Here is a 57,021-nt window from a genome sequence, read left to right on the forward strand (position 1 = left end):
ATTACTTGGATGGTCTCCAGTAGGCGAAGAAGAACTGTTTACAAAAGAGCAATTCATCGACATTTTCGATGTGAATCGACTTTCTAAGTCACCAGCTCTATTTGATATGCATAAACTAAAATGGGTGAACAACCAATACGTGAAAGCACTTGATCTTGATCAGGTTGTGGCACTAACACTTCCGCATCTTCAAAAAGCAGGCAAGGTAAGTGAGCAGCTGACAGAAGAAGAAAACACGTGGGTACGCAAGCTTATTTCTCTGTATCACGAACAATTAAGCTACGGAGCAGAAATTGTTGAGTTAACAGAGTTGTTCTTTAAGGAGCAAATTGAGTATAATCAAGAGGCAAAGGAAGTTCTAGCAGAGGAGCAAGTACCAGAAGTCATGGCATCTTTTGCAGGTCAGCTTGAACAGCTTGAGTCTTTCACACCTGATGAAATCAAGGCTGCCATTAAAGCGGTACAAAAAGAAACAGGGCATAAAGGCAAGAAACTATTCATGCCGATTCGTGTGGCTGTCACAGGACAAACGCATGGCCCAGAACTTCCGCAAAGTATTGAATTACTAGGTAAAGAAACGGTATTAAACCGCATTAAACAAATATAAGGAAATCGTTGCGAGGGAGAAGTACAATGTACTCGTCCATCACAGAAAGAGTCTCCACCGGCTGAAAGAGACTTATGGGCAGACGTTGGAAATGCACCCTCAAGACCCTTGAGGAACACGTACGTTAGTATGCAAGGGCGGTACCCTCCGTTATGGGATTAAGTTGAGAAGGCTGAAAGATAAGTGGCTTTCTAAACAGAGTGGAACCGCGTTTTCAAAACGTCTCTGTCATTTGGCAGAGGCGTTTTTTATTTGTCCAAAAAAAGAGAGCAAGTCCTAAGAGAGATTGATGGGGAAGAACGGGGGGAGCATGTGTTTTTCAAAATGCTGAAAGAAGATATTGATACTGTGTTTGATCAAGATCCTGCTGCTAGAAGCTATATTGAAGTAGTGCTAACCTATTCAGGGCTTCATGCGATTTGGGCTCACCGTATTGCGCACGCATTTTATAAGCGGAAGCTGTATTTTATTGCGCGGATCATTTCTCAGGTCAGCCGTTTTTTCACAGGGGTGGAAATTCACCCGGCGGCAACCATTGGCAGGCGGTTCTTCATTGATCATGGCATGGGCGTTGTGATCGGGGAAACATGTGAAATTGGAGACAACGTCACTGTTTTCCAAGGCGTGACATTAGGGGGAACAGGGAAAGAAAAGGGAAAGCGGCATCCGACCATTTTAGACGATGCCCTTATTGCGACAGGTGCCAAGGTGCTTGGTTCCATTACAGTTGGAAAAGGAGCCAAGATTGGAGCGGGATCGGTCGTGTTAAAGGACGTACCCGACCATTCCACCGTTGTCGGTATACCTGGGCGAGTCGTCGTTCAAAATGGAAAGAAAATCAATCGTGATCTCAATCATCAAGATTTGCCAGATCCAATTTCCGATCGTTTTAAAGAATTGGAACGAGAAATGGAAAAGCTAAAAGGTGAACTGGCTTCATTGAGCAGAAAGGAAGAACAATCATGACAATCAATATTTATAATACATTGACACGTAAGAAGGAAGAATTTGTCCCGCTTGAGCCAGGAAAGGTCAAGATGTATGTGTGCGGACCAACCGTTTATAACTACATTCATATCGGGAATGCTAGACCTGCTATTGTTTATGACACTGTACGTAAGTATTTAGAATACAGCGGTTACGATGTGAACTTTGTATCAAACTTTACAGATGTGGATGATAAACTCATCAAAGCAGCCAATGAACTCGGAGAAGATGTGCCGACAATTGCTGACCGGTTTATCCAAGCCTACTTTGAAGACGTCAGTGCACTAGGCTGCAAAAAAGCAGACCTTCACCCGCGAGTAACGGAAAACATGGATGATATCATTGCGTTTATTGCGACATTGATTGAAAAAGGCTACGCCTATGAAGCCGATGGCGACGTGTATTACAGCACACGCTCATTTGAAGGCTATGGAAAGCTTTCTCACCAATCGATTGATGAACTGAAGACAGGTGCCCGTATTCGTGTAGGTGAAAAGAAACGAGATGCACTGGATTTTGCCCTATGGAAGGCTGCAAAGGATCAGGAAATCTCATGGGATAGCCCATGGGGCGAAGGACGCCCAGGCTGGCACATCGAATGCTCGGCAATGGTCAAAAAATATTTAGGTGATACGATCGACATTCATGCTGGCGGACAGGATCTAACATTCCCGCACCATGAGAATGAAATTGCCCAATCTGAGGCTTTGACAGGGAAGCCTTTTGCGAAGTATTGGATGCATAACGGGTATATTAATATTGATAATGAAAAAATGTCAAAATCACTTGGCAACTTTGTGCTGGTGCATGACATTGTGAAAGAACAAGATCCTGATGTGCTCCGCTTCTTTATGTTGTCGGTTCACTATCGTCACCCAATTAACTACTCAATGGATTTATTAGAAAGTACAAAGAGTGCGTTTAACCGACTCAAAACATCGTATGCGAATTTACATCACCGTCTCGAGAGCAGCACGAATATCACGGAAGACAATGCTGAATGGCTGGCAAAAATTGAAGAACAGCGTGCGACATTTATTTCTGAAATGAATGATGACTTCAATACAGCAAATGCGATCTCTGTTTTATTCGAATTAGCGAAACAGGCGAATTATTATATGGAAAATGATCATACTTCGGAGGAAGTGATCAAGGCATTTATCGGCTTGTTCCAAGAAATTACGTCTGTTCTTGGCTTCTCATTAGAAGAAAAGCACACGCTTGACGAAGAGGTAGAAGCGTTAATTGAAAAACGTAATGAAGCTAGAAGAAATCGTGACTTTGCCCTATCTGATCAAATTCGTGACCAATTAAAGAACATGAATATTGTGTTGGAGGACACTCCTCAAGGTACTCGCTGGAAAAGAGGAGAATAGTCAATGTTGAATTTTGAAAAGCTGAAAGACGGTAAACAGCTGAACGGACTTGCGCTAGCTTATATGGGTGATGCCATTTTTGAAGTATATGTGAGGCATCACCTCCTCCAAACGGGGGCGACAAAACCAAATGAGCTGCACAAACGAGCAAGCAAAATTGTTTCAGCTAAATCACAGGCTGCTATTTTATTTACGCTTCAGCAGCAAGGCTTTTTCACTGAAGCAGAAGAAGCGGTGCTGAAAAGAGGAAGAAACGCAAAATCAGGCACAGTGCCTAAAAACACGGACGTTCAAACGTATCGTTATAGTACAGCGTTTGAAGCGCTCATGGGTTATTTATTTATCGAAAAGCAGGACGAACGCTTAGAAGAGCTGATTGGTCAGGCGATTGAAATCGGAACGTCAGGGAGGAAGACAAATGAGTCAGCAACATGATTATGTCATTGGGAAAAATGCAGTGATTGAGACACTGAAGTCAGATCGGGAGTTATATAAGCTCTGGATGGCAGAAAACACTGTAAAAGGACAAGCCCAGCAGGTCATTGAACTCGCTAAAAAGCAAAATATCACCATTCAGTATGTTCCGAGGAAAAAGCTTGATCAAATGGTTACAGGTCAGCACCAGGGAATCGTTGCACAGGTAGCAGCATATGAATATGCAGAATTGGACGATCTTTATCAAATCGCTGAAAAGCGGAATGAGCAGCCATTCTTTCTGATTTTAGATGAAATTGAAGATCCGCATAATTTAGGATCGATTATGCGTACGGCAGATGCTGTAGGGGCACACGGGATTGTCATTCCAAAAAGGAGAGCGGTCGGTCTAACAACAACAGTTGCTAAGGCATCCACTGGAGCAATTGAGCATATTCCTGTTGCAAAAGTGACCAATCTTTCAAGAGCCCTTGATGAAATGAAAGAAAGAGGAATCTGGGTTGCGGGAACAGATGCGTCTGCTAAACAGGATTACAGACAATTTGATGGTACAATGCCGCTGGCTCTTGTGATTGGCAGTGAAGGTAAAGGAATTGGCCGATTGATTAAGGAAAAGTGTGATTTTCTAATTAAACTGCCTATGGCCGGGAAGGTTACTTCTTTAAATGCATCAGTTGCCGCTGGTCTATTGATGTATGAAGTGTATCGAAAACGTTATCCGTTAGGAGAATAGAGATGGATATCCTCTTAGTCGATGGATACAACATGATAGGTGCATGGCCTCAGCTGCAGCACTTAAAGGAAAACAGCTTTGAAGAAGCCAGAGACGTGCTGATTCAACATTTAGCAGAATATCAAGCATACACAGGGTATCGAGTCATTGTCGTATTCGATGCCCATATGGTCAAAGGAATTGAAAAGAAGCGGACCAATCACCGAGTAGAGGTCATCTTTACGAGAGAGAATGAAACGGCGGATGAGCGGATTGAAAAGCTGGCGCAGGATTTGAATAATATTCGGACGCAAATTCATGTGGCAACCTCAGATTTTACGGAACAATGGGCTATTTTTGGACAAGGAGCTCTTCGGAAGTCGGCTCGTGAGCTTTTAAGAGAGATTGAAGTGATAGAACGAAAGATTGAAACGAGAGTCAAAAAGATTACTTCTGATAAACCAGCATCTAAGATTGAATTGTCAGAAGATGTATTGAAAACGTTTGAAAAATGGCGGCGCGGGAATCTGGAATAGCTTGACGATATTTCAACCATTAATGTATAATATTTCTATCTAGGTGCGGTCGGGGGGATCGAAGTGAATCTAAACAACAGCAAGGGTAATTCCATCAGAGAGCAATTTTGCCAGTTGGAAGATGAACAAGTCATTGAAAGGGTTCATGTCGGAGATAGTGATGCGCTAGATTATTTAATAACGAAATACCGCAATTTTGTACGTGCGAAAGCAAGATCTTATTTCTTGATAGGAGCGGATCGAGAGGACATTGTCCAAGAGGGAATGATCGGACTTTATAAGTCTATCCGCGATTTCAGAGAGGACAAGCTTACTTCATTTAAGGCTTTTGCAGAATTATGTATTACCCGCCAAATTATCACCGCAATTAAAACAGCTACTCGCCAAAAACATATCCCGTTAAATTCCTATGTATCATTAGACAAGCCGATCTACGATGAAGAATCGGACAGAACATTATTGGATGTCATTTCCGGTGCTAAAGCGCTTAACCCAGAAGACTTAATCATTAGCAAAGAAGAATTTGATGATATCGAAATGAAGATGGGTGAACTGCTTAGCGAGCTGGAAAGAAAGGTACTTGTGCTTTATCTTGATGGTAGATCCTATCAAGAGATTTCTGAAGATTTAAACCGTCATGTGAAATCAATTGATAACGCACTCCAAAGAGTAAAGAGAAAATTAGAGAAATATTTAGAGCTTCGCGAGATTAGTCTCTAATCAAACCTATATTGACAGCTTTTTCGACACTGTGATAAGGTACTAATGAAATGATGTCGAGAAAATAGGTGTAAATATGAGGAAAAAGATTACTCTAGCCTGTAAAGACTGCGGAAGCCGCAATTATACGACAATGAAAAGTGTTGCTTCAGCAGCTGAAAGATTAGAAGTTAAGAAATATTGCAAGACTTGTAATTCACATAAAACACATTTAGAAACGAAGTAAGATTTGCGTTCTTTATTCTGTGGAGGTCTTTTACATGCGTATTATCAGTTTCTTAAAAAGTGTCGGAAAAGAAATGAAAAAGGTCAGCTGGCCAAAGAAGAACGAAATGGTCCGCTATACAATTACTGTTATTTTAACAGTCGTATTCTTTGCAATCTTTTTCTCTTTTCTTGATATAGGAATCTCACAATTAATCGAATTAATTCATTAATACTTGAATAATGGTCTGCTGAACGTGCTATAATAGATCATAATATGACTTGCCAAAAAACCCGTTTTACGGGTTTTTTCAATTGCTTGAAAATATTTACCGGTACTCGAGATTCGTCAAATAGACATTATGAAATGTGGGGAGGGAAGGACTAAATAGTCCTGAACGAAAATGGAAAAGAATTGGTATGTTGTGCATACGTACTCTGGCTATGAAAACAAAGTAAAAGCGAACTTGGAAAAGCGTGTTGAATCAATGGGCATGCAGGATAAAATCTTCCGCGTCGTCGTACCAGAAGAAGAAGAAACAGATATTAAAAATGGTAAGAAAAAAGTCGTCAAAAAGAAAGTATTCCCTGGCTATGTCCTAGTGGAAATCGTGATGACTGACGACTCTTGGTATGTTGTTCGTAATACACCGGGTGTCACTGGATTCGTTGGATCAGCTGGATCAGGCTCAAAGCCAACTGCGCTGCTGCCAGGCGAAGCTGAAACCATTCTGAAGAGAATGGGTCTTGAAGAACGCAAAACAGAAATCGACTTTGAGCTCAAAGAAACAGTTAAGGTTATCGATGGACCGTTTGCTAACTTCACTGGCTCTATTGAAGAAATTGATTACGATAAAAGCAAAGTCAAAGTATTCGTTAATATGTTTGGTAGAGAAACACCTGTTGAACTTGAGTTCACGCAGATCGATAAATTGTAATTCAAAAGAGCTTGAAATGAGTGTATAGAAGTGGTAATATAGATCAAGGGTTTTGACAAGTTCGCAACCCTTATTCGTGGGAGGTTATTCCGCTAAAACCACATAAGGAGGATTTTTATAATGGCTAAAAAAGGTAAAAAGTATGTAGAAGCTGCTAAGCTGATCGAACGTACTAAAGCGTATGATGTAGCTGAAGCTGTTTCTCTTACAAAAAAAGCAAATACAGCGAAATTTGATGCGACTGTAGAAGTTGCTTTTCGTTTGGGCGTAGACCCTCGTAAAAACGATCAACAAATCCGCGGTGCAGTTGTACTTCCTAACGGAACTGGTAAAACTCAACGCGTTCTTGTGTTCGCTAAAGGCGAAAAAGCAAAAGAAGCAGAAGCTGCTGGAGCAGACTACGTTGGAGATTCTGATTACATCACTAAAATCCAACAAGGTTGGTTCGAATTCGATGTAATCGTTGCGACACCTGACATGATGGGTGAAGTTGGTAAGATCGGTCGTGTACTTGGACCAAAAGGTCTTATGCCAAACCCTAAAACAGGAACTGTAACGTTCGAAGTTGAAAAAGCAATCAATGAAATCAAAGCTGGTAAAGTAGAATACCGCGTTGATAAAGCTGGTAACATCCACGCGCCAATCGGAAAGGTTTCTTTCGAGGACGAAAAGCTTGTTGAGAACTTTGCAACAATCTATGACACAATCCTTAAAGCAAAACCTGCAGCGGCTAAAGGTGTATACGTGAAAAACGTTTCTGTTACATCTACTATGGGCCCTGGCGTGAAAGTGGATCCATCTTCTTTCTCTGCAAAATAATTCTTGACTTATGACAACCATTTTGATAATATCAAAATGTTGTAAAATAGAATAATGTCCATTTATACCGTAGACAGCAGGGGCCTTATGGCTTAATTAACCCGCCGAGGTGTATATGTCACAGTCTTACGTTAACGTATGCTTGTATATACAGCCTCCATGTCTTAATGGAGGCTTTTTATATGGAGAACCGTTCGTTAGGAACGTGATGGCCTGATCGGTATAAGTGTTACACAAAGAATGTACAGGAGGTGTAACCATGAGCAATGCAATCGATACTAAAAAAGTTGTCGTTGATGAAATTACTTCTAAATTTAAAGATAGTATGTCTACTGTCATTGTAGATTACCGCGGTCTTTCAGTTTCTGAAGTGACTGAACTTCGTAAACAGCTTCGTGAAGCTGGCGTAGAATTCAAAGTTTACAAAAACACTTTGACTCGCCGTGCAGTTGAACAAGTTGAACTAACGGGTTTAAACGATTTCTTAACAGGTCCAAACGCTATCGCATTCAGTAACGAAGATGTTATCGCACCTGCGAAAATCATCAACGAATTTGCGAAAAGCCACGAAGCTTTAGAAATCAAAGCTGGTGTCATCGAAGGAAACGTAGCGACTGTAGAAGAAGTGAAGGCTCTTGCGGAACTTCCGTCTCGCGAAGGCTTACTTTCTATGTTGCTTAGCGTTCTTCAAGCTCCAGTTCGTAATCTTGCTCTTGCTACTAAAGCAGTTGCAGATCAAAAAGAAGAACAAGGCGCTTAATGCGTACTTTACGTTTACGTAAAAAAACTTAAAATGGAGGAATTACAAATGGCTTTAAATATCGAAGAAATCATTGCTTCAGTTAAAGAAGCAACTGTACTTGAGTTAAACGACTTAGTAAAAGCAATCGAAGAAGAATTTGGCGTAACTGCTGCTGCTCCTGTAGCTGTAGCTGCTGGTGGCGGTGCTGCTGCTGAAGAAAAAACTGATTTTGATCTAGTACTTGCTGGTGCTGGAGACCAAAAAATCAAAGTTATCAAAGTGGTTCGTGAAATCACTGGTCTTGGCTTGAAAGAAGCTAAAGAACTTGTTGACAACACTCCAAAACCACTTAAAGAAGGTATTGCTAAAGAAGAAGCTGAAGAACTTAAAGCTAAGCTTGAAGAAGTTGGCGCTTCTGTAGAAGTTAAGTAATCTTCGCCTAATCTTTTGGGAAAGCTCGCTTTTACTGGCGGGCTTTTTCTTTTCTAATCTCCTGAAACGATTGAATCCAGAGGAGGTCCATTCACCATGAGTGACCACTATTATACGGAAAAGCCATCAGTGAAAAGCAATAAACAGACATGGGACTTCACCTTGAGAAACCGTACCTTTACTTTTACAAGTGACAGTGGAGTGTTTTCTAAGAAAGAAGTCGACTTTGGTTCAAGGCTTTTAATTGAAGCTTTCGAAGAACCTGACTTGGATGGCGATGTCTTAGATGTCGGTTGCGGTTATGGACCGATCGGCTTATCGTTAGCAAACGAAATGACTAGCCGTACCATTCATATGATTGATGTGAACGAAAGAGCAGTCGAACTTTCAAAGGAAAACGCTAAACATAATCGCATTGATAATGTTCGCATCTATCAAAGTGATTTGTTCTCGAATGTTCATTCCTCAGCTGCTTTTGCCTCTATACTGACCAATCCCCCAATACGGGCAGGGAAGAAAGTTGTACATGCGATCTTTGAAAAAAGTGCTGATCATTTATTGCCGGAAGGTGAGTTGTGGGTGGTTATTCAGAAAAAGCAAGGTGGACCATCTGCGATTGAAAAATTAGGGCAGCTCTTTGGAGAAGTCGAGGTTGTATTGAAAAAAAAGGGCTACTATATAATCAAAGCTAAAAAAGTTTGACGCAGTTTCCTAGCTGTGTTAACATTATAAAATGCCAATGTGTATATTTTGCTTGATAGGCTTAAAAAACAACTATTTTGTATAAATTATGCATACTTGGGAAAACTAATAAAATCGGTATTTGTTTTTGGATGTGGTTTTCTTATTTTAGAAACCCTTTTTTCTTTTGTCTTGTAAAAGTATTTCTTTACTGACATTTGAAAGACAGAAATACTTTTTACACATATAATACGCATGATTTGAGGGGTGAATCAGTTGACAGGTCAACTAGTTCAGTATGGACGACACCGCCAGCGCAGAAGCTACGCACGCATAAGCGAAGTGTTAGAATTACCAAATCTCATTGAAATTCAAACCTCTTCTTATCAGTGGTTTCTTGATGAGGGTCTTAGAGAGATGTTTCAAGATATATCCCCAATTGAGGATTTTACTGGTAACCTTTCTCTTGAATTCATTGATTACAGCCTAGGGGATCCTAAGTATCCTGTAGCAGAATCAAAAGAACGTGATGTAACTTACTCTGCTCCACTAAGAGTAAAAGTTCGTTTAATTAACAAAGAAACTGGAGAAGTAAAAGACCAAGATGTGTTCATGGGTGATTTCCCAATCATGACAGACACAGGTACTTTTATCATTAATGGTGCGGAACGTGTAATCGTTTCTCAGTTAGTGCGTTCTCCAAGTGTATATTTCAGTGGTAAAGTGGACAAAAACGGTAAAAAAGGTTTTACTGCGACTGTCATTCCAAACCGTGGCGCATGGTTAGAATACGAAACTGATGCGAAGGATGTAGTCTATGTACGCATCGATCGCACACGTAAGTTGCCGGTTACGGTTCTTTTGCGTGCTCTCGGCTTCAGCTCTGATCAAGAGATTCTTGACCTCATTGGCGAGAATGAATACTTACGCAACACGCTGGAAAAAGACAATACAGAGAATGCGGATAAAGCACTTCTCGAAATCTACGAGCGCCTCCGCCCTGGAGAGCCGCCAACTGTTGAAAATGCGAAAAGCTTGCTAGACTCTCGCTTCTTCGATCCGAAGAGATATGACCTAGCAAATGTTGGACGCTACAAGATTAATAAGAAGCTTCATATTAAAAATAGACTGTTCAATCAAAAATTGGCTGAAACGTTAGTTGACCCTGAAACAGGTGAAATTCTAGCAGAAAAAGGTCAAATTTTAGACAGAAGAGTTCTTGATAAAGTTCTTCCATACTTAGAAAACGGCATCGGATTTAGAAAGCTTTATCCTAATGGTGGCGTAGTAGAAGATGAAGTAGAACTTCAATCTATTAAGATTTATGCACCGTCTGATCAAGAAGGCGAGCAAGTGATCAACGTGATTGGAAATGCATATGTAGAGGAAGCTGTGAAAAACATCACGCCTTCTGACATCATTGCATCAATCAGTTACTTCTTCAACCTTCTTCATGGTGTAGGTGACACAGATGATATCGACCACCTTGGTAACCGTCGTCTGCGTTCTGTAGGTGAACTTCTGCAAAACCAATTCCGTATTGGTTTAAGCAGAATGGAGCGTGTTGTTCGTGAAAGAATGTCAATTCAAGACACAAACACGATCACACCTCAGCAGCTGATCAACATTCGTCCTGTGATCGCTTCTATCAAAGAGTTCTTTGGTAGCTCTCAGCTATCTCAGTTCATGGATCAAACAAACCCGCTTGCTGAATTGACGCACAAACGTCGTCTGTCAGCGCTTGGACCGGGTGGTTTGACACGTGAGCGTGCAGGAATGGAAGTTCGTGACGTTCACTACTCTCACTATGGACGTATGTGTCCGATTGAAACACCAGAGGGTCCAAACATTGGTTTGATCAACTCTCTATCTTCATTCGCAAAAGTGAATCGCTTCGGATTTATCGAAACACCTTACCGCCGGGTTGATCCTGAAACTGGTAAAGTGACACCGAGAATCGATTACTTAACTGCTGATGAAGAGGATAACTACGTAGTAGCACAAGCGAACGCTATATTAGGTGAAGATGGTTCGTTTATTGATGATAATATCATTGCTCGTTTCAGAGGGGAAAACACCGTTGTTCCTCGAAACCGCGTTGACTACATGGACGTTTCGCCAAAGCAGGTTGTTTCTGCAGCGACAGCATGTATCCCATTCTTAGAAAACGATGACTCTAACCGTGCTCTAATGGGAGCGAACATGCAACGTCAGGCTGTGCCTTTGATGCAGCCAGAATCACCGATTGTTGGTACAGGTATGGAGTACGTATCAGGTAAAGACTCTGGTGCTGCTGTCATCTGCCGCTACCCAGGTGTTGTAGAACGCGTAGAAGCAAAAAATATTTGGGTTCGCCGTTATGAAGACGTTGACGGACAACAAGTCAAAGGAAACCTAGACAAATACAGCTTGCTGAAATTTGTCCGCTCTAACCAAGGGACTTGCTACAACCAGCGTCCTATCGTAAGTGTTGGAGATGAAGTCGTTAAAGGAGAAATCCTTGCAGACGGACCTTCTATGGAAAAAGGTGAATTGGCTCTAGGACGTAACGTCATGGTCGGCTTCATGACTTGGGACGGTTACAACTACGAGGATGCGATCATCATGAGTGAGCGCCTTGTAAAAGATGACGTCTACACGTCTATTCATATTGAAGAATATGAATCAGAAGCTCGTGATACAAAGCTTGGACCAGAAGAAATCACTCGTGATATTCCAAACGTTGGGGAAGATGCTTTACGCAACCTTGACGAGCGCGGAATCATCCGTATTGGTGCAGAAGTAAAAGACGGAGATCTTCTTGTAGGGAAAGTAACGCCTAAAGGTGTAACAGAACTAACAGCTGAAGAACGTCTATTACATGCAATCTTCGGTGAAAAGGCTCGTGAAGTGCGTGATACGTCTCTACGTGTTCCACACGGCGGCGGCGGAATTATCCACGATGTAAAAGTCTTTAACCGTGAAGATGGAGATGAATTACCTCCAGGTGTAAACCAGTTAGTCCGCGTATACATCGTTCAGAAGCGTAAGATTTCTGAAGGTGACAAAATGGCCGGACGACATGGTAACAAAGGGGTTATCTCTAAAATCCTTCCAGAAGAAGATATGCCGTATCTTCCAGACGGAACACCGATCGATATCATGTTGAACCCTCTAGGGGTACCATCTCGTATGAACATCGGTCAGGTACTTGAGCTTCATATGGGTATGGCTGCACGTTACCTTGGCATCCACATTGCATCACCAGTATTTGATGGTGCGCGCGAGGAAGATGTTTGGGAAACGCTTGAAGAAGCAGGTATGTCCCGTGATGCGAAAACAGTCCTTTATGACGGTCGAACTGGTGAACCATTCGACAACCGTGTATCTGTCGGAATCATGTACATGATCAAACTGGCTCACATGGTTGACGATAAACTTCACGCTCGTTCAACTGGACCATACTCACTTGTTACGCAGCAGCCACTTGGCGGTAAAGCACAGTTTGGTGGTCAGCGTTTCGGAGAGATGGAAGTATGGGCACTTGAAGCTTACGGTGCAGCATATACACTTCAAGAGATCTTAACAGTTAAATCAGATGACGTTGTGGGTCGTGTGAAAACATACGAAGCCATCGTCAAAGGGGATAACGTACCTGAACCAGGTGTCCCTGAATCATTCAAAGTGTTAATCAAAGAACTTCAAAGTTTAGGTATGGATGTGAAAATCCTATCTGGCGATGAAGAAGAGATAGAAATGAGAGATTTAGAAGACGATGAGGAAACGAAGAAAGCAGACGGATTAGCGTTATCTAATGACGAAGATGCTGCAGACCTCGCACCTGTCGATCTTGAACGTGACGCAGTCACAAAAGAATAGCAGAAACGATTAGAGCAAGTGACTAGGGTATAACCCGAAGATTAAAAGGGAGGTAGGCCCCTTGCTAGATGTGAACAATTTTGAGTATATGAACATCGGTCTCGCATCACCTGATAAAATCCGTTCTTGGTCTTTTGGTGAAGTGAAAAAGCCTGAAACGATTAACTATCGTACACTGAAACCTGAAAAAGATGGTCTCTTTTGTGAACGTATCTTCGGACCACAAAAAGACTGGGAATGTCATTGTGGGAAGTATAAACGCGTTCGGTATAAGGGTGTTGTATGTGACCGTTGTGGTGTAGAAGTAACACGGGCAAAAGTCCGTCGTGAGAGAATGGGGCATATCGAACTGGCTGCCCCAGTTTCCCACATTTGGTATTTCAAAGGTATCCCAAGCCGTATGGGTCTTGTTCTTGATATGTCACCACGTGCGTTAGAAGAAGTGATCTACTTCGCTTCTTACGTCGTGACAGATCCGGGCAACACACCGCTTGAGAAGAAACAACTTCTTTCTGAGAAAGAATTCCGTGCTTATTTAGATAAATACGGTAATACATTCCAAGCAGCTATGGGTGCAGAAGCAATCAACAAACTTCTTCAAGATATCGATCTTGTAAAAGAGGTAGATACACTGAAAGAAGAGCTGAAAACTGCTCAAGGACAGCGTCGTACACGTGCGATCAAACGCCTTGAAGTATTAGAAGCCTTCCGTAACTCAGGAAACAAACCATCTTGGATGATTCTTGATGTACTTCCGGTGATTCCGCCAGAATTACGTCCAATGGTTCAGCTTGATGGTGGACGTTTTGCTACTTCTGACTTGAACGACCTTTATCGTCGTGTCATCAACCGTAACAATCGTCTGAAGCGTTTATTAGATCTTGGCGCGCCAAGCATCATCGTTCAGAACGAGAAGCGTATGCTTCAAGAAGCTGTCGATGCCTTGATTGATAATGGACGTAGAGGCCGACCAGTAACAGGACCAGGAAATAGACCATTGAAATCTCTTTCTCACATGCTGAAAGGGAAACAAGGACGTTTCCGTCAAAACTTGCTTGGTAAACGTGTTGACTATTCTGGACGTTCCGTTATCGTCGTAGGACCACATTTGAAAATGTATCAGTGTGGACTTCCGAAAGAAATGGCTCTTGAATTATTCAAACCATTCGTGATGAAGGAGCTTGTTGAAAAAGGATTAGCTCACAACATCAAGAGTGCGAAGCGTAAAATTGAGCGCGTGCAGCCAGAAGTATGGGATGTTTTAGAATCAGTTATTCGTGAGCATCCAGTCTTACTAAACCGCGCACCGACTCTTCACAGACTTGGTATTCAAGCGTTTGAACCTACACTTGTGGAAGGACGCGCAATTCGTCTGCATCCACTTGTATGTACAGCCTACAACGCTGACTTTGACGGTGACCAAATGGCGGTTCACGTACCATTATCTGCTGAAGCTCAAGCTGAAGCTCGTATCTTAATGCTTGCTGCTCAAAACATTTTGAACCCGAAAGATGGAAAACCAGTTGTTACGCCATCTCAGGATATGGTGCTTGGTAACTACTACCTTACACTTGAGCGCAAAGGTGCTATCGGAGAAGGTATGGTCTTCAAAGATACTGACGAAGCCCTTCTTGCTTATCAAAATGGTTATGTGCATCTTCATACACGTGTAGCTGTTGCAGCTAGCTCGTTGAAGAATGTGACATTCACTGATGAACAGCGTTCTAAATTGTTGATTACAACAGTTGGAAAACTGATCTTTAACGAAATCTTACCGGAATCATTCCCATACATGAATGAGCCGACAAAGAGCAATATTGAAGAAAAAACGCCTGATCGTTTCTTCCTTGAAAAAGGTGAGGATGTAAAAGCTGCGATCGAGAAACAAGAAATCAATGCGCCGTTCAAAAAAGGTATTTTAGGTAAAATCATTGCAGAAATCTTTAAGAGATTCCATATCACTGAGACATCTAAAATGCTTGACCGCATGAAAAATCTTGGTTTCAGATACTCTACTAAAGCCGGTATTACGGTTGGTGTGTCTGATATCGTCGTATTAGATGATAAGCAGCAAATTCTTGAAGAAGCACAAGCAAAAGTAGATAACGTCATGAAGCAATTCAGACGTGGTTTGATTACTGAAGAAGAGCGTTATGAGAGAGTGATTTCAATCTGGAGTTCTTCTAAAGATGTCATCCAAGGTAAACTGATGAAGTCCCTTGATGAAGTCAACCCAATCTACATGATGAGTGACTCTGGAGCGCGTGGTAACGCATCTAACTTCACTCAGCTGGCTGGTATGCGTGGTCTAATGGCCAACCCGGCTGGACGTATCATTGAACTTCCGATTAAATCTAGTTTCCGTGAAGGTTTAACCGTATTGGAATACTTTATTTCCACTCACGGTGCGCGTAAAGGTCTTGCCGATACAGCCCTTAAAACAGCTGACTCAGGTTACCTCACGCGTCGTCTCGTTGACGTTGCACAGGATGTCATCATCCGTGAAACAGATTGCGGAACAGACCGTGGAATCTTGGCGAAGTCCATTAAAGAAGGAAATGAAATTATTGAGAAACTTGAAGAACGTCTAATCGGACGTTTTGCAAGAAAACCAATTGTTCATCCTGAAACAGGCGAAGTCATTGTAGCCGAAAACGAACTAATTGATGAAGATAAGGCACTTGAAGTAGTTGAAGCAGGAATTGAGGAAGTATGGATCCGTTCTGCATTTACATGTAACACGCCTCATGGTGTATGTAAACGATGCTACGGCCGTAACCTTGCAACTGGTACTGACGTTGAAGTCGGTGAAGCAGTTGGAATCATCGCTGCACAATCAATCGGTGAGCCAGGAACTCAGCTTACAATGCGTACGTTCCACACCGGTGGGGTAGCAGGAGACGATATCACTCAAGGTCTACCTCGTATCCAAGAGCTGTTTGAAGCGCGTAATCCGAAAGGGCAAGCGACAATTTCTGAAATTGATGGTGTCGTTGCTGAAATTAACGATGTTCGTGACAAGCAGCAGGAAATTGTGGTTCAAGGCGAAGTTGAAACTCGCTCTTACACAGCTCCTTACAATGCACGTCTAAAAGTTGTTGAAGGTGACAAAGTCACTCGTGGTCAAGTGCTTACAGAAGGTTCAATCGATCCGAAAGAACTTCTTAAAGTGACTGACATGACAGCTGTTCAAGAATATCTGCTTCATGAAGTACAAAAAGTATACCGTATGCAAGGGGTAGAAATCGGAGATAAGCACGTAGAGGTAATGGTTCGCCAAATGCTTCGCAAAGTGCGTGTCGCTGATGCAGGGGATACAGACGTATTACCAGGCACACTTCTTGATGTACATCAATTCACTGAAGCAAACAAAAAAGTACTATTCGATGGCAAACGTCCTGCAACAGGCCGTCCAGTTCTTCTTGGTATTACAAAAGCTTCGCTTGAAACAGACTCATTCTTGTCTGCGGCATCCTTCCAAGAAACGACTCGTGTCCTAACAGATGCAGCGATCAAAGGAAAACGTGATGAACTGCTTGGCTTGAAAGAGAATGTTATCATTGGTAAACTTGTTCCTGCTGGAACGGGAATGCCGAACTACCGTAAAGTTAAGCCGGTTTCGCAAGTGCAGCCGTCTGACGACATGGTTCCTGTAGAGTAATCTTTCTCGTGAGATTCCTATAAAATAATCAAAAAATGGTGAAGGATGTCAAGATAATCTGTCATACCATATTGACATCCTTCTGCCATGATGATAATATAACCAAGGTGCTCAAAATAAAACCTGTTACTTTGGAGGATATTCGATGTCTTATGATAAAGTATCACAGGCTCAATCCATTATTATTGGTACGAAGCAAACAGTAAAAGCTCTGAAACGAGATTCAGTAAAGGAAGTCGTCGTAGCGAAAGATGCTGATCCTGCTTTAACTGCTAGTGTATTGAAACTAGCGCAAGAGAAGGGTGTAGACATTTTAGTGGTAGATTCCATGAAAAAGCTCGGCAAGGCCTGCGGAATTGAAGTTGGGGCAGCAGCTGTTGCCATTATGTTATAGCGTACTTGTTTTGTTTTTGCATGCTTAAAATGCAAAAGCATTGTTTTTTGCCTTTTGATGAACCACCTGGGTATGTGGGTTATAAAAAAAGTAATGAAGGGAGGAATAACAACATGCCTACAATTAATCAGCTAATACGCAAAGGACGCGTGAGTAAAGTTGAAAACTCAAAGTCTCCTGCACTTAACAAAGGATACAACAGTTTCAAAAAAGAGCACACTAACGTAACATCTCCACAGAAGCGCGGGGTTTGTACTCGTGTCGGTACAATGACACCGAAAAAACCAAACTCAGCACTACGTAAATATGCTCGTGTACGTTTGTCTAACCTGATTGAGGTAACAGCTTACATTCCTGGTATCGGACATAACCTACAAGAGCACAGTGTAGTACTTATCCGTGGCGGACGTGTAAAAGACTTACCGGGTGTACGTTACCACATCGTTCGTGGTGCGCTTGATACTGCCGGAGTTGACGGTCGTATGCAAGGACGTTCTAAATACGGAACAAAACGCCCTAAACAAAGCAAATAATACAAACAAACATAAGGGTTTTTAGAAGTTGATAACAGATCAGTGGAGTCAGGAAGCTGACAATGATATTGAGATGAGAGACAGATAGAAATCCTTTTAAAAGAGAAGGGAGGCTATTCAGATGCCACGTAAAGGTCCTGTAGCAAAAAGAGACGTATTGCCAGATCCAATTTACAATTCTAAACTTGTATCTCGTTTGATCAACAAAATGATGATCGACGGTAAAAGAGGAAAGTCACAAACTATTCTCTACAAGTCATTTGATATCATCAAAGAACGTACTGGTAATGAAGCGATGGAGGTTTTCGAACAAGCCTTGAAAAACATCATGCCAGTTCTTGAAGTTAAAGCACGTCGTGTAGGTGGAGCTAACTACCAAGTTCCTGTAGAAGTTCGCCCAGACCGTCGTACTACTTTAGGTCTTCGCTGGTTAGTAAACTACGCTCGTCTTCGTGGAGAAAAAACGATGGAAGAGCGTCTTGCTAACGAAATCCTTGACGCAGCTAACAACACTGGTGCTGCTGTTAAGAAACGTGAAGACACACACAAAATGGCAGAAGCGAACAAAGCATTCGCTCACTACCGCTGGTAGGATTTATACCAAACTAAAAAAACTATTCCCTAATGAGGAAGGAGAAATTACCCAATGGCAAGAGAGTTCTCCTTAGACAAAACTCGTAATATTGGTATCATGGCTCACATCGATGCCGGTAAAACGACAACGACTGAGCGTATCTTGTACTACACTGGTCGTATCCATAAAATTGGTGAAACTCACGAAGGAGCTTCACAAATGGACTGGATGGAGCAGGAGCAAGAACGTGGTATTACAATCACTTCTGCTGCTACTACAGCACAATGGAAAGGTTACCGTGTAAACATCATCGATACACCAGGACACGTAGACTTCACTGTTGAAGTTGAACGTTCTTTACGTGTACTTGATGGTGCGGTTGCTGTCCTTGATGCACAATCAGGTGTAGAGCCACAAACTGAAACAGTTTGGCGCCAAGCAACAACTTACGGAGTACCTCGTATCGTATTCGTTAACAAAATGGATAAAACCGGTGCGGACTTCCTTTACTCTGTAAGCACATTAAGAGATCGTCTTCAAGCGAACGCTCATGCAATTCAATTGCCGATCGGCGCTGAAGATCAATTCGAAGGAATCATCGACCTTGTAGAAAACGTAGCATACTTCTACGAAGATGACCTTGGAACTCGCTCTGATGCACAAGAAATCCCTGCTGAGTATAAAGACAAAGCTGAAGAGCTTCGCAGCAGCCTAATTGAAGCTGTCGCTGAGCTTGATGAAGAGCTTATGGAAAAATACCTTGAGGGTGAAGAAATCACAATTCCTGAATTGAAAGCTGCAATCCGTAAAGGAACGTTGAATGTTGAATTCTACCCAGTTCTTGTTGGATCTGCTTTCAAAAACAAAGGTGTTCAGCTTGTACTTGACGCTGTGCTTGACTACCTTCCTGCACCAACTGATGTTGCTGCAATCAAAGGTATCCTGCCAGATTCAAATGAAGAGGTTGTTCGTGAGTCTACTGATGACGCACCATTCGCAGCTCTTGCATTTAAAGTTATGACTGACCCTTATGTTGGGAAACTAACTTTCTTCCGCGTATACTCTGGAACACTTGATTCTGGTTCATACGTGAAGAACTCTTCTAAGAACAAGCGTGAACGTGTTGGACGTATCCTTCAAATGCACGCAAACAGCCGTGAAGAAATCTCTACTGTATACGCAGGGGATATCGCAGCAGCTGTAGGTCTTAAAGATACATCTACTGGTGACACACTTTGTGACGAGAAAGATCTTGTTATCCTTGAGTCTATGGAATTCCCAGAGCCAGTTATCGATGTAGCTATCGAGCCTAAATCAAAGGCTGACCAAGATAAAATGGGTATCGCTTTAGCTAAACTAGCTGAAGAGGATCCAACATTCCGTACACAAACAAACCCTGAAACTGGTCAAACGATCATCTCTGGTATGGGTGAGCTTCACCTTGATATCATTGTTGACCGTATGAAGCGTGAGTTCAAGGTTGAAGCTAACGTAGGTGCTCCTCAAGTTGCGTACCGTGAAACATTCCGTTCTGGTGCAAAAGTTGAAGGTAAATTCGTACGTCAGTCTGGTGGACGCGGTCAGTTCGGACACGTTTGGATCGAATTCGAACCAAACGAAGAAGGCGCAGGCTTTGAATTTGAAAATGCAATCGTCGGTGGGGTTGTTCCACGTGAATACATCCCAGCAATTCAAGCAGGTCTTGAAGACTCACTTGAAAATGGTGTATTAGCTGGATTCCCATTAATCGACATCAAAGCAAAATTATTTGATGGATCTTACCACGATGTTGACTCGAACGAAATGGCGTTCAAAATTGCTGCATCTATGGCATTGAAAAATGCTGTCAGCAAATGTAACCCAGTTCTACTTGAGCCAATGATGAAAGTGGAAGTTGTTATCCCTGAAGAATACATGGGAGACATCATGGGTGATATCACATCTCGTCGTGGACGTGTAGAAGGTATGGAAGCTCGCGGTAACGCTCAAGTTGTTCGCGCTATGGTTCCACTTTCTGAAATGTTCGGATATGCAACTGCACTCCGTTCTAACACACAAGGACGCGGTACTTTCACTATGCACATGGATCACTACGAAGAAGTGCCTAAGAGCATCAGTGAAGAAATCATCAAAAAAAATAAAGGTGAATAATTGATTTTGCCTTTAAACTAAAGTATAACTACTATTGAAGATCAGAAAGTGAGAGGTAACTCTTCACTTTCTATCACTCTATACCAAATACAATGAACCTTTAAGGAGGATTTTTAGAATGGCTAAAGAAAAATTCGACCGTTCCAAATCGCATGCTAACATTGGTACAATTGGACACGTTGACCATGGTAAAACAACTCTAACTGCTGCTATCTCAACAGTTCTTCATAAGAAATCTGGTAAAGGTACAGCTATGGCTTATGACCAAATCGATGGTGCTCCAGAAGAGCGCGAGCGTGGAATCACAATCTCAACTGCACACGTTGAGTATGAAACTGAAACTCGTCACTATGCACACGTAGACTGCCCAGGACACGCTGACTATGTTAAAAACATGATCACTGGTGCTGCTCAAATGGACGGCGCGATCTTAGTAGTATCTGCTGCTGACGGTCCAATGCCACAAACACGTGAGCACATCCTACTTTCTCGTAACGTAGGTGTACCTTACATCGTAGTATTCCTTAACAAATGTGACATGGTTGACGATGAAGAGTTACTTGAACTTGTTGAAATGGAAGTTCGTGACCTTCTTTCTGACTATGACTTCCCTGGTGACGATGTACCAGTTATCAAAGGTTCTGCTCTTAAAGCTCTTGAAGGAGATGCTGATTACGAAGCAAAAATCTTTGAACTTATGGATGCGGTTGATGAGTACATCCCAACTCCAGAGCGTGACACTGAGAAGCCATTCATGATGCCAGTTGAGGACGTATTCTCAATCACTGGTCGTGGAACAGTTGCTACTGGTCGTGTTGAGCGTGGACAAGTTAAAGTCGGTGACGAAGTTGAAATCATCGGTCTTCAAGAAGAAAACGGTAAAACAACTGTTACAGGTGTTGAAATGTTCCGTAAACTTCTTGACTATGCTGAAGCTGGTGACAACATCGGTGCACTACTTCGTGGTGTATCTCGTGAAGATATCCAACGTGGTCAAGTACTTGCTAAACCAGGTACAATCACTCCACATAGCCGTTTCAAAGCTGAAGTTTATGTACTTTCTAAAGAAGAGGGTGGACGTCATACTCCATTCTTCGCTAACTACCGTCCGCAGTTCTACTTCCGTACAACTGACGTAACTGGTATCGTACATCTTCCAGAAGGTACTGAAATGGTAATGCCTGGCGATAACACTGAGATGGAAGTTGAACTTATCTCTACTATCGCTATCGAAGAAGGAACTCGTTTCTCTATCCGTGAGGGTGGACGTACTGTAGGTTCTGGCGTCGTTTCAACTATCATTAAGTAATTAAACATACAAAAGAGACTCCTTGCAAAAGGGTCTCTTTTTTTGCTTTTCCAGATCAGAACGGCTACTATAAGCTATAGAATCTAAATGGAACCGAGAGGATCGCTGGAATGGCAAAGACATATTTGAAAAAATGGTTGATCGGCGGGATTGACCAATGGATTATGATGAAAGAAGATGAGACGAGTGAAACAAAGCCTGTACTTTTATTTTTACACGGCGGGCCCGGCTCAGCTCAAATCAGTTATATTGATTCCTTTCACGAGGAACTTGATCAGGACTTTACAGTTGTCCATTGGGATCAGCGTGGCGCAGGACTTTCCTATCAAGAGAATCTTCCCCATGCATCGATGACCATCCAGCAATTTATAGAAGACACGATTGAACTGACTGAGAAGCTCCTATCATATCTAGGTCACTCAAAATTGTATATCGCAGGATACTCGTGGGGATCATTAATTGCCATACAAGCAGTACATAAGCGTCCAGATCTTTATCATGCTTATTACGGGATTAGTCAGGTAGTAGATGTGTTAAAGGAAGATATCGTATCGTACGAGCTTCTTATGAAGAAATACCATCGCAATCGGCTGTTTACTGGGTGTCTGCGATTACTGACGCCGCCTCCTTGGAAACGGACATCAGCTCATGCCTTGTTCTCTCTATATAAAGAGTTTGCAAGCGTAGGTCTCACGCATAGATGGAAGCCGGTTTTTCAAATGCTAAAAGGGTTTCTTTTTAGTAAGCAATATCAGCTGAAAGATAAATGGAAGTTCATGAAAGGGCAGAAATTTAGTCAAGACAAGCTATGGGATCAGTTAATGAATGAGAGTATTCAATACCGAGTTTCTACTATATTAATACCGTGCTACTTTCTCATTGGTGATCACGACATGATTACTCCAGCTGCTGTATCAAAACCATATGTTGATCAATTAAAAGCACCCATCAAAGAATGGTTTACCTTTAAAGACTCTGCCCATTCCCCGCATATTGAGGAGCCAGATGAATTTATACGTATCATCAGAAAGACTGCTATACATCATCTTCAGGGAAAGCTTGATTTATAGGCTGAATCCCTGTATAATATGAAAAGTGTGCAAATCATAAATTTATCCGATTTATTATTGCAACACGCAGGCCAATTTGGTACAATAGTGCATGTTGGTCTTTGACTGCGATGAAGTGAGAGGTTGCTGACACACCCGGCCGCTTTGCCATGGCGAGGTGATCAGGTTTTTCTCACGGAGAACTGTCTAACGTAAGTAGGCGAAAAGGAGGGAAAATAATGGCAAAACAAAAAATTCGTATTCGTTTAAAAGCATATGATCATAGAATTCTTGATCAATCTGCTGAGAAGATTGTTGAAACGGCTAAGCGTTCTGGTGCTAGTGTATCTGGTCCAATCCCGCTTCCAACTGAAAAATCAGTTTACACAATCCTTCGTGCGGTGCATAAGTACAAAGATTCTCGTGAGCAATTCGAGATGCGTACTCACAAACGTCTAATCGACATCGTGAATCCAACTCCACAAACAGTTGATGCACTTATGCGTTTAGATTTACCATCTGGTGTAGATATCGAAATCAAACTTTAATTCAAATAGAAAACACATATTATAGGAGGTGTGACTAATGACCAAAGGAATCTTAGGTAGAAAAATTGGTATGACGCAAGTATTCGCAGAAAACGGTGATCTTATCCCTGTAACTGTTGTTGAGGCTGCTGCTAACGTTGTTCTTCAAAAGAAGACTGTTGACACGGATGGCTATGAAGCAATCCAAATCGGTTTTGATGACAAACGTGAAAAGCTTTCTAACAAACCAGAGAAAGGCCACGTTGCTAAAGCGGAAACTGCTCCTAAGCGCTTCGTAAAAGAATTACGCGGTGCGGAGTTAGATGCGTATGAAGTTGGTCAGGAAGTCAAAGTTGATATTTTCGCAAATGGAGATATCGTAGATGTAACAGGAACATCAAAAGGTAAAGGATTCCAAGGGGCTATCAAACGCCACGGACAATCACGCGGACCAATGACTCACGGTTCACGTTACCACCGTCGTCCTGGTTCAATGGGACCTGTTGATCCAAACCGTGTATTCAAAGGTAAACTTCTTCCAGGTCGTATGGGCGGAGAGCAAATCACTGTCCAAAACCTTGAGATCGTTAAAGTTGATGCAGAACGCAATCTTCTATTGATCAAAGGAAACGTACCAGGAGCTAAAAAATCTCTAGTAACTGTAAAGAGTGCAGTTAAATCTAAATAACTCTCTTAGGAAAGGAGGAAACAAGTCATGCCAAAAGTAGCATTATTTAACCAAAACGGTTCTACTAACGGTGAAATCGAATTAAACGCTTCTGTGTTTGGAATTGAGCCAAACGAAAGCGTAGTATTCGATGCTATTCTTATGCAAAGAGCTTCCTTACGTCAAGGAACTCACAAAGTAAAAACTCGTTCTGAAGTACGTGGCGGAGGTCGTAAGCCTTGGAGACAGAAGGGTACAGGTCGTGCTCGTCAAGGTTCTATCCGTTCACCACAATGGCGCGGAGGCGGTATCGTATTCGGTCCAACACCACGCAGCTATTCTTATAAATTACCTAAAAAAGTTCGCCGCTTGGCTATCAAGTCAGTATTGTCTTCTAAAGTAATCGACAACAACATCATCGTTCTTGAAGATCTGACTCTTGATGCAGTGAAAACGAAAGAATTCGCAGGCATCCTTAAAGGATTATCTGTTGAGAAGAAAGCGTTGATCGTCACTGCGGATGCAAACGAAACAGTTGCTTTATCTGCTCGTAACATCCCTGGAGTAACAGTTGTTGAAGCTAACGGTATCAACGTTCTTGACGTTGTCAACCACGACAAACTTCTGATCACTAAAGCAGCGGTTGAAAAAGTAGAGGAGGGACTTGCATAATGAAAGATCCTCGTGATGTTCTAAAGCGCCCTATCATTACTGAACGTTCTGCTGATCTAATGACAGAGAAGAAGTACACGTTCGAAGTTGATGTCAGAGCTAACAAAACAGAAGTGAAAGACGCTGTTGAAGAAATCTTTGGAGTGAAAGTTGAGAAAGTCAACGTTCAAAACTACAAAGGAAAATCAAAACGCGTTGGACGCTACACTGGTATGACTAGCCGTCGCAGAAAAGCGATCGTGAAATTAACTGCTGACAGCAAAGAAATCGAAATTTTTGAAGCGTAAATCTTAAAAAGAAGGAGGGAAATTCAAAATGGCGATTAAAAAGTATAAACCAACCAGTAATGGTCGTCGTGGCATGACTACTTCAGATTTTGCTGAAATCACGACTGACAAACCAGAAAAATCGTTGCTTGCACCGCTACACAAAAAAGGCGGACGTAACAACCAAGGTAGATTGACTGTTCGTCATCAAGGTGGCGGTCACAAACGTCAATACCGTATCATCGACTTTAAGCGTGATAAAGACGGTATACCTGGACGCGTTGCTACAATCGAGTATGATCCAAACCGTTCAGCGAACATCGCTCTTGTAAACTATGCAGATGGTGAGAAACGTTACATTCTTGCTCCGAAAGGAATCCAAGTTGGTACTGAAGTTACTTCTGGACCAGAAGCTGACATCAAACCAGGTAATGCTCTTCCACTTATCAACATCCCAGTTGGTACAGTTGTGCATAACATTGAATTAAAACCAGGTAAAGGTGGACAATTAGTTCGTTCTGCTGGTACTTCTGCTCAAGTTCTAGGTAAAGAAGGTAAATACGTTCTTGTACGTTTGAACTCAGGAGAAGTTCGCATGATTCTTTCTGCTTGCCGTGCGACTATCGGTCAAGTTGGAAACGAGCAACACGAATTAATTAACATCGGTAAAGCTGGACGTTCTCGCTGGAAAGGCGTACGCCCAACAGTTCGTGGTTCTGTAATGAACCCTAACGATCACCCACACGGTGGTGGTGAAGGACGCGCTCCAATCGGACGTAAATCACCAATGTCTCCATGGGGTAAACCGACTCTTGGATTCAAGACTCGTAAGAAAACCAACAAGTCTGATAAATTCATTGTACGTCGTCGTAAAAACAAGTAACGGGGTTGTCTACGGTTCATTTAGGACCGTAGTTCAATCACGAAGGGAGGTTCCACAATGGCTCGCAGCTTAAAAAAAGGACCATTTGTTGATGATCATTTGATGGCTAAAGTCGAGAAATTGAATGAAACTGACAAAAAGCAAGTCGTAAAAACTTGGTCTCGTCGTTCTACAATTTTCCCACAATTCATCGGTCACACAATCGCTGTCTATGACGGACGCAAACATGTACCTGTTTTCATTTCTGAAGATATGGTAGGTCACAAATTGGGCGAATTCGCACCAAGCCGTACTTACAAAGGTCATGCTAGTGACGATAAAAAAACAAGACGCTAATGAGAGGAGGCTTTTAAATGCAAGCTAAAGCTGTCGCAAGAACAGTCCGTATTGCTCCTCGTAAAGCACGTCTAGTAATGGACCTGATCCGAGGTAAGCAAGTAGGAGAAGCAGTTTCTATCTTAAACCTTACACCTAAGGCTGCTTCACCAATTATTGAAAAAGTATTAAAATCTGCTATCGCAAACGCTGAGCACAACTACGAGTTGGACGCTAACAGCCTAGTGATTACTCAAGCATTCGTTGACGAAGGTCCAACACTTAAGAGATTCCGTCCACGTGCTATGGGTCGTGCGAGCGCAATTAACAAACGTACTAGCCACATTACAATCGTTGTATCAGAAAAGAAGGAGGGATAATCCGTGGGTCAAAAGGTAAATCCAGTAGGTCTTCGTATTGGCGTCATTCGTGATTGGGAATCTAAATGGTTCGCAGGAAAAGATTACGCTGACTTCTTACATGAAGACTTGAAAATCCGTGAATTCATCAGCAAGCGTTTGTCTGACGCGTCTGTTTCTAAAGTAGAAATCGAACGTGCTGCAAACCGCGTAAATATCACAATCCACACGGCTAAACCAGGTATGGTAATTGGTAAAGGCGGATCTGAAGTTGAAGCACTTCGTAAAGCTCTTAACAGCCTAACTGGCAAACGTGTACACATCAACATTCTTGAAATCAAGAGAGCAGATCTTGATGCTCAGCTAGTTGCTGAAAACATCGCTCGTCAACTTGAAAACCGTATTTCATTCCGTCGTGCACAAAAACAAACAATCCAACGCACAATGCGTGCTGGAGCACAAGGAATCAAAACAATGGTTTCTGGTCGTCTTGGCGGTGCAGATATTGCTCGTTCTGAATATTACAGTGAAGGTACTGTTCCATTGCACACACTTCGTGCTGACATCGACTATGCTACTGCTGAAGCTGATACTACTTATGGTAAGCTTGGCGTAAAAGTATGGATCTATCGTGGAGAAGTCCTTCCAACTAAGAAGAATACTGCGGAAGGAGGAAAATAATATGTTATTGCCAAAACGCGTGAAGTATCGCAGAGAACATCGTGGAAAAATGCGTGGTCGTGCAAAAGGCGGTACTGAAGTACATTTCGGTGAGTACGGTATCCAAGCTCTTGAAGCTTCTTGGATCACAAACCGTCAAATCGAAGCTGCTCGTATTGCTATGACTCGTTACATGAAACGTGGCGGTAAAGTTTGGATTAAAATTTTCCCTTCTAAGCCATACACAGCTAAACCTCTAGAGGTCCGCATGGGTTCCGGTAAAGGTGCTCCAGAAGGATGGGTAGCTGTAGTAAAACCGGGCAAAGTTTTATTTGAAATTTCTGGTGTGTCTGAAGAAGTGGCTCGTGAAGCTCTTCGTCTTGCATCTCACAAATTGCCAATTAAAACGAAGTTCGTAAAACGTGAAGAAATTGGTGGTGAATCAAATGAAAGCTAATGAAATTCGTGACCTTACCACTGCTGAAATTGAACAAAAAGTAAAGTCTCTTAAAGAAGAACTTTTCAATCTTCGTTTCCAATTAGCGACTGGGCAGCTTGAAAATACTGCTCGCATTCGTGAAGTGCGTAAATCAATCGCACGCATGAAAACTGTGATTCGTCAAAGAGAAATCGCTGCTAATAAATAATAATTAGAGGGGAGGCCCCGCAAACATGAGCGAACGTAACCAACGTAAAGTGTATCAAGGTCGTGTTGTTTCTGACAAAATGGATAAAACCATCACTGTTGTAGTTGAAACATACAAAAAGCATTCACTTTATGGCAAACGTGTAAGATACTCTAAAAAGTTCAAAGCACATGATGAAAACAACCAAGCAAAAATCGGAGACATCGTAAAGGTCATGGAAACTCGTCCTTTATCTGCGACTAAACGCTTTCGTCTAGTTGAAGTTGTCGAAGAAGCCGTTATTATCTAATAAAGTTCGGATTTCTTTTTCCGAAAGGAGGTAACATTAATGATTCAACAGGAGACTCGTTTAAAAGTAGCTGACAACTCTGGCGCACGCGAAGTACTAACGATTAAAGTTCTTGGTGGCTCTGGACGTAAAACGGCTAACATCGGTGATGTCATTGTTTGTACGGTTAAACAAGCAACACCTGGAGGCGTTGTCAAAAAAGGTGAAGTTGTGAAAGCAGTTATCGTTCGTACTAAGAGCGGAGCTCGCAGAAACGATGGATCTTACATCAGTTTCGACGAAAATGCTTGTGTCATCATCCGTGACGACAAGAGCCCACGTGGAACTCGTATCTTCGGACCAGTAGCACGTGAACTTCGTGAAAACAACTATATGAAAATTGTTTCTCTAGCACCAGAAGTACTTTAATGAATACAATCCGCGACTCAAGGAGGTGCGATTAAATGCATGTTAAAAAGGGCGATAAAGTAGTGGTTATCTCTGGTAAAGATAAAGGTAAACAAGGTGTCATCCTTGCTGCTTTCCCTAAAAAGGAACGTGTTTTAGTAGAAGGTATTAACCTTGTGAAAAAACACTCTAAACCAACCCAAGCTAACCCTCAAGGCGGGATTTCTGAACAAGAAGCGCCGATCCACGTATCAAACGTAATGCCGCTTGATCCTAAAACGGGTGAAGTGACACGTGTTGGGTATAAAGTTGAGGACGGAAAGAAAGTCCGTGTAGCGAAAAAATCTGGGCAAGTTCTAGATAAATAGTAAATAAGGAAGGGAGGTCTTTCTCATGAACCGCCTTAAAGAAAAGTATGTAAAAGAAATTACACCTGCATTAGTTTCTAAGTTTGAATACACTTCAGTAATGCAAGTGCCAAAAATCGAAAAAATCGTGATCAACATGGGTGTTGGTGACGCCGTTCAAAACGCTAAAGCAATCGATACTGCTGTTGAAGAATTAACGTTTATCGCTGGTCAAAAACCTGTCGTTACTCGTGCGAAGAAGTCTATTGCTGGATTCCGTCTACGTGAAGGAATGCCAATCGGTGCGAAAGTAACACTTCGCGGAGAGCGCATGTATGATTTCCTTGATAAACTTATTTCTGTGTCTTTACCACGTGTACGTGACTTCCGCGGGATTTCTAAGAAATCTTTCGACGGTCGTGGAAACTACACGCTTGGTATTAAAGAACAGTTAATCTTCCCAGAAATTGATTACGATAAAGTAACAAAGGTCCGCGGTATGGATATCGTTATCGTTACTACTGCCAATACGGACGAAGAAGCACGTGAGTTATTAACTCAAGTAGGTATGCCGTTCCAGAAATAATCAATGAAAGGGAGGCGAAATCGTGGCTAAAAAGTCTATGATTGCGAAACAACAACGCAAACAAAAGTTTAAAGTTCAAGAGTATACGCGCTGCGAACGTTGTGGACGTCCACATTCAGTTATTCGTAAGTTTAAACTTTGCCGTATTTGTTTCCGCGAACTTGCATATAAAGGACAAATTCCTGGCGTTAAAAAAGCCAGCTGGTAATCCCCATAAATGGGAAGGAGGTTATTAAATAATGGTTATGACAGATCCGATTGCAGATTTGCTGACTCGTATTCGCAATGCGAACATGGTACGTCATGAGAAGCTAGAAGTACCGGCTTCAAAAATCAAAAGAGAAATTGCTGAAATCTTAAAGCGTGAAGGTTTTATCCGTGACGTTGAGTACGTCGAAGACAGCAAACAAGGAATTATCCGTTTGTTCCTTAAATACGGCCAAAACAACGAACGTGTTATCACTGGTCTTAAAAGAATCAGTAAACCTGGTTTACGCGTATATGCGAAATCAAATGAAGTACCACGTGTACTTAACGGACTTGGAATCGCAATTATTTCAACATCACAAGGTGTTTTATCGGACAAAGAAGCCCGTGCTAAACAAGCTGGTGGAGAAGTACTTGCTTACGTATGGTAAAAAAAGTTTAAGATGAATGGAGGTGCTTGGTATGTCTCGTATAGGTAAAAAACTAATCGAGATCCCTTCAGGAGTAACTGTGACAAACAACGATAACACAGTGACAGTAAAGGGACCAAAAGGTGAACTAACTCGTGCATTTCACCCTGATATGGAAATTAAAATTGAGGACAACGTCTTAACTGTAAGCCGTCCGTCTGAAAATAAAGAACACCGTGCATTACATGGTACAACACGTAGCTTGATTGCTAACATGGTTGAAGGTGTATCTAAAGGTTTCGAAAGAGGTTTAGAACTTATCGGTGTCGGTTACCGTGCAGCTAAATCTGGAAACAAACTTGTTCTTAACGTTGGATACTCTCACCCAGTTGAAATCGTTCCTGAGGCTGGAGTTGAAGTAGAAGTTCCATCTCAAACGAAAGTAATCGTTAAAGGTATCGATAAAGAGCGTGTAGGAGCTCTAGCTTCTAACATCCGCGCTGTCCGTGCTCCAGAGCCTTACAAAGGTAAAGGAATTCGTTACGAAGGTGAATTCGTTCGCCGTAAAGAAGGAAAAACTGGTAAGTAAGATCGCTTAAAGTGAAGAAAGGAGTGACTCGGATGATTACGAAAACTAGCAAAAACGCTACTCGTCTTAAAAGACATGCTCGTGTTCGTGCGAAACTTTCAGGTACTGCTGAAAGACCTCGCCTTAACGTTTTCCGTTCTAACAAGAATATCTACGCTCAAGTAATTGATGATGTTAACGGTGTAACACTTGTAAGTGCTTCTACTCTTGATAAAGAGTTAAAGATCGAGAATAGTTCTGACACTGCAGCTGCTACGAAAGTTGGCGAACTTGTTGCAAAACGTGCTGTTGAAAAAGGAATCTCTAACGTGGTATTTGACCGCGGAGGATACCTATATCATGGACGTGTAAAAGCTCTAGCTGAAGCTGCTCGTGAGGCTGGACTTAAATTTTAATAAAAGAAGGAGGGACACATCCGAATGAGTCGTATTGACCCAAGCAAATTAGAGTTAGAAGAACGCTTAGTTACGGTTAACCGCGTAGCGAAAGTTGTTAAAGGTGGACGTCGTTTCCGTTTTGCAGCTTTAGTTGTTGTCGGTGACAAAAACGGTCATGTAGGTTTCGGTACTGGTAAAGCACAAGAAGTACCAGAAGCGATCCGCAAAGCTGTTGAAGATGCGAAAAAGAATTTAATTGAAGTACCAATGGTTGGAACTACAATTCCACATGAAATCATCGGTCGATTCGGTGCAGGAAACGTTCTATTGAAGCCTGCTTCAGAAGGTACAGGAGTTATCGCTGGAGGCCCAGTGCGTGCGGTACTTGAGCTTGCTGGTCTAGCTGATATCCTTTCTAAATCTCTAGGTTCTAATACACCGATCAACATGATCCGCGCAACACTTCAAGGTTTAAGTGAGCTTAAACGTGCTGAAGATGTAGCGAAGCTTCGTGGAAAATCTGTAGAAGACCTGTTAGGATAAGGAGGGAACAATAATGGCAAATAAATTAGAAATTACCCTCAAACGCAGTGTAATCGGTCGCCCTGAAGATCAGCGTGTCACTGTTCGTACTCTTGGTCTTAAGAAAACAAACCAAACAGTCGTACATGAAGACAATGCAGCGATCCGCGGCATGATTAACAAGGTGTCTCATTTAGTTTCTGTTAAAGAACAATAAAACATTTTTAATCGATAAGGAGGTGCCCAAATGAAACTTCATGAATTGAAGCCTTCAGAAGGTTCACGTAAAGTACGCAACCGTGTTGGTCGTGGTATTGGATCAGGTAACGGTAAAACTTCTGGTAAAGGTCATAAAGGTCAAAACGCTCGTTCTGGCGGCGGTGTACGCCCTGGTTTCGAAGGTGGTCAGATGCCTTTATTCCAACGCCTTCCAAAACGTGGTTTTACAAACATCAACCGTAAAGATTACGCGGTAATCAACTTAGACAGATTAAACAGTTTTGACGAAGGAACGGAAGTAACTCCTGAACTTCTTCTAGAGACTGGTGCAATAAGCAAGTTAAAAGCAGGAGTAAAAATTCTTGGCAACGGTAAATTAGAAAAAAAATTAACTGTAAAAGCCAATAAATTCTCTGCTTCTGCGAAAGAAGCGATTGAAGCTGCTGGCGGTACAGCCGAGGTGATCTAACTTGTTTAAGACAATCTCCAATTTTATGCGCGTGAAAGATATACGGAATAAGATTATATTCACACTTTTAATGTTAGTCGTCTTTCGTATAGGTGCTTTCATCCCTGTGCCTAATGTGAACGCCGAAGTTCTCCAGGCACAGGATCAAATGAGTGTTTTCGGAATCCTCAACACGTTTGGGGGCGGGGCACTTTTCCAATTCTCCATTCTTGCAATGGGGATTATGCCGTATATCACTGCTTCGATCATCATTCAGCTCTTGCAGATGGATGTTGTTCCGAAGTTTACTGAGTGGTCAAAGCAAGGAGAGGTTGGCCGCCGAAAATTAGCACAATTCACAAGGTATTTTACAATTGTTCTAGGATTTATCCAGGCGTTAGGAATGTCATATGGATTCAACAATATGGCAGGAGGCATGCTGATTGAAAACCCTGGTGTATCAACGTATCTCTTAATTGCGGTCGTACTCACTGCGGGAACAGCATTTTTAATGTGGCTGGGCGAGCAGATTACTGCTCACGGTGTTGGTAACGGTATTTCGATTATTATCTTTGCCGGTATCATCGCTGGTATCCCTCAAACATTAAAACAAGTGTACGCTCAACAATTTGTAGGTGGAGATGGACAGCTGTTCATGCAAATCCTTAAAATTGCCCTTATTGTAATTGCCATTCTTGTCATTGTTATCGGTGTTATTTACATTCAAATGGCAGTGAGAAAGATTGCAATTCAATATTCAAAAGGTACTGGTCGTGCACAAATGTCTGCTAGTCAAGCTACGCACCTTCCATTGAAAGTGAATCCAGCAGGGGTGATTCCAGTCATCTTTGCCGTTTCTTTCATTATTACTCCGCAGACGATCGCATCGTTCTTCGGAACCAATAATGTGACAACTTGGATAACCAACAACTTTGACTATACTAAGCCAATCGGTATGACGATTTATGTAGCACTGATTGTTGCTTTCACATATTTTTATGCCTTTGTCCAAGTCAATCCTGAACAAATGGCTGAAAATCTGCAAAAGCAGGGTGGCTATATCCCGGGAGTTCGTCCAGGGAAAATGACTCAAGATAGAATTACGAGCATTTTGTACCGACTCACGTTTGTGGGCGCCATTTTCTTAGCCGTGATTTCAATACTTCCTATCTTTTTCATTCAATTCGCTGGATTACCTTCCGCTGCACAAATTGGCGGCACAAGTCTTCTCATTGTTGTAGGTGTTGCACTTGAAACAATGAAACAGCTTGAAAGCCAATTAGTGAAACGAAATTACCGTGGATTTATGAAATAAAACAGAGGGCTGGGCAGCTGCCCAACCTCTCTAAGTAAGGAAGGGGAAATCCGAAATGAACTTAGTCTTAATGGGGCTTCCGGGTGCTGGTAAAGGCACTCAGGCAGAACGAATTGTTGATGATTATGGGATCCCTCATATCTCAACAGGAGATATGTTCCGCGCTGCTATGAAAGAGGAGACACAACTTGGGCTCGAAGCAAAATCCTTTATCGATAAAGGAGAGCTTGTTCCTGATGAGGTCACAATCGGTATTGTTAGAGAAAGACTTGGCAAAAATGATTGTGAACAAGGTTTTCTTCTGGACGGATTTCCGCGAACAGTCGCTCAGGCTGAAGCTTTAGAAGAAATTCTAAAGGACCTTGGCAGAACGATTGATTATGTCATTAATATTAAAGTCGATAAAGATGCTTTGATGGAGCGTCTGACTGGCCGAAGAATTTGCAAAAATTGCGGAGCAACATATCATTTAGTATTTAATCCACCTGCGAAAGAAAATGTTTGTGACAAGTGTGGAGGCGAGCTTTATCAACGTGCAGATGATAATGCAGAAACCGTTTCGACTAGACTTGAAGTGAACTTAAAGCAGACTGAACCTTTACTGAACTTCTATTCAGAAAAAGGATATCTTGCAAACATTGATGGTGCGAAGCACATTAACGATGTATATGCAGATATCAAGGACCTGCTTGGAGGATTAAATAAATGATTATCTGTAAAACTCCTCGCGAGCTTGAGATTATGAGAGAAGCTGGACGTATTGTCGCACTGACTCATGAAGAGCTGAAGAAACACATAAAACCAGGTATTTCGACAAAAGAATTGGATCAAATTGCCGAACGTTTTATTACAAAGCAGGGTGCAATCCCATCTTTTAAAGGGTATAATGGTTTTCGCGGGAGCATTTGCGTTTCGGTGAATGAAGAACTCGTTCACGGTATTCCTGGTAAACGGGTTTTACGTGATGGTGACATCATTAGTATCGATATTGGCGCAAAGTTAAATGGCTATCATGGTGACTCTGCTTGGACTTATCCAGTTGGGGTAATCAGTGATGAAGACCGCAAACTACTGGAAGTCACAGAGGAATCTCTATATAAAGGCTTACAGGAAGCAAAGCCAGGCGAACGTCTGTCGAACATTTCCCATGCCATACAAACGTATGTTGAAAATGAGAATTTTTCAGTTGTTAGAGAATATGTTGGACATGGGGTCGGACAGGATCTTCATGAGGACCCTCAAATTCCTCATTATGGTCCGCCCAACAAAGGCCCGCGGCTAAAACCTGGGATGGTGTTGGCCATCGAACCGATGGTGAACGCAGGCAGCCGATATGTGAAAACATTGGCTGATAACTGGACGGTTGTAACGGTTGATGGGAAAAAGTGTGCTCATTTTGAGCATACGATTGCGATTACAGATACAGGTTTTGATATACTGACTAAGATTTAGGTCTTCACTGAAGCCTTTCAGGCCCAAATCGGGCAGGTTGTCTGTATAGTCCAAAGAAAGAACAAGATCAGTATACAGGTGTCATCGGCATGTTCGTTGGCTGCCATGTACTAATCGCAGACGGAGAAAAGCGTAAATTTCATTCTCCTAAGAAAAAATATCAATCATATAACCTTTTATGATTGCGTATCTCCGGAAGTTCAGAACAGTATATTCAAAACAGGTCGGGTGATAGATGAACAATTGAGAGATTCTCATTTGTACATTTGTCAGAGAGCAAGTTACTGATTTGAAGAAGGGAGAACACTTGAATGGCGAAAGACGATGTAATTGAAGTGGAAGGTACTGTAGCAGAAACTTTGCCAAACGCAATGTTCAAAGTTGAACTAGAGAATGGTCATACAGTTTTGGCTCATGTATCAGGAAAAATCCGTATGCACTTCATTCGCATTTTACCTGGAGACAAAGTTACGGTAGAATTATCTCCATATGACTTAACTCGTGGTAGAATTACGTACCGTTACAAATAAAGCAACTCCGGAAGAAGGAGGTTGGAAACACATGAAAGTGAGACCATCTGTTAAACCTATCTGTGAAAAATGTAAAGTGATTCGCAGAAAAGGAAAAGTAATGGTGATCTGTGAAAACCCAAAACATAAACAAAAACAAGGCTAATAACAAGGAGGTGCCCAAATCATGGCTCGTATTGCTGGTGTAGATATTCCACGTGATAAGCGTGTTGTCATTTCTTTAACATATGTTTTTGGAATTGGTCGTACGACTGCGCAACAAGTCCTTAAAGAAGCAGGTGTTTCTGAAGACACTCGCGTTCGCGATCTAACTGAAGACGAACTTGGTAAAATCCGTGATATCATTGACAAACTTAAAGTAGAAGGTGACCTTCGTCGTGAAGTTTCACTTAACATTAAGCGTCTAATTGAAATCGGAAGCTACCGCGGAATCCGTCATCGTAGAGGACTTCCTGTTCGTGGACAAAACACAAAAAACAACGCGCGTACTCGTAAAGGTCCGCGTCGTACTGTAGCTAACAAGAAAAAATAAGTAAAGGAGGTAGTTAAAGAATGGCTGCTGCTCGTAAACAAAATACGCGTAAACGTCGCGTGAAAAAGAATATTGAAGCTGGAATTGCTCATATTCGTTCCACTTTCAACAACACGATTGTAACGATTACTGATGTTCATGGAAACGCAATTTCTTGGTCAAGTGCTGGTGCATTAGGATTCAGAGGTTCTCGTAAATCTACTCCTTTCGCTGCACAAATGGCTGCTGAAACTGCTGCTAAAGGTTCTATCGAACATGGTCTTAAAACACTTGAAGTAACTGTTAAAGGTCCTGGTTCTGGTCGTGAAGCTGCAATTCGTGCGCTTCAAGCTGCTGGTCTTGAAGTTACTGCAATTAGAGACGTAACTCCAGTTCCTCATAACGGATGCCGTCCACCAAAACGTCGCCGCGTGTAATTTGTTTGTATAGATTTTGTGTCCCTGTCAATAATGGGTTATGATACAGTTATTTATGAGACGAATACACGACTCGTTGCCTGAGCACATACGGGACTAAACAATGAGGAATTTCGGATGGAATCTCATATGATTCTATTCGAGGTTTCGACGTTTTGAAGGAGGGTTTTATTAGATGATCGAAATTGAAAAACCAAAAATCGAAACGGTTGAAATCAGCGACGATGCCAAGTATGGCAAGTTTGTCGTAGAGCCACTTGAGCGTGGATATGGTACCACTTTAGGGAACTCCCTTCGTCGTATCCTTTTATCCTCACTTCCTGGTGCAGCTGTAACATCGATCCAGATAGATGGTGTCTTACACGAATTCTCAACGATCGAAGGCGTGGTTGAAGATGTTACAACGATTATCTTAAACATTAAAAAGCTTGCACTCAAAATCTACTCTGAAGAAGAGAAGACGCTTGAAATTGATGTACAAGATGAAGGTACTGTAACAGCTGCTGATATTACACACGACAGCGATATTGAAATCTTAAATCCAGATCTTCACATCGCAACTCTTGGCAAGAATGCGAGCTTCCGTGTTCGCTTAACTGCACAAAGAGGTCGCGGGTATAATCCTGCTGATGCAAACAAAAGAGACGATCAGCCAATCGGTGTGATTCCGATCGACTCAATCTATACACCTGTATCTCGTGTGACTTATCAAGTGGAGAACACCCGTGTTGGGCAAATCACAAACTATGATAAACTAACACTAGATGTATGGACTGATGGAAGCACAGGACCGAAAGAAGCGATCGCTCTAGGTTCTAAGATTTTAACTGAACACCTGAATATTTTCGTTGGGTTAACTGACGAAGCTCAGCATGCTGAAATCATGGTTGAGAAAGAAGAAGACCAAAAAGAAAAAGTGCTTGAAATGACAATTGAAGAGCTTGATCTTTCTGTTCGTTCTTACAACTGTTTGAAGCGTGCGGGTATTAACACTGTTCAAGAGCTTGCTAACAAGACAGAAGAGGATATGATGAAAGTTCGTAACCTTGGACGTAAATCTCTTGAAGAAGTGAAAGCGAAACTAGAAGAACTTGGACTGGGTCTTCGTAAAGACGATTGACTAGTTTCATTGTGAACTAGGATTTTCGTGTGTTTTTTATTCATACAGCATCTCTAATTAAGGAGGGGACATCACATGGCATACAGAAAGCTAGGACGCACTAGTGCACAACGTAAAGCAATGCTTCGTGACCTAACGACTGATTTGATCATCAACGAACGCATCGAAACAACTGAAACACGTGCGAAAGAACTTCGCTCTGTAGTTGAAAAAATGATCACTCTTGGCAAACGCGGAGATCTTCATGCTCGCCGTCAAGCTGCAGCTTACATTCGTAATGAAGTAGCTAACGCTGAAACAAACCAAGATGCACTTCAAAAATTATTCGCTGACGTTGCAACTCGCTACGAAGATCGCCAAGGTGGATACACTCGTATCATGAAGCTTGGACCTCGTCGCGGCGATGGCGCACCAATGGCTGTCATTGAATTAGTTTAATCACATATCGTGTATCTAAGAAAGGGCGGGACAGTTCATAACTGGATCTATGCCCTTTTTTAGGTACTACGGCTTTTTTTAGGAATAAGCAAAGAAGAGGTTGAGCTGAGAGGAGGTCCGGTAGAGATGGGGAAGACATTAATTGACGTAAAGGACATTGTATTTCGTTATCACAAGGATGCGGACAAGCCCGCTTTAGATCAAGTGTCACTGCATGTGAATCAAAATGAATGGCTCGCCATTGTTGGTCATAACGGTTCAGGTAAATCCACACTTGCCCGTGTGCTGAATGGGCTCATTTTACCGGATGCTGGTACGGTCAAGGTTGGAGAGATTGAGCTCAAAGAAGAAAGTGTCTGGGATATTCGCAAAAAGGTCGGAATGGTCTTTCAAAACCCAGATAACCAATTTGTGGGCTCAACGGTTCGTGATGATGTGGCTTTTGGTTTAGAAAATAACGGGGTTGAGCGGGAATTGATGATAGAACGTGTAGATTGGGCTGTCAAACAGGTCAATATGCAGGAGTTTCTTGATCAAGAGCCGCACCATCTATCAGGCGGGCAGAAGCAGAGAGTCGCTATTGCAGGTGTGCTTGCCGCAAGCCCTGACATCATGATCTTGGATGAAGCAACATCAATGCTTGATCCGATTGGCCGTGAAGAAGTGTTAGAGACTGTTAGACTACTGAAGGAACAAGGAACAGTCACAGTCATTTCCATCACACATGATTTAGACGAGGCTGCCAAGGCAGACCGCGTCATTGTGATGAATGGCGGGAAGAAATTTGCCGAGGGAACGCCAGAGGAAGTATTTGAACTAGATGAACAGCTGGTTCAGATTGGACTTGATCTGCCATTCTCCTATCGCTTGAGCAAGCAATTGAAGCAGCAAGGTGTGCCGCTTGCAAATGCCCATTTGACACAAGAAGGATTGGTGAAAGAGCTATGGACATTACGATCAAAGAATTAGAGCATCGTTATCAAATGAAAACGCCGTTTGAGCGTCTCGCTTTGTATGATGTCAATGCTTCCATCAAAGAGGGCAGCTATGTCGCTGTCATTGGTCATACGGGCTCTGGCAAGTCTACATTGCTGCAGCATTTAAATGGATTGCTCAAACCAACGAAGGGGAGCATTGCGCTTGGAGAGACAGTTTTACAAGCCAATAAAAAGCAGAAGGATATGAAACCCCTCCGGAAAAAGGTAGGCATCGTGTTTCAGTTTCCTGAGCATCAGCTCTTTGAGGAAACCATCCTCAAGGATATCTGCTTCGGCCCGATGAACTTCGGTGTTCCTCAAGAGAAAGCAGAAGCGAAGGCGAAGGAGATGCTGAAACTGGTGGGTCTTCCTGAATCCCTATTATCTCGATCTCCCTTTGAACTAAGCGGTGGTCAAATGAGACGTGTGGCGATTGCTGGCGTTTTAGCGATGGAGCCAGAAGTGCTTGTGCTTGATGAGCCGACTGCTGGACTGGATCCACGCGGGCGGAAGGAAATTATGGACATGTTCTATGACCTTCATCAAAAGGCAAACCTCACCACGATCCTAGTCACACACAGTATGGAGGACGCCGCTCATTATGCGGATCAAATGATTGTGATGCATAAAGGGACAGTGAAGGCGACAGGCACACCGAGAGAGTTGTTTGCCAATCGTACAGACATGTCTTCGTTTGGTCTCGACCTCCCGGAAACGATTAAATTCCAGCAGACTTTAGAAGAAAAGCTTGGTATTACGTTTCCAAGGCCGCTTCTGACCATGGATGAAATGGCAGAAGCCTTAACAGCTCTTTATCAGGAGGACACGACATCATGATGGATAGTATGATTATCGGCAAATATGTGCCAGGTTCATCCTTTGTCCATCGTCTTGATCCAAGGACAAAGCTGTTATCAATTTTCTTTTTTGTCTTTATTGTCTTTTTTGCTAATAATTACATCACTTACGGGCTGTTAGGTGTCTTTACCATTCTTGTGGTGATGGTTTCTCAGGTGCCGCTATACTTTATTCTCAAGGGAATGAAGCCGATCCTATGGATTGTCCTGTTTACCTTTATTCTGCATATTTTCATGACAAAGGATGGCGCCTTGCTATTCCACTTTGGTTTTCTGAATATTTATGAAGAAGGTTTAAAGCAGGGGATCTTCATTTCACTCCGTTTTGTCTATCTCATTATGATGACGACACTTCTTACGTTAACCACAACGCCTATAGAAGTGACAGACGGAATGGAGAAGCTGCTGCATCCATTCCGTAAAATCAAACTGCCTGTTCATGAGCTTGCTCTCATGATGTCCATCTCTCTTCGGTTTATTCCGACTTTATTAGAAGAGACGGACAAAATCATGAAGGCACAAATGGCTCGAGGCGTTGATTTTACAAGCGGACCTCTAAAGGATCGCATGAAAGCCATCGTTCCATTGCTGGTTCCGCTTTTCGTCAGTGCGTTTAAGCGTGCAGAGGAATTGGCGACCGCTATGGAAGCGAGAGGCTACCGCGGGGGAGAAGGACGGACGAAATACCGTCAGCTTGTCTGGGGCTTAAAGGACACGTTCACGCTGCTTCTATTCATCCTGTTAACAGCGCTCCTTGTGCTGCTTAGAAATTAGGTGATTCCTAGATGAAGGTCAAATGTACTGTATCCTACGATGGGACACATTTTAAAGGCTATCAGGTGCAGCCAGGGCAGCGAACCGTACAGACGGAGATCGAGTCTGCCCTTGCAAGAATGCACAAACAGGATGAACTGATTCCGATTGTGGCTTCCGGCCGGACGGACAGCGGTGTTCATGCAAAGGGACAGGTCATCCATTTTGAGACCCCGCTCTCGATCCCGATGGAGAGATGGCCTTTTGCCCTCAACAGCCTGCTGCCGGATGATATCCGTGTTCTAAAGGCTGAGGAGGTCGATGATTCGTTTCATGCCAGATTTGGTGTTGTTTCGAAGGAGTACCGTTATAAGGTCTCAACAGAAACACACCAAAATGTGTTCACGAGACAGTATGCCTGCCACTATCCTTACCGGCTGGATATCGATAAAATGAAAGAAGCCGCTGAGCACCTGATTGGGACACATGACTTTACAAGCTTTTGTGCGGCCAATACAGAGGTTCAGGACAAGGTGAGGGATATTTATGCCCTTGAGTGGAAAAACGTCTCAGACGGGCTTGAAATGCGTGTGAGAGGGAATGGTTTTTTATACAACATGGTGAGGATTATCGCTGGAACGTTGCTTGAAATCGGTTCTGGTAAATTTCACCCTGAGGAGATAAAAGCCATGCTTGCCGCCCGAAATCGCGAAGCGGCAGGCAAGACTGCGCCTAGTCACGGACTGTATTTATGGGAAGTTTTCTATGACAACTAAACCAGGTGTAACATGTTCTTGACACAGGAAGCAGAAAGTTATAAGATATCATATGGTATGTATTTCAACCCCACAAATAAGCCCCGGAAGACTTATCTGTGTTTTGAAATAGAACGTAGCATTTGATTCAAGGAAAATTCATTGATTTATTTAGGAGGGAAACTCATGCGTACAACACCAATGGCGAACGCAAGCACAATTGAGCGCAAATGGCTAGTTGTTGATGCGGCAGGCAAGACTCTAGGTCGTCTTTCTACTGAAGTAGCATCACTTTTGCGCGGTAAGCACAAACCAACTTATACACCACACGTTGATACAGGTGATCATGTCATCATCATCAATGCTGAGAAAATCGAATTAACTGGTAAGAAATTGACGGACAAAATTTACTACCGTCACACGATGCACCCAGGTGGTTTGAAACAAAGAACTGCTCTTGAGATGCGTACAAACTACCCTGAAAAAATGTTGGAGCTTGCTATCAAAGGTATGCTTCCAAAGGGTCCACTAGGTCGTCAAATGTTCAAAAAATTAAATGTGTACCGTGGTTCTGAGCATCCACATCAAGCACAACAACCTGAAGTTTACGAACTTCGCGGTTAATTATAAGGGAGGTTAACAATTTGGCACAGGTTCAATATTACGGTACAGGTCGTCGTAAAAGTTCTGTAGCGCGCGTTCGCTTAGTTCCAGGTGAAGGCCGTATCGTCGTTAATAATCGTGAAATTACTGAATACATTCCATTCGCTGCTTTAATCGAAGACGTGAAACAGCCTTTGAACATCACAGAAACAGCTAACAGCTACGATGTTCTTGTAAATGTTCACGGTGGTGGATTCTCTGGTCAAGCTGGAGCAATTCGTCACGGTATCTCTCGTGCTCTTCTAGAAGTAGATCCTGAGTACCGTACATCACTTAAACGTGCTGGACTTCTTACTCGTGACCCACGTATGAAAGAGCGTAAGAAATACGGTCTTAAAGGCGCTCGTCGCGCACCTCAGTTCTCAAAACGTTAATCAATTAACGTTATACAAAGTTTTTGTTTTAAGGTAGATCATTAGCATGTACTCTATAAAGAACTTAAATGTTTTTTAAAGCATCAGCTCTCGCTGGTGCTTTCAGACCGTAGACAAACCCCACCTTTACTTCAAGTAAAAGTGGGGTTTTCACATTTTTTGATAAAAACATCATGTGTTTTACGCTGGACACGGTTCTTTCCATGTCCAGTTTGCTAGCTTTTTAAGGTTCAAGGCAGCAAAAGTAAGCATCGCTTGCATTGAAACTTTTTTTAGTCCACGAAGTTTTGTCCAACGCATACCATGCTTTTCTTTTGCATCCGCAAAAACGCGTTCAATCGTTTCTTTCCGTTTTGCATAAATGCTTTTATTTATTTCAGTGAGTCTCATGTTGTCTGCTTCATCTAGGTAATCCTGCCAAATATGCCGATGAATTTGTTTGGTGTGATTTTGACTTTGTGTACAGTTATCTAGAAATGAGCAGGACTTACATACTTTTGAATCGGATGCATATTGCTTATAGCCTTCTCTAGTCGTTGTTCGATAAGAGAGAATTTGCCCGTTGGGGCAAATGTAACAATCAAAATATGCAACTTACACGTATTCATTCTTTTTCAAATAACCAGCTTTTTTTCTTGGACGAGTGTAAGGCATGACTGGTCTTATCTCTTGATCCATTAAAAATTTAGCGATGTAAGGTGTTTTATATCCAGCATCTACTGCGACTACATTTGGTTTTCCGATTTTCTCTGTCACCTTTGATACGAGTGAATCTAACATACGACTATCATGAACATTGCCACCTGTGACCAGTGATCCTAGAATAAACCCTTTTGAATCACAAGCAGTATGAAATGAATAAGCAAATGACTTTTCACGTTCATCCTTTACATAGTAGCCACTTTCTGGGTCAGTTGTACTGACCTTGATTTCTTTCATTTCTTCTTTATTCTGTAGGGGTAAGGGCTTTTTTCCATGTTCTTCACGATCAATATTGATCTCCTCATGAAGCTGATTTTGATAACTTTTCGTCTCTACTCGAACGATTTTCTTTTCAAGTTTTTTCTTATTGGCGTTCGCTTTGACATGTGTTGAATCGATGAACGCGACAGAAGGGTCAACAAGGCCTTTTTTCATCGCTTCTCTTAAGATTCGATATAAAATTTGTTCGAATAAATCTGTATCGTGGAAACGTCTCATGTAGTTTTTACCGAAGGTAGGAAAGTGCGGGATTTTCTCTGAAAATCCATACCCAATAAACCAACGATAAGCCACATTGGTTTCAATTTCTTTAATGGTTTGACACATGGAGCGAATGCCAAATAGATATTGGATCAAAACCAATTTAATGAGAACAACGGGGTCCATACTTGGTCTGCCATTGTCGGAGCTATAATGATCTTTGACAAGATCATAAACGAAGTCAAAATCGATTGCTTGATCTATTTTCCGTACAAGATGATCTTCAGGCACTAATTCATCTAAAGCCATTACTTCTAATTGGTTGCGTCTTTCTTCTTCACGTTTCGATAACATGTTCATCCCCCACAGAAATGTTAATACCCCTATTATACAAAAAAGCTTGTAGACTTTGTCTACAAGCTGAAAGCATCAGCTCTCGGTGGTGCTTTTTTTATGGTATTATTTTTAATTAATAATTTGTTTAAAAATATCAAGTCTAAATGCAATTTTAAATATATTTAAAATTGATATCCTTATATATTTTTCTCTTTAAATAAACTAAACGAAGTGAAAATTTTACATTTTACACCTATTATATATTTATAATAATAAATATATAATGCGATAGTTATTAAAAGACGTTCAAATGTATAGATATTAATTTCTCTTTAGATGACCCGTTTTACCCATTTTTGTGTAAATTTAAGAAAAAGTGGTTGTTTTTTTTATAGGCCGATGTTAATCTTTTAATAGGGGGAGAGATAATTGACTGGAGGTGAAATAACATGACAAATTTGAAAAAAGCACTTAACTCAATTGAAATTGAAGAGCTTGATGTGACTGAAATGGTTGATGCAGAGGCCATGTCTGAAGAAGATGCTACTCAAATAATGGGTGCATCGTGTACAACGTGTGTGTGTACATGTAGCTGTTGTACAACTTAATTTTAAATCTCTTAATATCCATATTTTAACTTCACTCCCTCTAAATACTATTGTTAGATTATTAACAATTACAAAAACATCTCTTTTTTAAAAAGAGATGTTTTTGCTAAAAGGAGATAAAATGGACAATAACAGAAAAAGGATTATTAAATTAAAAGAAGATACATTTTTTTTTCCTACGGATGAGGGTACGTATTTCAGGAATAATAACGGTTACTTTATAATTAAAGGGAAAAAAAACTATAAGTTCATTAAGAATATATGTGAGTATTTAAATGGAGAGTATACCTTAGATGAGATTTTAGAAGATCTAGATGAAGGTCAAATTACAACAATTAAGAAAGTAGTAGAAATACTTGACAAAAATAAATTTATCAAGTATTTGGAATCGGAAAACTACAGTAATACTAATTTAGAAGGATTTAAGAATGAGATTAATTTTCTTAATTATTATACAAATCAAGGAATAAATAATTTTAGAGCATTTTCTCAATTTAAAATTGAGTTAATAGGAGAAGATGAGTTAACTAACATGATTCAAAAATCGTTACAAAATATGGGCTCTAAGAATATTGTTACATATAAAAGTATATATGATTTAAAAGTATCAACAGATAAAAAAATTATTGTTTTTATAAATATGAATATAAGTGAATTAGAAGAAATATATTCTAAATCCTTCCCAGAGATAGATTTCTTAATTATAAATAATATGAAACATGAAGGCATTATTAGCCCATTTATAACATGTGAAGACGATTGGTTAGCTTTTAAAGAGACATTCTTACTTCCATATAATCAGTTAAATATGTGTTCTGCTAATTTTACAGTGAACTCATTACTGTCTAGTGTAATTAGTTTTGAAATTTTTAAATATGTGACTAATGGCGTTGATAGTGCTTTGAAGGAGAACGCTTTTGTTTTGAATTACAATAAATTACAAGGGGATTATTTTAAACTAAATTCTTTATCTAAAAGAAAAGATAATCAAAATTTTGACTTCATTCAAAATTTTGAGAGTTTTGAGAGCAAGTATGGTAGTCCTATAATAGAAATAGGTAGAGGGGACAATCCACAAATTCCGTTCTCAAATTGGGAAGTTATAATTAGAAATAATAAATTATTGAAAGAAAAAGTTGTTGAATTTGGTGATGACCATTCAGAGGCACGATTAAATGTTTACTATAAAGCTTTAGAGAAATTAGTTAGTCAAGACTTAAATTTAAAAGTGAGTCTAGTGAGTCTAAGGGATAGTCAAAAAGTTATAAACACTTCTTTAAATAGGGTTAGTAATAAAGATGAATTAACTATTAGTGTTAATGACAACAAGGAAGTGGCTAATAAAGTAGGATTATTGAAAATATTACTTAAATATATTATAAATAATTATATTCCTAATAGAAATGAAACCAAAATTGAAATAAATGAATATTTAGATGATGAAGATATCGCCTATTTTTATAACATTTGTATCCAACAAGATATTAATATCGATCTATATTATCACCAATTAAACGAAAATTTATTTTGCGTTAAATGTAGTGATTCAAACTTTACAGGTTTTGGTTTATCATTCCAAATAACTACTGCCTTAAAAAATGCTATTAGAACTTTTATTATACAACATCAAAAGAATACGGAAAGCTACTCAATAAGTAATTTGAATTTTAAATTTACAGGTGAATGGGATAATGAAACGATCCTAAAATTCCTAAGGCAACAAGGTATTGATATACTATCATTTGAAATTAAAGATAATTTCACATTTTCTAAAGTATCTATAATGGGTCATATCTTACAGGAGGTGACAAAGGAAAGTGATGCCTAAAAAAATTTTAATTATTGGGGATGAAACGATATCACTTGAAAAACAACTCCATATGTTTAGTGGAGGAAATTATGTATTTTTACAGATAAGTATTAATGAAGCTATTAATTCTTTAGAAGATTTTTTGAAGGTCGAAAGAGGTATTCAATATGCAATAGTTTTTATAAAGGAATGGAATACTAACAAGTTTTTATTAATAGAAGATATGTTAAGTAAAACTAACTTGAAATGGTTATATATAACCAATATTTTTAATAATATTTTTGTCGGGCCACTTAGAGAAAAGTATAGTAAGGGATGTATAGACTGTTTTTATTATAGATGGTTTATGACAAAGAAAGATCGTTTAAATTTATATAAAATTAGGGAATATATTGAATCAAAAGATATTAAAGGTTTGTACTTTAATAATATAACATCATCAACAATACAACTAATAATGAACTTAGCCTTGAACTTATTAAGTTCTTTAAAAGAACAAAGTGTTTATTTAATAGATAAGGAAACATTAAAATTTAACCTCCATAATTTTAAACCAAATTCACATTGTAAAATATGTCGTCATTTCGAACCAGAATCTAAAGAAAAGACAATACAAACATTCGAAAAGGCTCTTTCAAATATAAATAAATTTCAAAAGGAATATAGAAGTATCAGTAAACAAGAACTTACTAAAAGCTTAGAAAACTATTTAGATACACAAACTGGATTATTTAATACTTTATTAGATGACTATGAAAGTCCTTTTGCGGTATCTGTTGCAAATTTACCTTTAAAAGTTGGTAAAGATGAAGTCGGCGTAGGACGTACTAATAGCTATTCAGATAGCCATTTAACAGCTATGTTAGAGGGTTTAGAGAGATATTGTGGAATGGAACCTAGAAGAAATATAACCAATATCACAGGAAGTTACAATGATTTAAAATCAGAAGCTTTAGATCCAAGTTTATTAGGATTACATTCTTCATCACAATACAAGCTTGACCATTTTCCCTTTAAAGAGTTTGATCCAAATAGAAAAATAAAGTGGATATGGGGATATTCAATCACAAAAAGAAAGCCTGTATTAGTACCAGAAACATATGCTTATTATGGATTGAATTATCGAGACGGTCTTCAAAACTCTTTTGTATACGAGATATCAAATGGTTGCGCACTAGGAGGTAGTATTTTAGAGGCAACTTTACATGCATTGTTTGAAATAGTAGAGAGGGATGCATTTTTGATCAGTTGGTATACTCGTTTACCCTTAGAAAGGATAGAACTGAAATCTATACAAGATGCAAACATACAATTAATGATAAACCGTTTTGAATATCTCACAGATTATGAGATCACTTTATATAATATGACGCTAGAAAGTAAGATACCTTGTATTTGGGCTATTGCAAAGAATAAAAAAGAAGAAGGATTAAATATACTTTGTGCTGCAGGAAGTCATTTGAGCAAATTTAAAGCAATAGAAAATACACTTCAAGAATTATGTGGTATCTTAATAGCGCTTCAAAAGAAATTTAAAAATAGAAAGCAAGAATTAAAGAAAATGTTAAAAGATTTTTCATTGGTAAAAAATATGGAAGACCATTCTCTGTTATTTGGATTGAAAGAAGCAGAATCCTATTTTGATTTTTTATTAAAAAACCGAAATTCCATTGATTTATCAGAAATTAAAACTATAAATTACACAAATAATCTGCACTTAGATTTGCAAGAAGTAATAAAACACTTTATAAATTTAGACTTAAATATAATAGTAGTGGATCAAACAGCTGAAGAATTGGACAGTAGCGGTTTAAAATGTGTAAAAGTTATTGTACCAGGAATGTTACCCATGACTTTCGGACATGATATGAGGAGACTACAAAAATTACCTAGGTTGTTTAGTGTACCAGAATCATTAGGATATAGTATTCCGAATAAAAAAGAATTAATGAAAAATAAGGCAATCCCACACCCTTTTCCATGATAAAAGAAAGGTGAAAAAAATGAAAGATATTAATATTGCTCCACACTTTTTAGTTAGAATTGCTGGAAAAGATATCGAATCTATTACTAATATGAAATTCAGTGATACAATATCAAATTTTAAGAATCAAAATAATTTATTTATTAAAATTAAAGAGCAATCATCTAAATTAACAAATGAACTGTATTATTTCGTTAAAAATAATAATGAAGTAATAGATACTAAAAAATTATTAAATCTAAAACGAGATATATTTAATCTCAGACCAGAAAAAATTGAGAAATATGATTTAAAAGATGTTTCTAGTGAAATTGTGCAGGATATAAATAAATGGTTAGAATTAATGAATAGATATAATTTAGGGAAAAAGAAGCTCAAAGATGACTTTGATTCTGAATTAATTAAAAAGAGAACTTTATTTAAAAAAATAATAAATGATGATAGTTTTATAAAAGCTATTCAGCTTTCTAATGTTCACCTATACGATAGATTATTAAAATATTTAGAGCTAGACGACAAAGAACTAAAAATATCCAAAAAAAATAGACATGCTGAATTATCTCTAGTTAATTATTTAAATCGTATGATTCTTAAACCAACACCGTTCAGTTCTTTTACTGGTTTAGGCTATGGTTTTTTTGAGGAGAAAGAGCAAACATCAATAAAACTAGACTTAAATCATATTAATAGTTATGTGAATTTAAATCTAGTTTATTTAAAAACAATAGAAAGAAAGTTACTAGGTATCAAACAAGTTAAAAAAAACGCATTTATAAGCATAAATAATACAATTAAAAAGCAACAAGAGATAGAACGGATAAATTTTTTTGTTAGAGGAAAAGATGGTACTGCAAAGGCTTTTTCAAATGAGAATTTTATATCTATTAAAGATAATAAGATAGTTGATCATATAATTAAATTATTAAAAGATCGAAAAAAAATGAAAGTCAATAAGATGATATCCAGTATTAGAGAAAATATAAATTATAAGGGAGAAATTTTAGAGCTAATTCTATATTTAGAAAGTATTGGCTTAGTAGATATACACCTGGGTTTGGGAGAACAGGAGTACGATTATTTAAATGGTTTAGTAGAGGTGTTAAAGCCTATAGATAATAAATTAGTACAAGATTGCTTAAAACATTTAAAAGAGATATCGAAAATTCTCAGCAAATTTTCAAAGTCCAATCACAAAGAGCGAAGAATATATTTGAATGAAATCTCCAAACAATTAAAAAAAATTTATATGTTGTTAGAGTTAGAATTATATCATGATAGCAAGACCTCCCTTGTATTTGAAGATGTTTATTATAATGGAACTGACTTAAAATTAAATATGGGTGAATGGCAAGAAAATATTAAAGACCTAGCAATGGTAGGTAAATTAATGCCTTTATTTGATGATAATATATTAGAAAAAATATCTATGGGAATAATTTTTGAAGAGTTATATAGTAAAGATGACAGAGTTGATTTTTTAGAATTTTATCAAAACTACAAAAAATATGAGAATTACCAAGATGTATGGAGGAAGGTAAAACAAAGTGAAATATATCGAGAAATAAAAATATTAAGAGAAGAATTCTATAACTATTTAAAGGAAGCAATCAAAGAGAGTAAAGAAACTATCACTATAGATCATTCGTGGGTAAAGAAATTCACGCATAAGTTCCCGAAAATTATAAAAAACATTAATTACTCTATTTATTTTCAAATCGCACATTGTGGCAATAAGAAACTCTTGGTTATAAATAAATTAGGACCTGGTCACGGGAAACATTTTTCTAGATACTGTAATTTATTCGAGAAAAATTCTAATAGTGATTTTGTAAATTCGATAAAATCTAATTATAAAAATATTTCAAATCATGATAAAATCTTAGTGGATTTGAATGCTGTAATGGGATTGAATATAAATACGCATCCTCCTTTATTAGATAATGAAATAACCTATCCAGGATGTTACCCAAATGAGGGAATTAATCAAATATATCTATCAGATATCGAAATATTCTATGATGAAAAAACTGAAAGAATCCAATTGTTTTCTAAAAGATATAAAAAAATTATTGAATTAGTGCCATTAGGTTTTTTATTTCCAATGCTTGCACCCCCATTGTATAAAGTGTTATCCAGTTTCACACAGACAAATGGTATAGAGTATTCTTTTTGGAATAAATTCATAAATGAAAATTCTAAAGAAGTAGAGAGACTTCCTAGACTAATGCTAGGATCCATTGTTCTTGATAGAAAAACATGGAAAATGCCATCGAATATTATTAATGATCAATTTAGTGAAGATAAAACTAAATCTTTTCTAAATATATATCAACTTTTCATGTCAAAAAAAATCCCTAAACATGTATTTTTAAGAGTGGCAAATACTGTTGATGCTTTCTCAGAGAATGATATTTTAGAAAAAGATTTAAATAGTTGGATAGATGAAATAAAGAAGACTCGTTATCGTAAACCACAGTTTTTGGACTCTGAAAATTACTTTCACACCGAAGCTTTGAAGAAAATCATCCAAGATGCTAGGGGTTCAGTAACACTTCAAGAGGTTTTGCCTAACATAAATGATAAATTCTATGGGGATGTCGCTCAGAATGCTATGGAGTTCTTAATTGAGTATTATTAATATTAAAGGAGGGGAAATAGTGCAAAATAATTCTTTAGCTTGGAAGGCATATCATGTTTACTATCATGGTGATTTGGACAAATTAATAAGGGAATCAATTAAACCTTTAACAGTTAAACTATTAGTAGAAAGGAAAATTGAGAAATTTTTCTTTATTAGATATTGGGAAGGAGGTCCACATATTAGGTTTAGAATAAAGTTAGTTGTAAATAATGATACTAATAAAATTAATGAGATGATTGTTAATCATATTAAAATGTTTTTAAATAAATATCCTTCTAAAAATATAGATAATGATAATATGATGACAAGAAAGTTGAATCGACTAGCAAATTTAGAGAATATTTCTTTAAAAAACAATCGTATTATGGTCAATAATACAGTTACCGAAGAATTATACGTGCCTGAGTTTAAAAAGTATGGAGGAAAACACGGAATAAAATTAGCTGAAGAACATTTTTTTAATTCAAGCTTGTTAATTTTTGATTTTTTAAGTGAATTAAACGACAATAAAGATAAGTATTTTATGGGTATGAAAGTGATCCTCTCGTATTTAAAGGCCATGCATTTGAAAATCGATGATTGTATAATTTTTTTAGATAATTATACTGAATTATGGTCAAGGTATATGGAAGGGGATACTATAACAATTAAAAGATATTTCTACAAAAAATATCTTTTACAAAAGGATATATTAGATAAATATATTTTGAATTCCTTAGATGAAAAAAACGATTTGGAATTTGAAGTTAATCTTGATTGGAATGGGCACTTGAAAGATACAGTGTCTAGAATAAAAAAAGGTTTAGAAAGAAATGATTTGATTTTAAGTAATAAAAAGATAAAAAAGAGTGATTGGTTAGAAGGTGCTACTTATATAATGACGAGTTATATTCATATGACGAACAACAGAATAGGACTTAAACCATATGAAGAAGCCTATCTAAGTTATATCATCAATTGCAGTATTAAAAATTTTAGGAAGGAGGGAATTTATAAATGCAACGGTTTACACAATTGAAAATACAAAGTAATATAGATGAAAACCTTTTTATTAATTCCATAATTCCAAAAATTAATTCTAATGTAGAAATTTATACTGATTATTTTTTTACTAGAAAGGAAGAGAATCAAAACAACAGAATAGATTTGTATTTTAATTCTAATATAGCTAAGCCAAAGATTGTTAATATAGAAAATAGCATTAAACAAATTATTGATGTTAAAACTAAATTTAACCATAAATTTAATGATACACAAGGGAAATTTGGACCAATGGGAGATGAATTATTAGCAGATTTCTATAAATGTACAAATGAAGTTGTTCTGAAAAGTATTGGTTCTACAGTTAACGATTATAATGATAGGCTAGATATTATCTTAGACTTATTTCTAGTTTCAGCCCACTATAATTACGAATCAATAACTAGTGGGTATTTTTCATTTGCTTCTCATGTAAATGGATTTTTTACAAGATGGAAAAACCCTAACGTTTTAAAAGAAAAATTCAATAAAATTTATTTGGTAAATAAAGAATATATTTTTGGTAAAATCGAAAATTTAATAGAAAAACAAAATTTAAATGAAAATTCCGAATTATTTAAAAAGGTTATTAGAAGAATGAAAAGTTTAATGAGATCTGAGATTGAAAAAGGTAACATGAAGCCATTTGACCTGAATGAACAAAAAGATGCAGGACACAGAGATTTTTTGGAGAAAAGTCCTTTTCATAATTTAATCTTAGAGAATCCAGATTTCATAGATTATATGAATAATGATATAGATTTCTTATCTTCGCGTTTAATAACCGTTTTTACTTACTTAATGGTAAAAAATTTAGGTCTTAGAAATTTGGATCGTTATCTACTTTGTTATCTTATTTATAAAGCTGTAGAAGAAAAATATAACTTAGATACTATGAATCTAGTTCGTAATTTTAAAAAAGAGAGTATTGGCTATGTTAAAAATAAGTAAAGAAAAATTGAGTTTTTTAAAAAGTCTACAATATAACCCTTCCTCTGTAACGAATGTTGACGAGAGTATAAGCAAGTTTGGAAAACCGATAAATTTTAAAATTTACCCTAATTATAACCATATCAATCTGGAAACTGATTTTCCAATTTCTCAAAATGAAGTGGAAAATAACGATTATTCAGTTTTTCAACAACTGAGTTATATGCTTTGGTATACTTATGGTCTAATTAATTACAATTGGTTAACCAATAAGTCAGAGTTGAATACTGGTGAATCCATTAGTTTTTTTAGACGTAGTGTTGCTTCCGGAGGTGGCTTATATCCTGGTGAACTTTATGTTTATATAACGGGAATTAGTGAGATGGATTCAGGTATTTATTATTTTGATGTAACTGGTCCGAGACTAGTATGTCTGAGAAAAGGAAACTTTGATCAATATATTCACGAAGCGTTAAATGAGGATGGCAAAGGAATATATATATTCATTACATCCTTTTACTGGAAAAATTTTTTTAAATATCTTAACTTCTCATATCGACTACAAGGGCTTGATATAGGGGCTATCGTTGGTCAGGTCTACTTAATGTCTAAAATTTTTGGATTTCAATCAACTACTAAATATTTATTTGATGACAACGCATTAAATAGCTTATTAGGAATTGATATAAGTGAAGAAACAACTTATGCAGCGGTGAAACTTGAAATCACTAATAAACTAACATATAGAGATAATAAAGTGGTTAATCCCATTATTAAGAGAAATCAACTTGGCTTTTTAAAGCATAGCTATACACCTCCTAATTATTTATATACAGAGATTAAAGAATTAAATTGTTTGATAGCTAATGATAGTTTATTTAATACAGGCTTTACTAATAATCTTGTTTATTACAGAGAAGATATAGATTATCCATATCCATATGATTTATTATATGCATCTCGTAATAGAGTTTCTCCTGGCGAAAACTTCTTGTTTGATCAATTAGATTGTGAACAAGTTCGTAATATTTTAGATATGTCATTACAAAAGAATTTTAGTGTAGATGTACCTATTAAAGGGTACCATTCCTTTCGTTTTGTGAAACTTTATTTTTATGCAAATAATGTTAAAGGATTAGCTAAAGGCTATTATTTTTATGATCAACTGAATCAAAATTTTATTTTAGTTAAAAGAGGAGACTTTGCTTTTAATATTCAAAGAAACCTCACTAGAAAAAATTTCAACTTGACAGAATTACCATTAATAATTCATGTAGCCTCAAACATTCATTATTATCTAAAGAATATGAATTTAAGAGGTTATAGAGCTGTTCAGATGGAGGCAGGAAGAATTATGCATCAAATTCAACTTAATGCAGCTGGTATAAACCTGGGTAGTCACCCCATGTTAAGTTATCAGGGTGAAAATTTAGAGCGTATGTTCGATGTTACAGAAAATATTCTAATTCAATTAGCAATAGGGAAATTTAAACCGCTTCTTCGTTTAACAAACGATTTATCACAAATATAATAGGAGTAAAATAATGAATTTTTTTGATTTTTCTAAAAAAAACATTCTTATCACGGGTGCATCAAGTGATATTGCAACTACTATTGCATTAGGATTTTCAGAACTTGGAGGAAATATTATTTTATCGGATTTACCTTCTCGTCAAACTAAATTAAAGTTAATTAAAAGCAAGATATTTGATAAATTTAACAATAAAATTGATATCCTTTTAATAGATATCACTGATATAAATGATATAAAGAGAAAAATACAGGGGTATAAAGAAAAAGTTGATATACTTATAAATTGTGCCGGTAACAATATTTTTCGCCCGGCTTTAAAAGTGAATGAAGAAGATTGGGACACAATAATAGACGTTAACTTAAAAGGAACATTTTTCTTATCCCAGTCAATTGCTGTTAAGATGCAAGATAACAAAAAGGGAGGAAAAATAATTAATATTGGCTCACAACATGGTGTAGTTGCTAATGGACTAAGGGCACCCTATTGTGTCAGTAAATTTGGTCTTATAGGTATGACTAAGGTTTTAGCTTTAGAATGGTCAATATACAATATATTGGTTAACTGTGTCTCACCAACTTACGTTGAAACGACCAAAAGTAAAGACTTTTTAGCTCATGAAGATGTCCAAAAAGCATTTTTGTCAAAAATACCGCTTAATCAATATGCAAAACCACAGGATATAAGTTACGTTGTAATGTTCCTCAGTAGTGATCATAATAAAATGATTACGGGCGAAAATATAATGGTTGATGGAGGCTATACTATTCATTGATATTTGACTTGTAATATCAAAATGGATATAATGCATAGAGGTGTTGCTTTCAGGCGAACTGTTTTTAAAAATGCAAATTTAACCGAGAAGGAGATAGATATACTATGGCAAAGAAAGTAAGTAGGATTGTTAAAATCCAATTGCCTGCGGGTAAAGCTAATCCTGCACCACCAGTTGGTACAGTTCTAGGACCGACAGGTGTAAATATAATGGGTGTTTGTAAAGATTATAATGCGATGACACAAGCACAAATTGGGCTTATTGTTCCAGCTGAAATTACGGTTTATGAAGATCGTTCTTATTCAATTAAACTGAAAACTGCACCTGTTGCAGAATTATTAAAACGTGATTCAGGTGTCAAAAAGGGTTCGGGGGAACCAAATAAAGAAAAAGTTGGCAAAATAAGCCAATCTAAGATAAAAGAAATTGCAGAATATAAGATGCAAGATTTAAATGCCTCTTCTATAGAAACAGCTATTAAAATGGTTGAAGGTACTGCAAGAAGTATGGGCATTGAGGTAGAAAAATAATTTTAAAAAAAGTTCAATTCTAAAAAGAATTGAACTTTTTTTAAAATTAAAACATGTATTCAACTTTCTTTCCTCTACTTTATAACTCGAAATGATAATAAGCTAAGAAAAGTACGTTAGCTTTCATGGGAAAACTTAAAAACTGCACCACCTTTTGAGATAAAAATCCATTATTGTGATGTCAATAATTTAATAAAAAAATAAGAGGGGGTTATCAGGTGAAAAAAGTAGTTATAATTACAGGAGCTAGTAGTGGAATTGGTCATGAAACAGCAGTTTATTTGTCTCAAAAAGGTTTTGATGTTGTACTTGTTGCGAGAAATAAGGAGAAGCTTTATAATGTTGCGCAGGAAATAAAGAAGCTTGGTGGCCGTCCGTTAATAATTCCAATAGATGTTTCCAAAATTGAGGAATTTGAAAAAATGATTGAAATTGTGATGGAGGGATATGGTAAAATAGATGTCTTAATAAACAATGCTGGTTTAATGCCTTTATCATTAATAAAAGATGGAAAACTTCAAAAATGGCACAATGCTGTTGATGTAAACATTAAAGGTGTAATTAATGGAGTAAGCCTAGTCTTACCGTACATGCGATCTGTGAATAAGGGCATTATAATAAATATAGGTTCTACAGTTAGTCAAGAAGTCCCTCCTTATGGAGTTATTTATAGTGCTACAAAAAATGCTGTAAAAGTCATTTCAGAAGGGCTATACAAGGAATTGGCGATGGAACAATCAAATGTAAGAGTAGCTCATTTATCTTTAGGGCCGACAGATACAGACATAATAAATAATAGTAATGATTTATCGATTGCAGAACAATTCAAACATTTTAAAGTGAGCAAATTTACTCCTTGTGATATTGCTGAGTTAATTTATCGAGTTATAGAAGATAATCCAACTAATCGATTTACTGATATAACAACTTATCCCTGATTTGTTCATTTGTAGACATTTAAATAAATATTAAAACCCTTTGATTTTAGGCTCCTTTCCATGGTAATCATTTTATGGTCTTTCATATACAAGTCCTTTCTGCCAAAGCTTTGTATTGCATGTCTTAAATGAGTAAGTAGCTTTTTTACTGTTTTCTTTTAAACGTGACGGAAGGTTCATCTTTAGAGCTCATATTAAGTGTTACTTGCTCTACGTTATCGACAAGAATATAAAGTGCGATTGCGTTGTATAAATACGTTTTTTCGATCGTGTCCTTTTGATCAAACCAGAAGGCGTCAAACTGTTCTTCTGTATAGCTGTCATTTTCTTTTGCCCCATATGTGACGTTTAATGCTTTTCCATCGATGATTTCAAATTCACGAATTACGCCTCCAGGAAGTTTTGATAAGATTTCACGAATGGCTGAATTGTCACCGAGATACGTGTTTTTGTGGTTTG

The 57,021-nt window shown here is 38.9% G+C and carries 69 protein-coding genes, 2 pseudogenes and 2 other annotated features (2 of these 73 running past the window's edge); of the genes and pseudogenes, 69 read left to right on the plus strand and 2 right to left on the minus strand.

All coding sequences use genetic code 11. The features are described from left to right. The 59 genes and pseudogenes from gltX to rpsI form a co-directional block, all read left to right on the plus strand. Positions 1-607, plus strand: partial view of a glutamate--tRNA ligase gene (gene gltX, locus NSQ72_RS00615; protein WP_095407550.1) — the end only. The gene continues 845 nt to the left of window position 1, outside the view; 607 of the gene's 1,452 nt are visible here — the last part of the coding sequence; the start codon falls outside the window, past its left edge; it ends in the stop codon at positions 605-607. Beyond that, positions 607-837 (plus strand) — a binding site (T-box leader). It overlaps the preceding gene by 1 nt. Before the next feature lie 82 nt (positions 838-919). Next, the gene (gene cysE, locus NSQ72_RS00620) at positions 920-1,573 is read left to right on the plus strand and encodes a serine O-acetyltransferase (RefSeq protein WP_034283914.1); all 654 of its coding nucleotides are present in this window, start codon (positions 920-922) and stop codon (positions 1,571-1,573) included. Further along, positions 1,570-2,970: a cysteine--tRNA ligase gene (gene cysS, locus NSQ72_RS00625; protein ID WP_034283904.1), complete on the plus strand. Its 1,401-nt coding sequence runs from the start codon at positions 1,570-1,572 to the stop codon at positions 2,968-2,970. The genes cysE and cysS overlap by 4 nt, the downstream gene beginning before the upstream one ends. Before the next feature lie 3 nt (positions 2,971-2,973). Further along, entirely contained in the window at positions 2,974-3,405 is a 432-nt protein-coding gene (locus tag NSQ72_RS00630) for a Mini-ribonuclease 3 (protein ID WP_024425587.1), read from the plus strand. Beyond that, positions 3,389-4,138 (plus strand): 23S rRNA (guanosine(2251)-2'-O)-methyltransferase RlmB, encoded by a 750-nt coding sequence (gene rlmB, locus NSQ72_RS00635; RefSeq protein ID WP_024425588.1) that lies wholly within the window; start codon positions 3,389-3,391, stop codon positions 4,136-4,138. Before NSQ72_RS00630 ends, rlmB begins: the two co-directional genes overlap by 17 nt. Before the next feature lie 2 nt (positions 4,139-4,140). Next, complete coding sequence (gene rae1, locus NSQ72_RS00640) at positions 4,141-4,653, plus strand: ribosome-dependent mRNA decay endonuclease Rae1/YacP (RefSeq protein WP_024425589.1); 513 nt, start codon at positions 4,141-4,143, stop codon at positions 4,651-4,653. A gap of 63 nt (positions 4,654-4,716) precedes the next feature. After that, entirely contained in the window at positions 4,717-5,373 is a 657-nt protein-coding gene (sigH, locus tag NSQ72_RS00645; RefSeq protein WP_341083025.1) for an RNA polymerase sporulation sigma factor SigH, read from the plus strand. A gap of 76 nt (positions 5,374-5,449) precedes the next feature. Continuing rightward, positions 5,450-5,599: a 50S ribosomal protein L33 gene (gene rpmG / locus NSQ72_RS00650; RefSeq protein ID WP_008356502.1), complete on the plus strand. Its 150-nt coding sequence runs from the start codon at positions 5,450-5,452 to the stop codon at positions 5,597-5,599. Between the two features lie 34 nt (positions 5,600-5,633). Further along, entirely contained in the window at positions 5,634-5,810 is a 177-nt protein-coding gene (gene secE, locus NSQ72_RS00655; protein ID WP_008345422.1) for a preprotein translocase subunit SecE, read from the plus strand. A 171-nt stretch (positions 5,811-5,981) separates the two neighbouring features. Then, on the plus strand, positions 5,982-6,515 hold the full coding sequence (nusG, locus tag NSQ72_RS00660) for a transcription termination/antitermination protein NusG (RefSeq protein WP_003217197.1): 534 nt from the start codon (positions 5,982-5,984) through the stop codon (positions 6,513-6,515). 120 nt (positions 6,516-6,635) lie between these two features. After that, entirely contained in the window at positions 6,636-7,334 is a 699-nt protein-coding gene (gene rplA / locus NSQ72_RS00665) for a 50S ribosomal protein L1 (RefSeq protein WP_007496292.1), read from the plus strand. A 49-nt stretch (positions 7,335-7,383) separates the two neighbouring features. Next, positions 7,384-7,524, plus strand: a sequence feature (ribosomal protein L10 leader region). Between the two features lie 69 nt (positions 7,525-7,593). Next, the gene (gene rplJ, locus NSQ72_RS00670; RefSeq protein WP_024425590.1) at positions 7,594-8,094 is read left to right on the plus strand and encodes a 50S ribosomal protein L10; all 501 of its coding nucleotides are present in this window, start codon (positions 7,594-7,596) and stop codon (positions 8,092-8,094) included. Between the two features lie 48 nt (positions 8,095-8,142). Further along, positions 8,143-8,508 (plus strand): 50S ribosomal protein L7/L12, encoded by a 366-nt coding sequence (gene rplL / locus NSQ72_RS00675; RefSeq protein WP_008345418.1) that lies wholly within the window; start codon positions 8,143-8,145, stop codon positions 8,506-8,508. Between the two features lie 96 nt (positions 8,509-8,604). Then, positions 8,605-9,210, plus strand: coding sequence for a class I SAM-dependent methyltransferase (locus NSQ72_RS00680; protein ID WP_341083027.1), 606 nt, complete (start codon positions 8,605-8,607; stop codon positions 9,208-9,210). 255 nt (positions 9,211-9,465) lie between these two features. Continuing rightward, complete coding sequence (rpoB, locus tag NSQ72_RS00685; RefSeq protein ID WP_003217223.1) at positions 9,466-13,047, plus strand: DNA-directed RNA polymerase subunit beta; 3,582 nt, start codon at positions 9,466-9,468, stop codon at positions 13,045-13,047. 61 nt (positions 13,048-13,108) lie between these two features. After that, a complete protein-coding gene (gene rpoC, locus NSQ72_RS00690; RefSeq protein WP_341083029.1) occupies positions 13,109-16,708 on the plus strand; it encodes a DNA-directed RNA polymerase subunit beta' in 3,600 nt (1,199 codons plus the stop codon). A 145-nt stretch (positions 16,709-16,853) separates the two neighbouring features. Continuing rightward, positions 16,854-17,102: a 50S ribosomal protein L7ae-like protein gene (locus NSQ72_RS00695; protein WP_024425593.1), complete on the plus strand. Its 249-nt coding sequence runs from the start codon at positions 16,854-16,856 to the stop codon at positions 17,100-17,102. A 113-nt stretch (positions 17,103-17,215) separates the two neighbouring features. After that, positions 17,216-17,635, plus strand: a complete 420-nt coding sequence (gene rpsL / locus NSQ72_RS00700) for a 30S ribosomal protein S12 (protein ID WP_003216962.1) — start codon at positions 17,216-17,218, stop codon at positions 17,633-17,635. A gap of 121 nt (positions 17,636-17,756) precedes the next feature. After that, positions 17,757-18,227, plus strand: coding sequence for a 30S ribosomal protein S7 (gene rpsG, locus NSQ72_RS00705; protein ID WP_003216884.1), 471 nt, complete (start codon positions 17,757-17,759; stop codon positions 18,225-18,227). A gap of 54 nt (positions 18,228-18,281) precedes the next feature. Then, positions 18,282-20,360, plus strand: a complete 2,079-nt coding sequence (gene fusA, locus NSQ72_RS00710) for an elongation factor G (RefSeq protein ID WP_048240166.1) — start codon at positions 18,282-18,284, stop codon at positions 20,358-20,360. Between the two features lie 118 nt (positions 20,361-20,478). Continuing rightward, positions 20,479-21,669 (plus strand): elongation factor Tu, encoded by a 1,191-nt coding sequence (tuf, locus tag NSQ72_RS00715; RefSeq protein ID WP_034283892.1) that lies wholly within the window; start codon positions 20,479-20,481, stop codon positions 21,667-21,669. Between the two features lie 110 nt (positions 21,670-21,779). Then, positions 21,780-22,739, plus strand: coding sequence for an alpha/beta fold hydrolase (locus tag NSQ72_RS00720; RefSeq protein ID WP_251181729.1), 960 nt, complete (start codon positions 21,780-21,782; stop codon positions 22,737-22,739). A gap of 218 nt (positions 22,740-22,957) precedes the next feature. Next, positions 22,958-23,266, plus strand: coding sequence for a 30S ribosomal protein S10 (gene rpsJ, locus NSQ72_RS00725; RefSeq protein ID WP_003156464.1), 309 nt, complete (start codon positions 22,958-22,960; stop codon positions 23,264-23,266). A 37-nt stretch (positions 23,267-23,303) separates the two neighbouring features. Further along, a complete protein-coding gene (gene rplC, locus NSQ72_RS00730) occupies positions 23,304-23,933 on the plus strand; it encodes a 50S ribosomal protein L3 (RefSeq protein WP_024425597.1) in 630 nt (209 codons plus the stop codon). Between the two features lie 27 nt (positions 23,934-23,960). Next, positions 23,961-24,584 (plus strand): 50S ribosomal protein L4, encoded by a 624-nt coding sequence (gene rplD, locus NSQ72_RS00735; protein WP_007496312.1) that lies wholly within the window; start codon positions 23,961-23,963, stop codon positions 24,582-24,584. Further along, the gene (rplW, locus tag NSQ72_RS00740; RefSeq protein WP_003217016.1) at positions 24,584-24,871 is read left to right on the plus strand and encodes a 50S ribosomal protein L23; all 288 of its coding nucleotides are present in this window, start codon (positions 24,584-24,586) and stop codon (positions 24,869-24,871) included. The genes rplD and rplW overlap by 1 nt, the downstream gene beginning before the upstream one ends. A 28-nt stretch (positions 24,872-24,899) precedes the next feature. Continuing rightward, complete coding sequence (gene rplB, locus NSQ72_RS00745) at positions 24,900-25,733, plus strand: 50S ribosomal protein L2 (protein WP_024425599.1); 834 nt, start codon at positions 24,900-24,902, stop codon at positions 25,731-25,733. Positions 25,734-25,790: 57 nt separating this feature from the next. Further along, positions 25,791-26,069, plus strand: coding sequence for a 30S ribosomal protein S19 (gene rpsS, locus NSQ72_RS00750; protein ID WP_003216920.1), 279 nt, complete (start codon positions 25,791-25,793; stop codon positions 26,067-26,069). Between the two features lie 17 nt (positions 26,070-26,086). Beyond that, entirely contained in the window at positions 26,087-26,428 is a 342-nt protein-coding gene (gene rplV / locus NSQ72_RS00755) for a 50S ribosomal protein L22 (protein WP_007496316.1), read from the plus strand. A gap of 3 nt (positions 26,429-26,431) precedes the next feature. Beyond that, positions 26,432-27,088 (plus strand): 30S ribosomal protein S3, encoded by a 657-nt coding sequence (gene rpsC / locus NSQ72_RS00760; RefSeq protein WP_003217241.1) that lies wholly within the window; start codon positions 26,432-26,434, stop codon positions 27,086-27,088. A 1-nt stretch (position 27,089) separates the two neighbouring features. Continuing rightward, a complete protein-coding gene (gene rplP, locus NSQ72_RS00765; RefSeq protein WP_003156478.1) occupies positions 27,090-27,524 on the plus strand; it encodes a 50S ribosomal protein L16 in 435 nt (144 codons plus the stop codon). Continuing rightward, the gene (gene rpmC / locus NSQ72_RS00770; protein ID WP_003217155.1) at positions 27,514-27,714 is read left to right on the plus strand and encodes a 50S ribosomal protein L29; all 201 of its coding nucleotides are present in this window, start codon (positions 27,514-27,516) and stop codon (positions 27,712-27,714) included. The genes rplP and rpmC overlap by 11 nt, the downstream gene beginning before the upstream one ends. A 25-nt stretch (positions 27,715-27,739) precedes the next feature. Next, the gene (gene rpsQ, locus NSQ72_RS00775; protein WP_003216906.1) at positions 27,740-28,003 is read left to right on the plus strand and encodes a 30S ribosomal protein S17; all 264 of its coding nucleotides are present in this window, start codon (positions 27,740-27,742) and stop codon (positions 28,001-28,003) included. A 39-nt stretch (positions 28,004-28,042) separates the two neighbouring features. Further along, entirely contained in the window at positions 28,043-28,411 is a 369-nt protein-coding gene (gene rplN, locus NSQ72_RS00780) for a 50S ribosomal protein L14 (RefSeq protein ID WP_003216882.1), read from the plus strand. A gap of 35 nt (positions 28,412-28,446) precedes the next feature. Beyond that, complete coding sequence (gene rplX, locus NSQ72_RS00785) at positions 28,447-28,758, plus strand: 50S ribosomal protein L24 (RefSeq protein WP_008356538.1); 312 nt, start codon at positions 28,447-28,449, stop codon at positions 28,756-28,758. 25 nt (positions 28,759-28,783) lie between these two features. After that, the gene (rplE, locus tag NSQ72_RS00790; protein WP_024425600.1) at positions 28,784-29,323 is read left to right on the plus strand and encodes a 50S ribosomal protein L5; all 540 of its coding nucleotides are present in this window, start codon (positions 28,784-28,786) and stop codon (positions 29,321-29,323) included. Positions 29,324-29,345: 22 nt separating this feature from the next. Then, on the plus strand, positions 29,346-29,531 hold the full coding sequence (gene rpsN, locus NSQ72_RS00795) for a 30S ribosomal protein S14 (RefSeq protein ID WP_008356542.1): 186 nt from the start codon (positions 29,346-29,348) through the stop codon (positions 29,529-29,531). A gap of 31 nt (positions 29,532-29,562) precedes the next feature. After that, a complete protein-coding gene (gene rpsH, locus NSQ72_RS00800) occupies positions 29,563-29,961 on the plus strand; it encodes a 30S ribosomal protein S8 (protein ID WP_007496327.1) in 399 nt (132 codons plus the stop codon). 31 nt (positions 29,962-29,992) lie between these two features. After that, on the plus strand, positions 29,993-30,529 hold the full coding sequence (gene rplF / locus NSQ72_RS00805; RefSeq protein ID WP_008345395.1) for a 50S ribosomal protein L6: 537 nt from the start codon (positions 29,993-29,995) through the stop codon (positions 30,527-30,529). A 32-nt stretch (positions 30,530-30,561) separates the two neighbouring features. Continuing rightward, positions 30,562-30,924, plus strand: a complete 363-nt coding sequence (gene rplR, locus NSQ72_RS00810; protein ID WP_008356544.1) for a 50S ribosomal protein L18 — start codon at positions 30,562-30,564, stop codon at positions 30,922-30,924. 24 nt (positions 30,925-30,948) lie between these two features. Then, positions 30,949-31,449 (plus strand): 30S ribosomal protein S5, encoded by a 501-nt coding sequence (gene rpsE / locus NSQ72_RS00815; protein WP_007496332.1) that lies wholly within the window; start codon positions 30,949-30,951, stop codon positions 31,447-31,449. A 13-nt stretch (positions 31,450-31,462) separates the two neighbouring features. After that, positions 31,463-31,645 (plus strand): 50S ribosomal protein L30, encoded by a 183-nt coding sequence (gene rpmD, locus NSQ72_RS00820; protein ID WP_003217067.1) that lies wholly within the window; start codon positions 31,463-31,465, stop codon positions 31,643-31,645. A 30-nt stretch (positions 31,646-31,675) separates the two neighbouring features. Then, the gene (gene rplO, locus NSQ72_RS00825) at positions 31,676-32,116 is read left to right on the plus strand and encodes a 50S ribosomal protein L15 (protein WP_003216888.1); all 441 of its coding nucleotides are present in this window, start codon (positions 31,676-31,678) and stop codon (positions 32,114-32,116) included. A 1-nt stretch (position 32,117) separates the two neighbouring features. Further along, a complete protein-coding gene (gene secY / locus NSQ72_RS00830; protein ID WP_007496334.1) occupies positions 32,118-33,410 on the plus strand; it encodes a preprotein translocase subunit SecY in 1,293 nt (430 codons plus the stop codon). 55 nt (positions 33,411-33,465) lie between these two features. After that, positions 33,466-34,119 (plus strand): adenylate kinase, encoded by a 654-nt coding sequence (locus NSQ72_RS00835; protein WP_024425604.1) that lies wholly within the window; start codon positions 33,466-33,468, stop codon positions 34,117-34,119. Next, positions 34,116-34,862: a type I methionyl aminopeptidase gene (gene map / locus NSQ72_RS00840; RefSeq protein WP_003217210.1), complete on the plus strand. Its 747-nt coding sequence runs from the start codon at positions 34,116-34,118 to the stop codon at positions 34,860-34,862. Before NSQ72_RS00835 ends, map begins: the two co-directional genes overlap by 4 nt. A gap of 27 nt (positions 34,863-34,889) precedes the next feature. Further along, positions 34,890-35,196, plus strand: a pseudogene (locus NSQ72_RS00845) (KOW domain-containing RNA-binding protein). Further along, complete coding sequence (gene infA / locus NSQ72_RS00850; RefSeq protein ID WP_003217190.1) at positions 35,174-35,392, plus strand: translation initiation factor IF-1; 219 nt, start codon at positions 35,174-35,176, stop codon at positions 35,390-35,392. The pseudogene NSQ72_RS00845 and the gene infA overlap by 23 nt, the downstream one beginning before the upstream one ends. 31 nt (positions 35,393-35,423) lie before the next feature. Next, the gene (rpmJ, locus tag NSQ72_RS00855) at positions 35,424-35,537 is read left to right on the plus strand and encodes a 50S ribosomal protein L36 (protein ID WP_003156543.1); all 114 of its coding nucleotides are present in this window, start codon (positions 35,424-35,426) and stop codon (positions 35,535-35,537) included. 21 nt (positions 35,538-35,558) lie between these two features. Then, complete coding sequence (rpsM, locus tag NSQ72_RS00860) at positions 35,559-35,924, plus strand: 30S ribosomal protein S13 (RefSeq protein WP_003217023.1); 366 nt, start codon at positions 35,559-35,561, stop codon at positions 35,922-35,924. 20 nt (positions 35,925-35,944) lie between these two features. Then, a complete protein-coding gene (rpsK, locus tag NSQ72_RS00865) occupies positions 35,945-36,340 on the plus strand; it encodes a 30S ribosomal protein S11 (RefSeq protein WP_003217231.1) in 396 nt (131 codons plus the stop codon). Between the two features lie 175 nt (positions 36,341-36,515). After that, positions 36,516-37,460, plus strand: a complete 945-nt coding sequence (locus NSQ72_RS00870) for a DNA-directed RNA polymerase subunit alpha (protein WP_003217009.1) — start codon at positions 36,516-36,518, stop codon at positions 37,458-37,460. Between the two features lie 75 nt (positions 37,461-37,535). Next, positions 37,536-37,898, plus strand: coding sequence for a 50S ribosomal protein L17 (gene rplQ / locus NSQ72_RS00875; RefSeq protein ID WP_003216944.1), 363 nt, complete (start codon positions 37,536-37,538; stop codon positions 37,896-37,898). A 126-nt stretch (positions 37,899-38,024) separates the two neighbouring features. Beyond that, positions 38,025-38,867 carry an energy-coupling factor ABC transporter ATP-binding protein gene (locus NSQ72_RS00880; protein ID WP_008356549.1) on the plus strand — a complete coding sequence of 281 codons (843 nt, stop codon included), beginning with the start codon at positions 38,025-38,027 and terminating at the stop codon, positions 38,865-38,867. Next, on the plus strand, positions 38,843-39,712 hold the full coding sequence (locus NSQ72_RS00885) for an energy-coupling factor ABC transporter ATP-binding protein (RefSeq protein ID WP_341083032.1): 870 nt from the start codon (positions 38,843-38,845) through the stop codon (positions 39,710-39,712). Before NSQ72_RS00880 ends, NSQ72_RS00885 begins: the two co-directional genes overlap by 25 nt. Continuing rightward, entirely contained in the window at positions 39,709-40,506 is a 798-nt protein-coding gene (locus NSQ72_RS00890; RefSeq protein ID WP_151283938.1) for an energy-coupling factor transporter transmembrane component T family protein, read from the plus strand. The genes NSQ72_RS00885 and NSQ72_RS00890 overlap by 4 nt, the downstream gene beginning before the upstream one ends. An 11-nt stretch (positions 40,507-40,517) precedes the next feature. Further along, complete coding sequence (truA, locus tag NSQ72_RS00895; protein WP_341083034.1) at positions 40,518-41,261, plus strand: tRNA pseudouridine(38-40) synthase TruA; 744 nt, start codon at positions 40,518-40,520, stop codon at positions 41,259-41,261. Positions 41,262-41,426: 165 nt separating this feature from the next. Beyond that, positions 41,427-41,864, plus strand: a complete 438-nt coding sequence (gene rplM / locus NSQ72_RS00900; protein WP_003217042.1) for a 50S ribosomal protein L13 — start codon at positions 41,427-41,429, stop codon at positions 41,862-41,864. A gap of 20 nt (positions 41,865-41,884) precedes the next feature. Next, complete coding sequence (rpsI, locus tag NSQ72_RS00905) at positions 41,885-42,277, plus strand: 30S ribosomal protein S9 (protein WP_039175996.1); 393 nt, start codon at positions 41,885-41,887, stop codon at positions 42,275-42,277. Positions 42,278-42,457: 180 nt separating this feature from the next. Here the strand turns inward: rpsI and NSQ72_RS00910 are convergent. Next, positions 42,458-43,813, minus strand: a pseudogene (locus NSQ72_RS00910) (IS1182 family transposase). Positions 43,814-44,244: 431 nt separating this feature from the next. Here NSQ72_RS00910 and NSQ72_RS00915 point away from each other — a divergent pair. The 10 genes from NSQ72_RS00915 to NSQ72_RS00960 all read left to right on the plus strand — a co-directional run bounded on the left by NSQ72_RS00915 (position 44,245) and on the right by NSQ72_RS00960 (position 56,562). Then, the gene (locus NSQ72_RS00915) at positions 44,245-44,403 is read left to right on the plus strand and encodes a thiocillin/thiostrepton family thiazolyl peptide (RefSeq protein ID WP_159145310.1); all 159 of its coding nucleotides are present in this window, start codon (positions 44,245-44,247) and stop codon (positions 44,401-44,403) included. Between the two features lie 121 nt (positions 44,404-44,524). Beyond that, the gene (locus tag NSQ72_RS00920; RefSeq protein ID WP_341083036.1) at positions 44,525-46,231 is read left to right on the plus strand and encodes a hypothetical protein; all 1,707 of its coding nucleotides are present in this window, start codon (positions 44,525-44,527) and stop codon (positions 46,229-46,231) included. After that, a complete protein-coding gene (locus NSQ72_RS00925; RefSeq protein WP_341084996.1) occupies positions 46,224-48,197 on the plus strand; it encodes a TOMM precursor leader peptide-binding protein in 1,974 nt (657 codons plus the stop codon). The genes NSQ72_RS00920 and NSQ72_RS00925 overlap by 8 nt, the downstream gene beginning before the upstream one ends. 19 nt (positions 48,198-48,216) lie before the next feature. Beyond that, entirely contained in the window at positions 48,217-50,835 is a 2,619-nt protein-coding gene (locus NSQ72_RS00930; protein ID WP_341083038.1) for a lantibiotic dehydratase, read from the plus strand. Further along, positions 50,822-51,856 (plus strand): thiopeptide-type bacteriocin biosynthesis protein, encoded by a 1,035-nt coding sequence (locus NSQ72_RS00935; protein WP_341083040.1) that lies wholly within the window; start codon positions 50,822-50,824, stop codon positions 51,854-51,856. Before NSQ72_RS00930 ends, NSQ72_RS00935 begins: the two co-directional genes overlap by 14 nt. Further along, positions 51,835-52,809: a hypothetical protein gene (locus tag NSQ72_RS00940; RefSeq protein ID WP_341083042.1), complete on the plus strand. Its 975-nt coding sequence runs from the start codon at positions 51,835-51,837 to the stop codon at positions 52,807-52,809. The genes NSQ72_RS00935 and NSQ72_RS00940 overlap by 22 nt, the downstream gene beginning before the upstream one ends. Then, a complete protein-coding gene (locus NSQ72_RS00945) occupies positions 52,793-54,319 on the plus strand; it encodes a SagB family peptide dehydrogenase (protein ID WP_341083044.1) in 1,527 nt (508 codons plus the stop codon). The genes NSQ72_RS00940 and NSQ72_RS00945 overlap by 17 nt, the downstream gene beginning before the upstream one ends. 13 nt (positions 54,320-54,332) lie before the next feature. After that, on the plus strand, positions 54,333-55,094 hold the full coding sequence (locus NSQ72_RS00950) for an SDR family NAD(P)-dependent oxidoreductase (RefSeq protein ID WP_341083046.1): 762 nt from the start codon (positions 54,333-54,335) through the stop codon (positions 55,092-55,094). Between the two features lie 104 nt (positions 55,095-55,198). Next, positions 55,199-55,624 (plus strand): 50S ribosomal protein L11, encoded by a 426-nt coding sequence (rplK, locus tag NSQ72_RS00955; RefSeq protein WP_159145317.1) that lies wholly within the window; start codon positions 55,199-55,201, stop codon positions 55,622-55,624. A 218-nt stretch (positions 55,625-55,842) separates the two neighbouring features. After that, on the plus strand, positions 55,843-56,562 hold the full coding sequence (locus NSQ72_RS00960) for an SDR family oxidoreductase (RefSeq protein ID WP_341083049.1): 720 nt from the start codon (positions 55,843-55,845) through the stop codon (positions 56,560-56,562). Between the two features lie 145 nt (positions 56,563-56,707). Here the strand turns inward: NSQ72_RS00960 and NSQ72_RS00965 are convergent, their stop codons facing one another. Further along, positions 56,708-57,021: the 3' portion of a DUF4825 domain-containing protein gene (locus NSQ72_RS00965; protein ID WP_341083050.1), read on the minus strand. It continues 121 nt past the right edge of the window; 314 of the gene's 435 nt are visible here — the last part of the coding sequence; its start codon lies beyond the right edge, outside the window — the gene reads right to left on this strand; the stop codon is at positions 56,708-56,710.

This window comes from Bacillus sp. FSL R5-0659, from assembly GCF_038008785.1.
GTDB lineage: Bacteria > Bacillota > Bacilli > Bacillales > Bacillaceae > Bacillus > Bacillus safensis.

Coding starts and splice junctions, on each gene's coding strand:
- cysS (WP_034283904.1), top strand. CDS start 1,570: ATGACAATCAATATTTATAATACATTGACACGTAAGAAGGAAGAATTT.
- NSQ72_RS00630 (WP_024425587.1), top strand. CDS start 2,974: ATGTTGAATTTTGAAAAGCTGAAAGACGGTAAACAGCTGAACGGACTT.
- rlmB (WP_024425588.1), top strand. CDS start 3,389: ATGAGTCAGCAACATGATTATGTCATTGGGAAAAATGCAGTGATTGAG.
- rae1 (WP_024425589.1), top strand. CDS start 4,141: ATGGATATCCTCTTAGTCGATGGATACAACATGATAGGTGCATGGCCT.
- rpmG (WP_008356502.1), top strand. CDS start 5,450: ATGAGGAAAAAGATTACTCTAGCCTGTAAAGACTGCGGAAGCCGCAAT.
- secE (WP_008345422.1), top strand. CDS start 5,634: ATGCGTATTATCAGTTTCTTAAAAAGTGTCGGAAAAGAAATGAAAAAG.
- nusG (WP_003217197.1), top strand. CDS start 5,982: ATGGAAAAGAATTGGTATGTTGTGCATACGTACTCTGGCTATGAAAAC.
- rplA (WP_007496292.1), top strand. CDS start 6,636: ATGGCTAAAAAAGGTAAAAAGTATGTAGAAGCTGCTAAGCTGATCGAA.
- rplJ (WP_024425590.1), top strand. CDS start 7,594: ATGAGCAATGCAATCGATACTAAAAAAGTTGTCGTTGATGAAATTACT.
- rplL (WP_008345418.1), top strand. CDS start 8,143: ATGGCTTTAAATATCGAAGAAATCATTGCTTCAGTTAAAGAAGCAACT.
- NSQ72_RS00680 (WP_341083027.1), top strand. CDS start 8,605: ATGAGTGACCACTATTATACGGAAAAGCCATCAGTGAAAAGCAATAAA.
- NSQ72_RS00695 (WP_024425593.1), top strand. CDS start 16,854: ATGTCTTATGATAAAGTATCACAGGCTCAATCCATTATTATTGGTACG.
- rpsL (WP_003216962.1), top strand. CDS start 17,216: ATGCCTACAATTAATCAGCTAATACGCAAAGGACGCGTGAGTAAAGTT.
- rpsG (WP_003216884.1), top strand. CDS start 17,757: ATGCCACGTAAAGGTCCTGTAGCAAAAAGAGACGTATTGCCAGATCCA.
- fusA (WP_048240166.1), top strand. CDS start 18,282: ATGGCAAGAGAGTTCTCCTTAGACAAAACTCGTAATATTGGTATCATG.
- tuf (WP_034283892.1), top strand. CDS start 20,479: ATGGCTAAAGAAAAATTCGACCGTTCCAAATCGCATGCTAACATTGGT.
- NSQ72_RS00720 (WP_251181729.1), top strand. CDS start 21,780: ATGGCAAAGACATATTTGAAAAAATGGTTGATCGGCGGGATTGACCAA.
- rpsJ (WP_003156464.1), top strand. CDS start 22,958: ATGGCAAAACAAAAAATTCGTATTCGTTTAAAAGCATATGATCATAGA.
- rplC (WP_024425597.1), top strand. CDS start 23,304: ATGACCAAAGGAATCTTAGGTAGAAAAATTGGTATGACGCAAGTATTC.
- rplD (WP_007496312.1), top strand. CDS start 23,961: ATGCCAAAAGTAGCATTATTTAACCAAAACGGTTCTACTAACGGTGAA.
- rplW (WP_003217016.1), top strand. CDS start 24,584: ATGAAAGATCCTCGTGATGTTCTAAAGCGCCCTATCATTACTGAACGT.
- rplB (WP_024425599.1), top strand. CDS start 24,900: ATGGCGATTAAAAAGTATAAACCAACCAGTAATGGTCGTCGTGGCATG.
- rpsS (WP_003216920.1), top strand. CDS start 25,791: ATGGCTCGCAGCTTAAAAAAAGGACCATTTGTTGATGATCATTTGATG.
- rplV (WP_007496316.1), top strand. CDS start 26,087: ATGCAAGCTAAAGCTGTCGCAAGAACAGTCCGTATTGCTCCTCGTAAA.
- rplP (WP_003156478.1), top strand. CDS start 27,090: ATGTTATTGCCAAAACGCGTGAAGTATCGCAGAGAACATCGTGGAAAA.
- rpmC (WP_003217155.1), top strand. CDS start 27,514: ATGAAAGCTAATGAAATTCGTGACCTTACCACTGCTGAAATTGAACAA.
- rpsQ (WP_003216906.1), top strand. CDS start 27,740: ATGAGCGAACGTAACCAACGTAAAGTGTATCAAGGTCGTGTTGTTTCT.
- rplN (WP_003216882.1), top strand. CDS start 28,043: ATGATTCAACAGGAGACTCGTTTAAAAGTAGCTGACAACTCTGGCGCA.
- rplX (WP_008356538.1), top strand. CDS start 28,447: ATGCATGTTAAAAAGGGCGATAAAGTAGTGGTTATCTCTGGTAAAGAT.
- rplE (WP_024425600.1), top strand. CDS start 28,784: ATGAACCGCCTTAAAGAAAAGTATGTAAAAGAAATTACACCTGCATTA.
- rpsH (WP_007496327.1), top strand. CDS start 29,563: ATGGTTATGACAGATCCGATTGCAGATTTGCTGACTCGTATTCGCAAT.
- rplF (WP_008345395.1), top strand. CDS start 29,993: ATGTCTCGTATAGGTAAAAAACTAATCGAGATCCCTTCAGGAGTAACT.
- rplR (WP_008356544.1), top strand. CDS start 30,562: ATGATTACGAAAACTAGCAAAAACGCTACTCGTCTTAAAAGACATGCT.
- rpsE (WP_007496332.1), top strand. CDS start 30,949: ATGAGTCGTATTGACCCAAGCAAATTAGAGTTAGAAGAACGCTTAGTT.
- rpmD (WP_003217067.1), top strand. CDS start 31,463: ATGGCAAATAAATTAGAAATTACCCTCAAACGCAGTGTAATCGGTCGC.
- rplO (WP_003216888.1), top strand. CDS start 31,676: ATGAAACTTCATGAATTGAAGCCTTCAGAAGGTTCACGTAAAGTACGC.
- NSQ72_RS00835 (WP_024425604.1), top strand. CDS start 33,466: ATGAACTTAGTCTTAATGGGGCTTCCGGGTGCTGGTAAAGGCACTCAG.
- map (WP_003217210.1), top strand. CDS start 34,116: ATGATTATCTGTAAAACTCCTCGCGAGCTTGAGATTATGAGAGAAGCT.
- infA (WP_003217190.1), top strand. CDS start 35,174: ATGGCGAAAGACGATGTAATTGAAGTGGAAGGTACTGTAGCAGAAACT.
- rpmJ (WP_003156543.1), top strand. CDS start 35,424: ATGAAAGTGAGACCATCTGTTAAACCTATCTGTGAAAAATGTAAAGTG.
- rpsM (WP_003217023.1), top strand. CDS start 35,559: ATGGCTCGTATTGCTGGTGTAGATATTCCACGTGATAAGCGTGTTGTC.
- rpsK (WP_003217231.1), top strand. CDS start 35,945: ATGGCTGCTGCTCGTAAACAAAATACGCGTAAACGTCGCGTGAAAAAG.
- NSQ72_RS00870 (WP_003217009.1), top strand. CDS start 36,516: ATGATCGAAATTGAAAAACCAAAAATCGAAACGGTTGAAATCAGCGAC.
- rplQ (WP_003216944.1), top strand. CDS start 37,536: ATGGCATACAGAAAGCTAGGACGCACTAGTGCACAACGTAAAGCAATG.
- NSQ72_RS00880 (WP_008356549.1), top strand. CDS start 38,025: ATGGGGAAGACATTAATTGACGTAAAGGACATTGTATTTCGTTATCAC.
- NSQ72_RS00885 (WP_341083032.1), top strand. CDS start 38,843: ATGGACATTACGATCAAAGAATTAGAGCATCGTTATCAAATGAAAACG.
- NSQ72_RS00890 (WP_151283938.1), top strand. CDS start 39,709: ATGATGGATAGTATGATTATCGGCAAATATGTGCCAGGTTCATCCTTT.
- truA (WP_341083034.1), top strand. CDS start 40,518: ATGAAGGTCAAATGTACTGTATCCTACGATGGGACACATTTTAAAGGC.
- rplM (WP_003217042.1), top strand. CDS start 41,427: ATGCGTACAACACCAATGGCGAACGCAAGCACAATTGAGCGCAAATGG.
- NSQ72_RS00915 (WP_159145310.1), top strand. CDS start 44,245: ATGACAAATTTGAAAAAAGCACTTAACTCAATTGAAATTGAAGAGCTT.
- NSQ72_RS00920 (WP_341083036.1), top strand. CDS start 44,525: ATGGACAATAACAGAAAAAGGATTATTAAATTAAAAGAAGATACATTT.
- NSQ72_RS00925 (WP_341084996.1), top strand. CDS start 46,224: ATGCCTAAAAAAATTTTAATTATTGGGGATGAAACGATATCACTTGAA.
- NSQ72_RS00930 (WP_341083038.1), top strand. CDS start 48,217: ATGAAAGATATTAATATTGCTCCACACTTTTTAGTTAGAATTGCTGGA.
- NSQ72_RS00940 (WP_341083042.1), top strand. CDS start 51,835: ATGCAACGGTTTACACAATTGAAAATACAAAGTAATATAGATGAAAAC.
- NSQ72_RS00945 (WP_341083044.1), top strand. CDS start 52,793: ATGTTAAAAATAAGTAAAGAAAAATTGAGTTTTTTAAAAAGTCTACAA.
- NSQ72_RS00950 (WP_341083046.1), top strand. CDS start 54,333: ATGAATTTTTTTGATTTTTCTAAAAAAAACATTCTTATCACGGGTGCA.
- rplK (WP_159145317.1), top strand. CDS start 55,199: ATGGCAAAGAAAGTAAGTAGGATTGTTAAAATCCAATTGCCTGCGGGT.